Source organism: Acidovorax sp. LjRoot117 (genome assembly GCF_964252695.1).
Classification (GTDB): Bacteria; Pseudomonadota; Gammaproteobacteria; order Burkholderiales; family Burkholderiaceae_C; genus Acidovorax.
Map to the genome: position 1 here is coordinate 223,343 of NZ_CAXUPO020000006.1, position 56,735 is coordinate 280,077.

The 56,735-nt window shown below is 64.9% G+C and carries 46 protein-coding genes and 2 pseudogenes (1 of these 48 cut by a window edge); 23 read left to right on the forward strand and 25 right to left on the reverse strand.

Annotated elements, in window-relative coordinates; all coding sequences use genetic code 11:
- The first annotated feature begins 4 nt into the window (after positions 1-4).
- Positions 5-1,030: a methionine synthase gene (locus tag ACSQ3D_RS17545; RefSeq protein WP_056165138.1), complete on the forward strand. Its 1,026-nt coding sequence runs from the start codon at positions 5-7 to the stop codon at positions 1,028-1,030.
- A 140-nt stretch (positions 1,031-1,170) separates the two neighbouring features.
- On the opposite strand, the gene ACSQ3D_RS17550 is transcribed toward ACSQ3D_RS17545, so the two are convergent.
- The 4 genes from ACSQ3D_RS17550 to ACSQ3D_RS17565 form a co-directional block, all read right to left on the reverse strand.
- On the reverse strand, positions 1,171-2,337 hold the full coding sequence (locus ACSQ3D_RS17550; protein WP_436127737.1) for a mandelate racemase/muconate lactonizing enzyme family protein: 1,167 nt from the start codon (positions 2,335-2,337) through the stop codon (positions 1,171-1,173).
- Between the two features lie 52 nt (positions 2,338-2,389).
- Positions 2,390-3,091 (reverse strand): SDR family NAD(P)-dependent oxidoreductase, encoded by a 702-nt coding sequence (locus ACSQ3D_RS17555; RefSeq protein WP_436127738.1) that lies wholly within the window; start codon positions 3,089-3,091, stop codon positions 2,390-2,392.
- A gap of 171 nt (positions 3,092-3,262) precedes the next feature.
- Positions 3,263-4,237, reverse strand: coding sequence for a Bug family tripartite tricarboxylate transporter substrate binding protein (locus ACSQ3D_RS17560; protein ID WP_436127739.1), 975 nt, complete (start codon positions 4,235-4,237; stop codon positions 3,263-3,265).
- Positions 4,238-4,317: 80 nt separating this feature from the next.
- Positions 4,318-5,265 carry a dihydrodipicolinate synthase family protein gene (locus tag ACSQ3D_RS17565; RefSeq protein ID WP_436127740.1) on the reverse strand — a complete coding sequence of 316 codons (948 nt, stop codon included), beginning with the start codon at positions 5,263-5,265 and terminating at the stop codon, positions 4,318-4,320.
- A gap of 116 nt (positions 5,266-5,381) precedes the next feature.
- On the opposite strand from ACSQ3D_RS17565, the gene ACSQ3D_RS17570 reads away from it, so the two are divergent.
- Entirely contained in the window at positions 5,382-6,341 is a 960-nt protein-coding gene (locus ACSQ3D_RS17570) for a LysR family transcriptional regulator (RefSeq protein ID WP_436127741.1), read from the forward strand.
- 36 nt (positions 6,342-6,377) lie between these two features.
- On the opposite strand, the gene ACSQ3D_RS17575 is transcribed toward ACSQ3D_RS17570, so the two are convergent.
- Positions 6,378-6,944, reverse strand: a complete 567-nt coding sequence (locus ACSQ3D_RS17575; protein ID WP_436127742.1) for a DUF922 domain-containing Zn-dependent protease — start codon at positions 6,942-6,944, stop codon at positions 6,378-6,380.
- 14 nt (positions 6,945-6,958) lie between these two features.
- Positions 6,959-8,596 (reverse strand): wax ester/triacylglycerol synthase family O-acyltransferase, encoded by a 1,638-nt coding sequence (locus ACSQ3D_RS17580; protein WP_436127743.1) that lies wholly within the window; start codon positions 8,594-8,596, stop codon positions 6,959-6,961.
- Positions 8,597-8,746: 150 nt separating this feature from the next.
- Between ACSQ3D_RS17580 and ACSQ3D_RS17585 the strand changes: the two genes are divergently transcribed.
- Positions 8,747-9,001 (forward strand): acyl-CoA-binding protein, encoded by a 255-nt coding sequence (locus ACSQ3D_RS17585; protein WP_436127744.1) that lies wholly within the window; start codon positions 8,747-8,749, stop codon positions 8,999-9,001.
- A gap of 289 nt (positions 9,002-9,290) precedes the next feature.
- On the opposite strand, the gene ACSQ3D_RS17590 is transcribed toward ACSQ3D_RS17585, so the two are convergent.
- Positions 9,291-10,520 carry a CaiB/BaiF CoA transferase family protein gene (locus ACSQ3D_RS17590; protein WP_436127745.1) on the reverse strand — a complete coding sequence of 410 codons (1,230 nt, stop codon included), beginning with the start codon at positions 10,518-10,520 and terminating at the stop codon, positions 9,291-9,293.
- Positions 10,513-11,445, reverse strand: a complete 933-nt coding sequence (locus tag ACSQ3D_RS17595) for a hydroxymethylglutaryl-CoA lyase (RefSeq protein ID WP_436127746.1) — start codon at positions 11,443-11,445, stop codon at positions 10,513-10,515. Before ACSQ3D_RS17595 ends, ACSQ3D_RS17590 begins: the two co-directional genes overlap by 8 nt.
- Positions 11,446-11,607: 162 nt before the next feature.
- Between ACSQ3D_RS17595 and ACSQ3D_RS17600 the strand changes: the two genes are divergently transcribed.
- Positions 11,608-12,348, forward strand: coding sequence for an IclR family transcriptional regulator (locus tag ACSQ3D_RS17600; RefSeq protein ID WP_436127747.1), 741 nt, complete (start codon positions 11,608-11,610; stop codon positions 12,346-12,348).
- Between the two features lie 146 nt (positions 12,349-12,494).
- Positions 12,495-13,592, forward strand: a complete 1,098-nt coding sequence (locus tag ACSQ3D_RS17605; RefSeq protein WP_436127748.1) for an ornithine cyclodeaminase — start codon at positions 12,495-12,497, stop codon at positions 13,590-13,592.
- A 12-nt stretch (positions 13,593-13,604) separates the two neighbouring features.
- On the opposite strand, the gene ACSQ3D_RS17610 is transcribed toward ACSQ3D_RS17605, so the two are convergent.
- The 3 genes from ACSQ3D_RS17610 to ACSQ3D_RS17620 are packed head-to-tail and all read right to left on the reverse strand — an operon-like array spanning position 13,605 to position 15,951.
- Entirely contained in the window at positions 13,605-14,333 is a 729-nt protein-coding gene (locus tag ACSQ3D_RS17610; RefSeq protein WP_436127749.1) for a nitroreductase, read from the reverse strand.
- A gap of 15 nt (positions 14,334-14,348) precedes the next feature.
- The gene (locus ACSQ3D_RS17615; protein WP_436127750.1) at positions 14,349-14,801 is read right to left on the reverse strand and encodes a polyhydroxyalkanoic acid system family protein; all 453 of its coding nucleotides are present in this window, start codon (positions 14,799-14,801) and stop codon (positions 14,349-14,351) included.
- Positions 14,794-15,951, reverse strand: a complete 1,158-nt coding sequence (locus ACSQ3D_RS17620) for an aminopeptidase (RefSeq protein WP_436127751.1) — start codon at positions 15,949-15,951, stop codon at positions 14,794-14,796. The genes ACSQ3D_RS17615 and ACSQ3D_RS17620 overlap by 8 nt, the downstream gene beginning before the upstream one ends.
- Positions 15,952-16,102: 151 nt before the next feature.
- Here ACSQ3D_RS17620 and ACSQ3D_RS17625 point away from each other — a divergent pair, with 151 nt between their 5' ends.
- Both ACSQ3D_RS17625 and ACSQ3D_RS17630 read left to right on the forward strand, forming a co-directional pair.
- The gene (locus ACSQ3D_RS17625; RefSeq protein WP_436127752.1) at positions 16,103-16,750 is read left to right on the forward strand and encodes a DNA-3-methyladenine glycosylase I; all 648 of its coding nucleotides are present in this window, start codon (positions 16,103-16,105) and stop codon (positions 16,748-16,750) included.
- Positions 16,751-16,820: 70 nt separating this feature from the next.
- A complete protein-coding gene (locus ACSQ3D_RS17630) occupies positions 16,821-17,177 on the forward strand; it encodes a hypothetical protein (RefSeq protein ID WP_436127753.1) in 357 nt (118 codons plus the stop codon).
- Between the two features lie 95 nt (positions 17,178-17,272).
- Here the strand turns inward: ACSQ3D_RS17630 and arsC are convergent, their stop codons facing one another.
- The 3 genes from arsC to ACSQ3D_RS17645 form a co-directional block, all read right to left on the reverse strand.
- The gene (gene arsC / locus ACSQ3D_RS17635; RefSeq protein ID WP_056411496.1) at positions 17,273-17,695 is read right to left on the reverse strand and encodes an arsenate reductase (glutaredoxin); all 423 of its coding nucleotides are present in this window, start codon (positions 17,693-17,695) and stop codon (positions 17,273-17,275) included.
- Between the two features lie 103 nt (positions 17,696-17,798).
- On the reverse strand, positions 17,799-18,587 hold the full coding sequence (locus ACSQ3D_RS17640) for a DUF1045 domain-containing protein (RefSeq protein WP_436127754.1): 789 nt from the start codon (positions 18,585-18,587) through the stop codon (positions 17,799-17,801).
- A complete protein-coding gene (locus ACSQ3D_RS17645) occupies positions 18,577-19,068 on the reverse strand; it encodes an Lrp/AsnC family transcriptional regulator (protein WP_235503837.1) in 492 nt (163 codons plus the stop codon). The genes ACSQ3D_RS17640 and ACSQ3D_RS17645 overlap by 11 nt, the downstream gene beginning before the upstream one ends.
- Positions 19,069-19,138: 70 nt before the next feature.
- On the opposite strand from ACSQ3D_RS17645, the gene ACSQ3D_RS17650 reads away from it, so the two are divergent.
- The 9 genes from ACSQ3D_RS17650 to ACSQ3D_RS17690 all read left to right on the forward strand — a co-directional run bounded on the left by ACSQ3D_RS17650 (position 19,139) and on the right by ACSQ3D_RS17690 (position 39,511).
- On the forward strand, positions 19,139-20,086 hold the full coding sequence (locus tag ACSQ3D_RS17650) for an EamA family transporter (RefSeq protein WP_436127755.1): 948 nt from the start codon (positions 19,139-19,141) through the stop codon (positions 20,084-20,086).
- A gap of 618 nt (positions 20,087-20,704) precedes the next feature.
- Positions 20,705-25,225: a choice-of-anchor U domain-containing protein gene (locus ACSQ3D_RS17655; RefSeq protein ID WP_436127756.1), complete on the forward strand. Its 4,521-nt coding sequence runs from the start codon at positions 20,705-20,707 to the stop codon at positions 25,223-25,225.
- Positions 25,222-26,106 (forward strand): rhodanese-like domain-containing protein, encoded by an 885-nt coding sequence (locus ACSQ3D_RS17660; protein WP_436127757.1) that lies wholly within the window; start codon positions 25,222-25,224, stop codon positions 26,104-26,106. Before ACSQ3D_RS17655 ends, ACSQ3D_RS17660 begins: the two co-directional genes overlap by 4 nt.
- A gap of 24 nt (positions 26,107-26,130) precedes the next feature.
- Complete coding sequence (locus tag ACSQ3D_RS17665) at positions 26,131-28,995, forward strand: hypothetical protein (protein ID WP_436127758.1); 2,865 nt, start codon at positions 26,131-26,133, stop codon at positions 28,993-28,995.
- The gene (locus tag ACSQ3D_RS17670; protein ID WP_436127759.1) at positions 28,992-32,894 is read left to right on the forward strand and encodes an Ig-like domain-containing protein; all 3,903 of its coding nucleotides are present in this window, start codon (positions 28,992-28,994) and stop codon (positions 32,892-32,894) included. Before ACSQ3D_RS17665 ends, ACSQ3D_RS17670 begins: the two co-directional genes overlap by 4 nt.
- A 114-nt stretch (positions 32,895-33,008) precedes the next feature.
- Complete coding sequence (locus ACSQ3D_RS17675; RefSeq protein WP_436127782.1) at positions 33,009-37,157, forward strand: RHS repeat-associated core domain-containing protein; 4,149 nt, start codon at positions 33,009-33,011, stop codon at positions 37,155-37,157.
- A gap of 125 nt (positions 37,158-37,282) precedes the next feature.
- Positions 37,283-37,741: an ankyrin repeat domain-containing protein gene (locus ACSQ3D_RS17680; protein WP_436127760.1), complete on the forward strand. Its 459-nt coding sequence runs from the start codon at positions 37,283-37,285 to the stop codon at positions 37,739-37,741.
- 200 nt (positions 37,742-37,941) lie between these two features.
- A complete protein-coding gene (locus ACSQ3D_RS17685; protein ID WP_436127761.1) occupies positions 37,942-38,763 on the forward strand; it encodes a hypothetical protein in 822 nt (273 codons plus the stop codon).
- Entirely contained in the window at positions 38,669-39,511 is an 843-nt protein-coding gene (locus ACSQ3D_RS17690; protein ID WP_436127762.1) for an RHS repeat domain-containing protein, read from the forward strand. The genes ACSQ3D_RS17685 and ACSQ3D_RS17690 overlap by 95 nt, the downstream gene beginning before the upstream one ends.
- Before the next feature lie 208 nt (positions 39,512-39,719).
- On the opposite strand, the gene ACSQ3D_RS17695 is transcribed toward ACSQ3D_RS17690, so the two are convergent.
- Positions 39,720-39,941, reverse strand: a complete 222-nt coding sequence (locus tag ACSQ3D_RS17695) for a hypothetical protein (protein ID WP_436127763.1) — start codon at positions 39,939-39,941, stop codon at positions 39,720-39,722.
- Here ACSQ3D_RS17695 and ACSQ3D_RS17700 point away from each other — a divergent pair.
- Positions 39,876-40,583, forward strand: a pseudogene (locus tag ACSQ3D_RS17700) (IS5 family transposase); the annotation flags it as partial. The gene ACSQ3D_RS17695 and the pseudogene ACSQ3D_RS17700 overlap by 66 nt on opposite strands.
- Positions 40,584-40,661: 78 nt before the next feature.
- Positions 40,662-40,925: pseudogene (locus ACSQ3D_RS17705) on the forward strand (integrase core domain-containing protein); the annotation flags it as partial.
- Positions 40,926-41,449: 524 nt separating this feature from the next.
- On the opposite strand, the gene ACSQ3D_RS17710 reads toward ACSQ3D_RS17705, so the two are convergent.
- The 7 genes from ACSQ3D_RS17710 to ACSQ3D_RS17740 all read right to left on the reverse strand — a co-directional run bounded on the left by ACSQ3D_RS17710 (position 41,450) and on the right by ACSQ3D_RS17740 (position 48,924).
- On the reverse strand, positions 41,450-41,620 hold the full coding sequence (locus ACSQ3D_RS17710) for a hypothetical protein (RefSeq protein WP_436127764.1): 171 nt from the start codon (positions 41,618-41,620) through the stop codon (positions 41,450-41,452).
- A gap of 226 nt (positions 41,621-41,846) precedes the next feature.
- Positions 41,847-42,251: a RidA family protein gene (locus tag ACSQ3D_RS17715; protein WP_056409850.1), complete on the reverse strand. Its 405-nt coding sequence runs from the start codon at positions 42,249-42,251 to the stop codon at positions 41,847-41,849.
- A gap of 17 nt (positions 42,252-42,268) precedes the next feature.
- The gene (locus tag ACSQ3D_RS17720) at positions 42,269-43,984 is read right to left on the reverse strand and encodes an AMP-binding protein (protein WP_436127765.1); all 1,716 of its coding nucleotides are present in this window, start codon (positions 43,982-43,984) and stop codon (positions 42,269-42,271) included.
- A 6-nt stretch (positions 43,985-43,990) separates the two neighbouring features.
- Positions 43,991-45,196: an acyl-CoA dehydrogenase family protein gene (locus tag ACSQ3D_RS17725; RefSeq protein ID WP_436127766.1), complete on the reverse strand. Its 1,206-nt coding sequence runs from the start codon at positions 45,194-45,196 to the stop codon at positions 43,991-43,993.
- A gap of 4 nt (positions 45,197-45,200) precedes the next feature.
- Positions 45,201-46,055, reverse strand: a complete 855-nt coding sequence (locus ACSQ3D_RS17730; protein WP_436127767.1) for an enoyl-CoA hydratase family protein — start codon at positions 46,053-46,055, stop codon at positions 45,201-45,203.
- On the reverse strand, positions 46,052-46,543 hold the full coding sequence (locus ACSQ3D_RS17735) for a MarR family winged helix-turn-helix transcriptional regulator (RefSeq protein WP_436127768.1): 492 nt from the start codon (positions 46,541-46,543) through the stop codon (positions 46,052-46,054). The genes ACSQ3D_RS17730 and ACSQ3D_RS17735 overlap by 4 nt, the downstream gene beginning before the upstream one ends.
- A 2-nt stretch (positions 46,544-46,545) precedes the next feature.
- Positions 46,546-48,924 carry a bifunctional salicylyl-CoA 5-hydroxylase/oxidoreductase gene (locus ACSQ3D_RS17740; RefSeq protein WP_436127769.1) on the reverse strand — a complete coding sequence of 793 codons (2,379 nt, stop codon included), beginning with the start codon at positions 48,922-48,924 and terminating at the stop codon, positions 46,546-46,548.
- Positions 48,925-49,046: 122 nt separating this feature from the next.
- Between ACSQ3D_RS17740 and ACSQ3D_RS17745 the strand changes: the two genes are divergently transcribed.
- Both ACSQ3D_RS17745 and ACSQ3D_RS17750 read left to right on the forward strand, forming a co-directional pair.
- Positions 49,047-50,315, forward strand: a complete 1,269-nt coding sequence (locus ACSQ3D_RS17745; protein WP_436127770.1) for a class I SAM-dependent methyltransferase — start codon at positions 49,047-49,049, stop codon at positions 50,313-50,315.
- A gap of 36 nt (positions 50,316-50,351) precedes the next feature.
- On the forward strand, positions 50,352-50,675 hold the full coding sequence (locus tag ACSQ3D_RS17750; protein ID WP_056164194.1) for a DUF1840 domain-containing protein: 324 nt from the start codon (positions 50,352-50,354) through the stop codon (positions 50,673-50,675).
- 166 nt (positions 50,676-50,841) lie between these two features.
- On the opposite strand, the gene ACSQ3D_RS17755 is transcribed toward ACSQ3D_RS17750, so the two are convergent.
- Positions 50,842-51,969 carry a Bug family tripartite tricarboxylate transporter substrate binding protein gene (locus ACSQ3D_RS17755; RefSeq protein WP_436127771.1) on the reverse strand — a complete coding sequence of 376 codons (1,128 nt, stop codon included), beginning with the start codon at positions 51,967-51,969 and terminating at the stop codon, positions 50,842-50,844.
- 254 nt (positions 51,970-52,223) lie between these two features.
- Between ACSQ3D_RS17755 and ACSQ3D_RS17760 the strand changes: the two genes are divergently transcribed.
- The 3 genes from ACSQ3D_RS17760 to ACSQ3D_RS17770 all read left to right on the forward strand — a co-directional run bounded on the left by ACSQ3D_RS17760 (position 52,224) and on the right by ACSQ3D_RS17770 (position 54,102).
- On the forward strand, positions 52,224-52,778 hold the full coding sequence (locus ACSQ3D_RS17760; RefSeq protein WP_436127772.1) for a M23 family metallopeptidase: 555 nt from the start codon (positions 52,224-52,226) through the stop codon (positions 52,776-52,778).
- A complete protein-coding gene (locus ACSQ3D_RS17765) occupies positions 52,778-53,386 on the forward strand; it encodes a hypothetical protein (RefSeq protein ID WP_436127773.1) in 609 nt (202 codons plus the stop codon). The genes ACSQ3D_RS17760 and ACSQ3D_RS17765 overlap by 1 nt, the downstream gene beginning before the upstream one ends.
- 104 nt (positions 53,387-53,490) lie before the next feature.
- On the forward strand, positions 53,491-54,102 hold the full coding sequence (locus ACSQ3D_RS17770) for a hypothetical protein (protein WP_436127774.1): 612 nt from the start codon (positions 53,491-53,493) through the stop codon (positions 54,100-54,102).
- 269 nt (positions 54,103-54,371) lie between these two features.
- Here ACSQ3D_RS17770 and ACSQ3D_RS17775 read toward each other — a convergent pair whose 3' ends face one another.
- Together ACSQ3D_RS17775 and ACSQ3D_RS17780 are read right to left on the reverse strand one after the other, a co-directional pair.
- Complete coding sequence (locus ACSQ3D_RS17775) at positions 54,372-55,361, reverse strand: tripartite tricarboxylate transporter substrate-binding protein (protein ID WP_056409823.1); 990 nt, start codon at positions 55,359-55,361, stop codon at positions 54,372-54,374.
- A gap of 327 nt (positions 55,362-55,688) precedes the next feature.
- Positions 55,689-56,735: the 3' portion of a phenylacetate--CoA ligase family protein gene (locus ACSQ3D_RS17780; protein ID WP_436127775.1), read on the reverse strand. The gene runs 201 nt beyond the window's last position; the window shows 1,047 of its 1,248 coding nt (coding positions 202-1,248); its start codon lies beyond the right edge, outside the window; its stop codon occupies positions 55,689-55,691.

Here is a 56,735-nt window from a genome sequence, read left to right on the forward strand (position 1 = left end):
TCAGATGTTTGAAACCTCCATCGCAGGCAGCCTGCCCAAACCCGCCTGGCTGGCTGAAACCAACAAGCTCTGGCCCCAGTGGATGGCCGAGGGCGATGCGCTGCGCCAGGCCAAGGCCGACGCCACCTTGCTGTGGATCAAGGCCCAGGAAGACGCGGGCCTGGACATCGTGGGCGACGGCGAGCAATCGCGCCAGCACTTCGTGCACGGCTTCCTCGAGCAGGTCGAAGGCATCGACTTCGAGCACAAGGTGAAGATGGGCATCCGCGACAACCGCTACGACGCGATGGTGCCTCAGGTGGTCTCGGCCCTGCGCCTGAAGGGCCGTGTGCATGCCTTCGAGGCACAGCTCGCCCGCGCACACACCAGCAAAAAACTGAAGTTCACCCTGCCCGGCCCGATGACCATCGTCGACACCGTGGCAGACCGCTTCTACGGTGACAAGGTCAAGATGGCCTTCGCGTTTGCGGAGCTGCTCAACCAGGAAGCGCTGGCGCTGCAGGCCGATGGCGTGGACATCATCCAGTTCGACGAACCCGCCTTCAACGTCTACATGAAAGACGCCGCCGACTGGGGCGTGCAGGCGCTGGAGCGCGCAGCGCAGGGCCTGACCTGCACGACGGCGGTGCACATCTGCTACGGCTACGGCATCAAGGCCAATACCGACTGGAAGAGCACCCTGGGCGACGAATGGCGCCAGTACGAGGCAGTGTTCCCCGCGCTGGCCAAGAGCAGCATCGACCAGGTGAGCCTGGAATGCATCCATTCCCATGTGCCGCCCGACCTGATGAAGCTGCTGGCCGGCAAGGACGTGATGGTCGGCGTGATCGATGTGGCGAGCGACGTGGTCGAGACCCCGGAGGAAGTGGCGGACACCATCGCCCGGGCACTGGAGTTCGTGCCCAAGGAGCGGCTGTTCCCTTGCACGAATTGTGGCCTGGCGCCCATGGGGCGGGACGTCGCCTGGCGCAAGCTGAAAGCGCTGGCAGAAGGCACAAAGCTGGCCAAGGAACGGCTCGCCGCGGCGTAACGCCAGCCGGGCTGGCTTGGTGCTGCGCCCGCTGGGTGACGCCGCCAGAGGTCGGGAACTGAAGTGGCCGCCCACGCAGCCACTTCAAATTTCATAGCTGCCAGCGCTTGCTCAACGAGCGCTGGAGCCTCATTGCACTGTCAAGACGCCAGTGCGCGCATCTCTGCGATCAGGTCCGACTTGCCCTCGAAGCCGATGCCCGGCAGCGGCGGCAGCGTGACGTAGCCGTTCTCGACCTTCACGCCGTCCGGGAAGCCGCCGTAGGGCTGGAACAGGTCCGGGTAGCTCTCGTTGCCGCCCAGGCCCAGGCCCGCGGCAATCGCCAGCGACATCTGGTGGCCGCCGTGCGGGATGCAGCGGCTGGGGGACCAGCCGTACTCCTTGAGCATGTCGAGCGTGCGCAGGTACTCCACCAGGCCGTAGCTCAGCGCGCAGTCGAACTGCAGCCAGTCGCGGTCCTTGTGCATGCCGCCGTGGCGGATCAGGTTGCGTGCGTCCTGCATCGAGAACAGGTTCTCGCCCGTGGCCATCGGGCCCTGGTAGACCTCGCCCAGCTTGGCCTGCAGCTCATAGTCCAGCGGGTCGCCGGCTTCCTCGTACCAGAACAGCGGGTACTGCGACAGGGCCTTGCCGTAGTCGATGGCGGTGGCCAGGTCGAACCGGCCGTTGGCGTCCACCGCCAGCTGCTGGCCCGGGCCCAGGATCTTGAGCACCGACTCGATGCGCTCGCAGTCCTCGGCCAGCGTCGCGCCGCCGATCTTCATCTTGACCACCGAGTAGCCGCGCGCCAGGTAGCTTTCCATCTCGCGCTGCAGTGCTTCGAGCCCCTTGCCCGGGTAGTAGTAGCCGCCGGCCGCGTAGACGAACACGCGCGGGTTGGGCGTGCCGTTGCCGTAGCGCTCGGCCAGCAGCTGGAACAGTGGCTTGCCCGCTATTTTTGCCGTGGCGTCCCACACCGCCATGTCGATGGTGCCCACCGCCACCGAGCGCTCGCCGTGGCCGCCGGGCTTCTCGTTGATCATCATGCGGGCCCAGACCTTGTGCGGGTCGATGTTCTCGCCGGTGGCGTCGAGCAGGCTGGCGGGCTCGGCCTCCAGCACGCGCGGGATGAAGCGGTCGCGCATCAGCGCGCCCTGGCCGTAGCGGCCGTTCGAGTTGAAGCCGTAGCCGATCACCGGCTTGCCGTCGCGGATCACGTCGGTGACCACGGCCACGAGGCTGAGCGTCATCTTCGAGAAGTCGATGTAGGCGTTGCGGATGTCCGACTTGATGGGACGGGTCGATTCGAGGATGTTGACGATCTTCATGGTGGTCGTGGTGGTGGATGAAACAAAAAAGGAAGGGCGACGAAACAAGCGATCAGCGGGCGAGCGACGAGCCTCCGCAGATCGCGATGTCCTGCCCCGTGATGGCGGCGGCAGGGTCGGAGAGCAGAAATCCCACCAGCGCGGCGATCTCGGCCGGCTCGATCAGCCGGCCGATGGGCGGCAGGCGCGGCGCGCTCCCGGCGCGCGCCGGGTCGTTCAACATGCCGGTGGCCGTGGCCGCGGGCGAGACCACATTCACCGTCACGCCCTGCGCGGCCACCTCGGCCGCCCAGCTGCGCGCCAGCGCGATCAGCGCGGCCTTGGTCGCGGCGTACTGCCCGCGCCCGGCCATGCCCTGCGCCACACGGCTGCCGATGAACACCACGCGCCCCCGGCCGCGCTGCGCCATGCCGGGCACGATGGCGTCGGCCAGGCGGGTGGCGGCGTCCACATGCAGGCGCCACATCAGCTCGCCGCCGGCATGGTCGAGCTGGCCCAGCGGCCCCACGCGCAGCACGCCGGCCGCATGGACCAGCGCGTCCACGCCCGGCAGCGCAGCGGCCACGCGGGCGATGGCGGCGCCATCGGCCAGGTTGACGGGCGTGTGGGTGAACGAGGGATGGACGACCGTCGCCTGGGCCACGTCAAGGCCTGTCACGCGCCAGCCGTTTGCCAGCAGCGATTCGGAGATGCTGCGGCCTATGCCGCTGCTGGCGCCAGTGACAACAGCCTGTCGTGAAGTCCCGCCCGTCATGGCGTATCTCCTGGGATCGACAGGGGTGTGGCCGCTGGCCCGGCAGCGGTCGCCAGCCCTCCGACGTTATCGCGAGGAACGCCGCGGAACCGGCTTTGCCGGGCCGCTGGTGTTGCCCCCGGCAAGGGGGGGGGCGAAGCGACACGCAGTGCGCGCAGCCTGGGGGTGTGCTTATTCCACACGGATGTTCCCTTCGGTGACGATCTTCTGGGACCGCTCCATGTCGCTGCGCTGGAACTTGGCGAAGTCCTCCACGCTGCCCGGCGTGGTCAGCAGGCCTTGCTCCTTGAGCTTGGGTGTCATCTCGGCCAGGGCCTTGTTCACCTCGGTGTTCAGCCGCTGGGTGATGTCCGCCGGCAGCCTGGCCGGGCCCCACAGGCCGTACCAGCTGTAGAACTCGTAGCCCGGGATCGTCTCGCCCACCGTGGGCACGTCGGGCAGGCTGGCTGCGCGCTGCGCGGAGGTGACGGCCACCACGCGCAGCATGCCGCTCTTGTGGTACTGCAGCGAGCCGAGGATGGGGTCGATGAAGCCGTCGATCTGCCCGCCGATCAGGTCCTGGAACGCAGGCGCCGTACCCTTGTACGGCACGATCAGGTAGTCGAGCTGGCCGGCGCGTTTGAGCAGCTCGGTCGACAGATGCCCGGCCGACCCGATGGAGCCCACGGCAAAGGTCATCTTGCCGGGGTTGGCCTTGGCGTACGCCATCAGCGACTTGATGTCGGTGACGGGCAGGTTCTTGTTGATGGCCACCGACAGCGGCGCCTTGGCCACCAGCGCCACGGGCGTGAAGTCCTTGACCACGCCGTAGGGCACGGACTTCATGGTCATGGGCGCGGTGGTGAAGGTGGACGCGTTGAACAGCAGCGTGTAGCCGTCGGCCGGGGCCTTGGCCACCACGTCGCCGCCGATCACGCCGTTGCCGCCGGGCTTGTTCTCCACGATGAAGTTCTGGCCCATCTGCTCGCCGAGCTTTTGCGCCAGCTGGCGGCCCACGGTGTCGAGCGTGCCGCCCGGCGGGAAGGGGATGACCACCCGCACCGGCTTGGTAGGGTAGGCCTGCGCAAAGCTGCTGGCCGCCACTGCGAGCGTGGCGGCGCCCAAAGCGGTGCGCAGGAGTGTCCGAAGGAATCGATTGCGTTGCATGGTGTCTTGTCTCCGATCTTTTTGTTCGAGAACTTCCAACACGGGGGATTGACTTGAGATCCCCCGCCCACGTCCATCACTCAGCGCTTGAGCAGACCCGCCTGCTTCACCGCCGCGCGCAGGGCTTCGACGTCCTTCGCGTTGGGAGCCTCGGTCGGTGGGCGCACGGTGGCGTCGTCCAGCACGCCGGCCAGGTACATGCCGCCCTTCATGCGGGCGTGGGCCTCGCCGGTGGGTTCGCCGCCGCCGTACACGGCATCCTTCAGCGGCGTGATGACGGCCTGCACGGCCATGGCCTTCTTCAAATCACCGGCCTTCACTGCGTTCCACAAATCGATGATGAGCTGCGGGATGAAGGTGGCAAAGCCCACCAGCGCGCCGTCCACGCCCTGCACCATCGAGGCGAGCAGGTACTCATCGTGGCAGGTCAGGATGGCCTTGGAGGCGTCGGCCTCGCGGATCGCCTGGATGTCGCGGGCGTACTTGTTCATGTCGCGCTGGCCCACCTTGAAGGCCTGCAGGTAGGGCAGCCGGGCCAGGTCGGCCAGCAACTGCGACGAGTACGAGGCGCGCGTCCAGGCGGGGTAGACGTGGCAGACCAGGTCGGCACTGGGTGCGGCCTGGTGGATGGCCTCGAAGTACTGCAGCGCGTGGCCGGGCGTGAAGCCGAAGCGCAGCCAGTGGTGCGGGGGCATCACGTCGAGCGCCACGGCGCCGGCCTCGACGGCGGCGCGGGCATGCTCGGCCGCATCCTTCAGGCCTTCGCAGACGATGGAGGAGATCACCGGCACAGGCCGTGCCAGGCCCTTGAGCTCGTCGGCCAAGATGCGCGTGACCTCCGCGCGCTCGGTGGGCGTCAGCGAAAACACCTCGCCCGTGTGCCCGTTGGTCATGATGGCGACCACGCCTTCGTGGCCCGCCAGCCAGGCGGCGAGCTTGCGCAGCGCGGGCTCGTCGATGCGGTGGTCCGGGGTGAAGGGGCACGAGATGGCGGGAATGATCCCGCGATAATTCGAGATGGCAGGCATGCTTTTTTGTCTCCGTAGGGGAAAGCGGGTGAACGACGGGGTGGATCATTTCCCGTGGCGCGCCAGCGGTCCAATACTTCAATCGCATACAACTATCGCAAGGCAGGAACGCACCCATGGGCCCTGGCAACCGACCGCTGGATCTGGAGTGGCTGGAGGACTTCCTGGCCCTGGCCGAGACCGGCAATTTCTCGCGCGCGGCCGAGGCGCGCTCGATTGCCCAGCCCGCGTTCAGCCGCCACATCCGGGCGCTGGAGGACTGGGTGGGGGTCGAGCTGTTCGACCGCAGCGCGCACCCGGCTGCGCTCACGCCGGCCGGCCAGCGGTTCCTGCCGCTGCTCGAAGCCATCCTGGCCAACCTGGAGGCCGCCCGCATCAAGGCCCGCGCCGCGCACGACGTGGCCGCGGCCAGCCTGCGCTTTGCGGCCACGCACGTGCTGTCGCTCACGTTCTTTCCACGCTGGCTGGTGGGCGTCGAAACCCGGCTGCAGATGGGCCCCATCCAGACCATGTCCGACAGCTCGCACGCCTGTGAGGACCTGATGCTGCAGCGGCGCGTGCAGTTCGTGCTGTGCCACGGCCACCCGGACGTGCCCGGCCGGCTGGACGAGGCGCAGTACCCGGTGCTGCGCCTGTCCGGCGATGTGCTGCTGCCGGTGAGCGCGCCCGCCCCGGCATCGCCCGGCCATCCGCTGCACGCCATCGTGCAGCAGGACGCGGTGCCCGTGCTGGCCTACAGCGAGGCCTCGGGGCTGGGCCGCATCATGCGGTCGCGCATGCGCCACCTGTTCAGCGAAGGGCCGGACGCCGCGATGCCGCAGGGCGTGTCGGTGGTGTTCACCGCGCACCATGCGGTGCTGCTCAAGACCATGGCGCTCGAAGGCCGTGGCGTGGCCTGGCTGCCCGAGAGTTTGATCGCCGATGAGCTCAAGGCCGGCACGTTGGTCGCCGCGGGCGGCAGCGACTGGAGCCTGCCGGTGCAGATCCGCCTGTACCGCCAGCGCGCCGAGATGTCGCCCATGGCCGAGGCGGTGTGGGAGCTGTCCGCGTCGCTGGCGGCAGACGGGAGCGGCTGAACAGCGCGCTGCGCCTCGGCAGGTGGGCTGGCGGCTTCAATCGAGCTTGGCGCCCTGCGACGCGCCGTGGCGCGTGTCGCGGTCGTACTGCCGTTCGCGCTCGGTGTGCTCGCGCAGCAGGCGGTGGCCCAGGGCGTTGGCTTGGCGCTCCAGCGTGGCGCAGTCGGGCGCGGCGGGCAACTGCGCAATGCCTTGGTCGATGGCGCGCGCCGCATCGCGGCCGAACTGCACGTGGCCTTGTTCGTGCCGCGACAGGGCGGGCAGGTAGCGGTCGAAGAGCGCGCGCTGGTCGGGCGTGGCGCGCCGCAGTTCGGGCAGCTGCACCTCGCTGCGCAGCCGCGTGGTGACTTCGGTGATGCGGCAGCGGCCCGAGGCGTCGCGCGACCAGCGGAAGGTCCAGCGCACGTCCCAGTGCGCATGGCCGTGAAAGCGCTGGCCGTCCACGGTGATGGGCGTGGCCGCATTGAGCGCCTGGCGCAGCGTGTCGGCCGGCTCTGCGTACACGGCGTACGGGCGGTCGGCATGCTCTTCGACCACCGCAGCCTGGGCGCAGGTGGCCGCTGCCGCAGCCCACGGTGCCAGGAACAGGGTGACGGCTTTCACCGCAGGGGGCTGCCTCATTCGCCCCACGGCAACATGAGCGTGAGCAGCGACAGCTGCGCAAACTCCGGCGTGAATGCATCGATGATGCGCTGCGGCTCGGGGCACAGCGCGGTGTCGGTGATCACGCCGAATTGCACGCCGCCGCCGTAGCTCAGGATGGAGACCCCCAGGCCAATGTCGCCCGACTGCGGCACCCAGAACATGCACTGCGTGACGCGCGCGCCGCACAGTGTGAGCTGCTCCTTGGGGCCGGGCACGTTGGTCATCACCGCGGTGGTCTTGCGGCCGAACAGGTTGAGCAGCGCGTCCTGCGCGGGCTTGATCAACAGCCCCGCCACGGCCAGCATCGCAAACGCCAGGATGGGTTGGGTGCTGCCCTTCAGGGCATTCATGCGCCGGCGCACTTCGTACACGCGCTCGACCGGGTTGGCCATGCCGATGGGCAGCACCAGCGGCACCAGGCCGAAGCGGTTGCCCAGCTTCCACGCGTCTTCCATGGGGCGCAGGTTGACGGGGATCATCGCGCGGATCTCCTGGCCCGTGGGGTCGTCGCCCTCGCTGCGCAGGTAGCCGCCGATGGCGCCGGCCACGCACGACAGCAGCACGTCGTTGATGGAGCAGTTGAGCGCTTTGCCGATGGCCTTGACCTCTTCGAGCGGGATCGGCGGGCACCAGGCCACGCGCTTGGCGCTGCCGGGCTGGCCCTTCAGGCGCGTGGGCGAGTCGTCGGGCATCAGCGCCAGGGCGGCTGCGTCGCTGACCAACTGGTACGCCACGCGCGCCATGTCCATCGTGCCCGACAGGCCGCTGTGCATGGTCTTTTCGGGGTCGCCCAGCATCTGCAGCGACTTGGCGGCGCTGTCGCCCGCCAGGTCCAGCGCCTTCACGGTCATGCCGGTGAAGGGCTTGATGAGCGTCTCGGCGATCCAGTCCTCGGCCGTGGCGGCCTGCTCGCGCTCTTTGCGGGTGCGCTTGGGCGGCTCGGCGCCGCCGTCCACGATGGACATGGTCACCGAGATCAGCGCGATGCCGTCGGCGATGCAGTGGTGGATGCGCACGATGAGCGCGCTGCCTGGTTGGCCGTCGTCACCCACGAAGTCTTCGACGAGGTGCATCTGCCACAGCGGACGGCGCGGGTCCAGCGGCTGCATGGCCAGCTCGCCCACGCGGTCCTGCAGCGCGCGCTGCATGCTCTTCTCGCCTTTCTGGAGGGTGAGCTTTTCGCGCAGCACATGGGCCGCGATGTCGAACTGCCGGTCTTCGACCCAGGTGGCGCCCGCCGCGTCTTCCACCACGCGCTGGCGAAAGCGCGGGTACTGCAGCAGGCGCTGCTGCACGCGCTCGCACAGGGCCTCCCACCCGATGCCGGGCGAGAGCGTCCACACGCCGTTGATCATCATCAGGTTGCTGGCCGAGTCCATGCGCAGCCAGGCCGTGTCGACCTTACTCATGCGCTCGCCGGACAGCCCCAGCATGCCGGTGGCGGCGCGGCGCACGTTCTTTTGCACCGCGCCGGCGGCCTTGCGCGCCGCAGGCGGCAGCGCCTGGGCCGCGCGGCGGGCCACGGCGGGGGCCTGGGCGCGGGCCTTGCGCAAGGGGCTGGCGGCGCCTTCGGTGGCCGTGGCGCTGGGGGCAGAAATGCGGGTCACCATCGGATGTACACCTGTTGTTCGTTTTTGGGGGCTTGCCTCTATGGATGGCACGGCCTCTCACCATGCGCAGCCCGTAAGATACAACGCAGCAATCTCTTGCCAATACCGTTCTTTCCCTCCCCCTCAAGAATTCACCCAGGAGCAAATCCCATGGCCGATCTGAACGAGACTTTCGAAGCCGCCGTCGCCAATTCCAAGAACCTCAGCGAGCGCCCCGACAACGCCACGCTGCTCAAGATCTACGCGCTGTACAAGCAGGCCACCGCCGGCGACAACGCCGAGAAGAAGCCCAGCTTCTCCGACATGGTGGGCCGTGCCAAGTGGGACGCGTGGGAAAAGCTCAAGGGCACCGAGGCCGATGCCGCCAAGCAGCAGTACGTCGACGTGATCACATCGCTGCAGTAAGCAGTCGGTCCCCCACAGCAAAAGCGGCCCAGGCCGCTTTTGCTTTTTCTGGGGGGCGTCACTCCGCCTTGAAGATCAATCAGCCTGGTGGGCCACTTACCTCAGAGACCCCAATCCGATTCCCCATCCGTTCGGGCTGAGCTTGTCGAAGCCTTGCACGCTAGGGGCACGCCCTGGCTTCGACGGGCTCAGCCCGAACGGTGGTGGAGAGGTTGGGATGAGGGGATGAGGGGATGAGGGCATGTGAAGACCGAGGTCATTGGCCCATCAAGCACCATTCAAGAAAAAATCAGGCCCTACCGCTGGCTGGATAAGCGCCAAGCGCTTCTATTTTTATAGCATCGTAACCCAGCTCGGCCAGCAGCTCTGCATTGTGCTCACCCACACGGGGCGGCGACAGGCGCACGCCGGGGCGCTCGCCGTCCATGGCCAGGGGCAGCAGCACCGTCTGGGTGGCGCGGCCGTCGGGCAGGGTCATGGGGGCGAGGGCGCCGGTGGCGTTCAGGTGCGGGTCGGTCAGCAGGTCTTCTGGCCGCGTGATGGGCGCAAAGGGCAGGGCGTGCCGCTCGAACACGTCGGCCAGGTGCGCGGCGCTGAAGGGCGCAAGCCGCTCGCGCAGCAGCGGCATCATCCACGCGCGTTCGCGCACGCGGTCGTTGTTGCTGGCCAGGCGCGGGTCGGCCTTCAGGTCCGCAAAGCCGAAGGCGTCGCAGAACACCGCCCACGCGCCGTCGCTCACCACGGCCAGGAAGATCTGCTCGCCATCCTTCACCTGGAACACGTCGTAGATCGCCCAGGCCGAGATGCGCGCAGGCATGGGCGCCGCGGGCTGGCCCGTGACGGCGAACTGCATGATGTGCTGCGCGACGAGGAACACGTTGTTCTCGAACAGTGCGCTCTGCACCTCTTGCCCGCGCCCCGTCTTCTCGCGCTGGGCCAGCGCGGCCATCGCGCCGATGGCGCCGAACATGCCGCCCATGATGTCGTTCACGCTGGTGCCCGCGCGCAGCGGGTCGCCGGGCCGGCCGGTCATGTAGGCCAGGCCGCCCATCATCTGCACCACCTCGTCCAATGCGGTGCGGTGGTCGTACGGGCCGGGCAGAAAGCCCTTGTGGCTCACGTAGATGAGGCGCGGGTTCAGGGCCTTCAGGCTGACGTAGTCCAGGCCCAGCTTCTGCATGGTGCCGGGCTTGAAGTTCTCGCTCACGATGTCGGCCGTGGCGATCAGGCGCAGCACGGCCTCCTTGCCCTCGGGCGTTTCCAGGTCCAGCGCCAGGCTCTTCTTGTTGCGGTTGAACAGCGGGAAGAATCCCGCCCCCGACCCGCGCAGCTTGCGCGTGGCATCGCCCTCCCGGCCGTGGCCGATGGGCTCGACCTTGATGACCTCGGCCCCCAGGTCGGCCAGCACCAGGCCGCAGGTAGGGCCCATGACCATGTGGGTGAACTCCACCACGCGGATGCCGGCGTAGGGCAGGTTGGTGCGGCCCTGGCTCGGGGCACCATCATCGTTCTCAAGCATGTGTGGTCTCCTGGGTCCAGCCCTTGGGCAGCCCCGCCTCGGGCGTCATGCCGTACACCGGTTCGCCCGGCAGCCCGGCCTGCAGCGGGATGCGCGCGGCGAACAGCCGGGCCAGGTCCACGCCGGTGGTCACGCCCATGGCCTCGAACATGAACACCAGGTCTTCGGTGACCACATTGCCCGAGGCTCCCGGTGCATAGGGGCAGCCGCCCAGGCCTCCCAGCGATGCGTCGAAGGTGCGCACGCCCACGTCGTACGCGGCCAGGCAGTTGGCCAGGCCCAGGCCGCGCGTGTTGTGCATGTGGGCCGCGCCCGCGTGCGGGCCGATCTCGCTGCGCAGCCGGGTGAACAGGCGGCGCACCTGGGCGGGGTTGGCCATGCCGGTGGTGTCCGACAGGCCCACCTCGTCCACGCCCGCCGCCACGCACGCTGCAGCCAGGCGGATCACGTCGTCCTCGGGCACCTCGCCCTGCAGCGTGCAGCCAAAGGCGGTGGAGATGCCCACCTCCACCAGCACCCGGGGCCCGGTCTCGGCGCGCAGGCGGGTGATGGCGCGCAGCTCCTGCACCATCTCGTCGGGGGTCTTGCGCACATTGGCCTGTGAATGCGCCGCGCTGGCCGACACGGGCAGCGTGATCTTGTGCACGCCGCTGGCCAGCGCGGACTCGGCGCCGCGCAGGTTGGGCACCAGGGCCATCACGGTGATGCCGGGGTGGGTGAGCGCGTGGCGCACCACCTCGGCCACGTCGGCCATCTGGGGCAGCAGGCGTGCGGGCACGAACGAGCCGACCTCGATCTCGCGCAGGCCTGCGGCGACGAGCGCGTCGATCCAGCGCAGCTTGTGCGCCGTGGGCATGGTGGCCTTCACGGACTGCAGGCCGTCGCGCGGGCCCACTTCGCTGATGAGGATATCGGGGGGTGCCATGGGGTCCTTGGTGCAGTGCGGGGCGGCTGCAAAGGCTTGACGCTGCCGCGGTGCGTTGTTCTAATAGATAGAACGGTGTTCTTTCTTATGGAATGATTGGCTTTTTGCGCCGTCACGTCAACCCCCGCAGCCAAGCCCTTCGTTCGCCAACGGTCCCTCGCCATGCCCCGCAAATCCGCGCACGAATCCCTGGCCGACGCCCACGCAGCGCCCGGCGGTGTGGCGGCCGTGGACCGCGCCCTCACGCTGGTAGCCGCCTTTCGCGCGGGGGAAGGCGCTCTCACACTGGCCGAACTGGCCGCCCGCACACAACTGCACAAGAGCACCGCGCTGCGCCTGCTGGCGTCGCTGGAGCATGCGCGCTGGGTGCAGCGCCTGGCGGACGGGCGTTACGCACTGGGCGCTGAAGTGGCGCGGCTGCATGCGCTGTACGCGGCATCGTTCTCGCTCGACCGGGTGGTGCTGCCCGTGCTGCGCGACCTGGTGGCCGCCACGGGCGAGAGCGCGGCCTACCACGTGCGCCAGGGGCAGGGCGCAGACGCGGTGCGGTTGTGCCAGTTCCGCGTGGATTCGCCGCACCCCGTGCGCGACCACATCCGCGCGGGCGATGTGCTGCCGCTCGCGCGCGGCACTGGCGGGCGGGTGCTGGTGGCGTTCGACCCGGCGCTCAGCCGCACGCTGGGCCAGAAGGACCGTGCGCTCTACGCCCGCATCCGCGCGGACGGCTACATGGCCGGCGCGGGCGACCGGCTGCACGAGGTGGCGGGCATCTCGGCACCCGTGTTCCATGCCGACGGCAGCCTGGCCGCCGCTGTCACGCTGACCATGCCGGCGCACCGCTATGAAGAGCGGTACGTCAAGGCCGTGCTGGAGGCGGCGCGCCGGTTGAGCGGGCAGGTCTGAGGCGCAGACCGAGCATTGCCGACTGGTCAGAAGGCCAGTTTCGGCTGCCAGTTCGCCAGGGCGGTGCGCAATATGCGGCAGTTCTGGCGATTCCCATTGCCATCTGCCCGGCGGAAACTTGTCTCCATCCCTTTGGAGACAAGACCATGGTCACGCAGAACCTGACACCCACCGCATCGCACGCCACCCCCACCACCTTCTCCACCCTGTACCTCAGCGCGCCGGACGTCATCGCCCTCGTGCGGCGCAAAGGCATCGAAGCCTGCCTGCACGGCATCGCCGACAACATCGAGGCCGACTTCCTGCGCTGGGAGTCGTTCGACAAGTCGGCGCGTGTGGCCAGCCATTCGCAGGACGGCGTGATCGAGCTCATGCCCATTGCCGACGATGCAACCTACGCCTTCAAGTACGTCAACGGCCACCCGCGCAACACGCGCCATGGCCTGTCGACGGTGATGGCGTTCGGCGTGCTGGCCGATGTGGCCACGGGCGCGCCGGTGCTGCTCAGTGAGCTCACGCTCACCACCGCACTGCGCACCGCCGCCATGTCGGCCGTGGCCGCGCGGGCACTGGCGCGGCCCGGCAGCCGCACCATGGCGCTCATCGGCAACGGCGCGCAAAGCGAGTTCCAGGCGCTGGCGTTTCACCACCTGCTGGGCATCACCACGCTGCGGCTGTTCGACACCGACCCGGCCGCCACCGCCAAGCTGCAGGCCAACCTGCAGGGCACGGGCATCGCCACCATCGCCTGCGCCAGCACGGCCGACGCGGTGCGCGGGGCCGACATCGTGACCACTGTGACGGCCGACAAGACCAACGCCACCATCCTCACGCCCGACATGCTGGCGCCCGGCCTGCACATCAACGCGGTGGGCGGCGACTGCCCCGGCAAGACCGAGCTGCATGCCGATGTGCTGCGTGCGGCGCAGGTGTTTGTGGAATACGCGCCGCAGACCCGCATCGAAGGCGACATCCAGCAACTGCCCGCCGACTTTGCGGTGACCGAGCTGTGGGAGGTGCTGGCCGGCCGGCGCGCAGGCCGCAGCGGCGATGCCGCGGTCACCGTCTTCGATTCCGTGGGCTTTGCGCTGGAGGACTTCTCGGCCCTGCGCTTTCTGCGCGATGCGGCGCAGGTGCTGGGTGTGGGCGAGCGCATCGAGCTGATCCCCGCGCTGGCCGACCCGAAGAATCTGTTCGGCGTGCTGCAGGCGCGCAGCAGCCCCTTGCTGCGCGCAGCGGCGTGACCGAAGGCCCCGTCAGTCGCGCCACACCACGCTGTCGGCCGCATCGGCCCGCGTGGTGCGAAAGTGGTTGGCCGGGTGCGCCAGGTCCGCCATGCCGAACGAGATGCCGCAGACGATGGTGCGGTCATCGCCAATGCCCAGCACTTCGCGCAGCACGGCGGGGTACGACGCGAGCGCGGCCTGCGCAATGGAGCCCACGCCCAGGCTGTGCGCGGCCAGCATGAAGTGGGCCACGTACGCGCCGCAGTCCACCGCGCCGTAGGGGCCCAGTGCCTCGTCGCTGGTGACGATGGCCACGTGCGGCGCGCCGAACATCGTGAAGTTCTGCGCCGCCTGGCGGGCCGAGGCTTCGCGGTCGCCCTTGGCAATGCCCAGGGCCTCGTACAACCCCCAGCCGCATTCGCGGCGGCGCTCCTGGTACACGCCGCGGTACTCGCGCGGCCAGGGCAGGTCGGGCGTGGCGGGCGTCGTGGGCACCACGGCGGCGAAGGCTTCGCGCAGCCGTGCCAGCGTGGCGCCGCTGGCGATGTACACCTGCCAGGGCTGCGCGTTGCACCAGGATGCGGTGCGCTGCGCCGTCGCCAGAATCTGCTCAATGGTGGCGCGCGGCAGGGGCTCGGGCTGGTAGGCGCGGCAGCTGTAGCGGGTGTGCAGCAGGGCCGACAGCGTGTCGAACGCCGTGGCGTCAGCGGGCGGCGCTGCGGCCGTGCCTGTGGGTGTGGTGGGTGCCGGGGAGGCCATGGCGGGCTGTGGGCCTCAGGCCTTCTTGGGCTTGGCCGCGGTTTTGGCGGGCGTCTTGGCGGCGGCCTTGGGGGCTGCCTTGGGGGCGGCCTTGGGGGCTGCCTTGGCGGGGGCTTTGTCCTTCTTGGGCTCGTCGGCGTCCGCTGCCGCCGCCTTCTTGCCCGCCGCCTTGGCCGGCTTGCCGTTCAGCAGCGCGTCGAGCTGGTCGCCGATCTCGGACTCGATGCGGTCCTTGAACGCGCCGAACAAAAAGCCCAGCTGCGCCTTCATCTCGAACTGCGTGGCGTCCACCAGCAGCGTGCCCTTGACGCCCGAGCGGCTGAAGGTGAGCGTGTCTTCGGTGTCGCCCTCTTCGTAGACACATTCCATGTCGAATTTTTCCTCGGCCTTCTCGGCCCACGAGAAAGCAATCTTGCGGGCCTCTTTCAGGCCCAGTTGGTGTTCGCGATGGATGTGGATGTCAGGCACCGGGTGTCTCCTTGGGGGTCGTGGGCGCCAGTGCGCGCAGGGCGTCTTGGCGCTCCTGCAGCGGCTGGCGGGTCAGTTGTCGTACGGCATCATAGAACCGGCTCCAGTCGCGGCCCTGCTGCGCGAACAGGGCCTCGAAGCCCGGCACCAGCTCGTCGTAGGCGGCCTGCGCTGCAAAGCTGGCGTTGTTGGCCTTGGCCACCCAGCGGTCGTAGCCCGCCACCTGGGCGGTGGTGACCTGGGGCGTGGAGCCCGGCGCGGTGCCCAGCCACTGCGCGCGCAAGGCGTCGTAGCGGCTGCGGAAATCCTGCATTGCTTCTGTTTTCATAGCGGCTAGCGCTTGTCCATCCAGCGGTGGAGCCTCTTTTTGCTCATAAATGGCCGCCAGCCGGGCGCGCGTGGCACGGGTCAGCGCACGGAAGGCGGCGCGGCGCGCCTCGCTGGTGGCGTAGGCCTCGCGCGCGGCAGGTGTGGAATGGGTGGCCAGCCACTGCGCCACGCCGATGCGTTCCACCGCCGTGGCGAACGATTCGTTGAACAGCGTGTCGCCCTCGGCGTAGACCACTTGGTGCGCCAGCTCGTGGAACAGCAGGCGCACGAAGTCGCCCTCTGGCCAGCCGATGAAGGTGGACAGCAGCGGGTCGCCGCCTGCCCAGTTCATGTAGCCCAGCGTGGAGTACGCGGGCACGCCGTACACCTCCACTTCCAGCCCCTGCGCCGCGAGCTGGTCGGCCTCGGCCTGGGCGTCGGCCTGCGCGAAGTAGCCGCGGTAGCCGATGCAGCCCGTGACCGGAAAGCACCAGGTGTGCAGCGTCAGCGCATACGGCGGCGCGGCCACCACGTTCCACACCGCGGCGGGGCGCTGGAGGTCCGCATAGCGGCGGTAGCTGGCGTTGTCGGGCAGGCCCAGCTCGGCCACCGCAAAGGCGCGGGCTTTTTGCGCCAGCTGCAGCCGCTCGCGCAGCGCGGGGTTGATGTCGCTGCGCGCGATCCAGCGGTCGATGGGCTCGGCCGCCTGCATCAGCTGCATGTGGCCGCGCACCGACTGCCAGTAGTAGCCCAGCGAGTCGGTGGTGCTGGCGCAGCCCGCCAGCAGGAACGGGGTGGCGAGCGCCAGCCACAGCAGGGGGCGTACGGGAAGCAGGCGCATGCAGGCAGTGGTCTCGGAACAGGGTGTGAAAAGGCGGGGGGGCGCGGGCGGGGGGCGCGCCTGCCGGTCAGTTTAGGGCAACCGGTGGACCGCGGTGCGGCACGCCGTGCGTGCGCTCGTCTGGCGCTGTGCCTGCCTAGAATGCCCCACCATGACCGACGCCCCCACCGCCCTGCCCGAAGGCCTGTTCGCCGACGACGCTGGCTGCCCGCGCTGCACCTGGTGCCAGGCCACGCCGCTGTACCGCCACTACCACGACACCGAGTGGGGCTTTCCGGTGGATGACGACCGGCGCCTGTTCGAGAAGCTCTGCCTGGAGGGTTTCCAATCCGGCCTGAGCTGGCTCACCATCCTGAACAAGCGCGAGGGCTTTCGCGCCGCGTTCGACCATTTCGACGCCGAGAAGGTCGCCGCCTATGGCGAGGCCGACATCGAGCGCCTGGTGCAGGACGCGGCCATCGTGCGGCACCGCGGCAAGATCGTCTCCACCATCAACAATGCGCACCGTGTGCTGGAGCTGCGCCGCGAGTTCGGCTCGCTCGCCCGCTACGCCTGGCGCTACGAGCCCGCCGCCGCCGACCGGCCCGAGCGCCTCACGCGCGAGGCAGCGCGCGCGCTGTCCACATCGCCCGCCTCGGTGGCCATGTCCAAGGACCTCAAGAAGCGCGGATGGACCTTCGTGGGCCCCACCACCGTGTACGCCTTCATGCAGGCGATGGGGCTGGTGAACGACCACATCGAAGGCTGCCATTCGCGCGACCGGGCGCTGCAGGCGCGGGCCGAGTTCACGCTGCCCTAGCCCCACCCATTGGCGGGTGGCTGCGTCACTGGCTATAGTGGTGCAGGTCACCCTTTTGGAGCTGCGCACCATGCATGCCTGTCCCCACTGCCAGAAGCCGGGCGTCCGCGACCTGGCGGTCCGCTGGTCCGCGCGCGAGAACCCCGCGCAGTGCAGTTATTGCGGCGGCCTGTCGCACGTGCTGGCCAGCACCTCTGGCGCGATCGCCATGTTCACCTGGGTGACGCTGATCGGCGGCTTGGGCCTGGCCTTCGCACTCGGTTCGGTGGTGTTGGCGGTGGCCGCCGTGCTGGTGGCCTGCATCGGCAATGTGTGGATGTGGCGCCGCTGCGCGCTGATCCCCATCGACCGCACAACAGCGCAGACCGCGAACCGCGTGGGCTGGACGACCACGGCGCTGGGCGCGATGCTGTGCCTTTTCCACTGAGCCACTGAGCCACTGAGCCACTGAGCCACTGAGCCACTGAGCCACCGAGCCACCGAGCCATCGCCGCAGGGTGACTGCGGCGGGGCGCCAAGACCTCAGGTCCGCTGTCCCTGGGCGTTGACCACCACTTCCCCGTCTTCCTTGCTGAACGCGCCCTGCTGCGGCGCGGGCAGGATGTCGAGCACCAACTCCGACGGCCGGCACAGCCGGGTGCCCAGCGGGGTGACCACCAGCGGCCGGTTGATCAGGATGGGGTGGGCCAGCATGGCGTCGATGAGCTGCGCGTCCGTCACGCCCGGCGCGTTCAGGTGCAGCTCGGTGAACAGCGCCTCCTTGGTGCGCACGGCGTCGATCACGGGGGCACCCGTGGCGGCGATCAGCGCGACCAGCGTGGCGCGGTCCGGCGGGGTCTTCAGGTATTCGATGACCTCGGGCTCGATGCCGCTGTTGCGGATCATGGCGAGCGTGTTGCGGGAGGTGCCGCACTTCGGGTTGTGATAGATGGTGACGGTGGACATGGCGTGGTTGGTCATGGATCGATGGACAAGGGTTGCGAGTATCGCGGCCACGAGCGGGCGGGCCACGAGCGGAACACCAGCGGGCCGCCTTGCTGCCGGCACGTCATCCGGCGCCCAGCTCCAGGTGGTCGAGCAGCGCGAAGTCGGCCCCCGGCGCCGGCTCGGCGAACAGCGCGAGGCTGTCGAACTTCAGTGCGGGCATGTCGGAGAAGTATTCCTGCGCGGCATCCAGCACCAGCGCCTGGGTGCGGGCATCCACCTGCGACAGTCGCCCCGTGATCGTCATGTGGAAGCGGAACTCCTCCAGCACGAAGGGGTAGCCCCAAAGTTGCATCAGCTCGTCCTGCCGCGCGCTGAGACCGACGGCGCGGCGACGCGCCAGATCGGCCTTGGACAGGGGCGCTGCCAGGGGCTGCAATTGCATGACGCAGGCCGCCGCCGCGTCGCGCAGGGCTGCGTTGGCCGCATGCGAAGGCGGCGGCACCAGCGCCAGGAAGTCGCCCAGGCGCTCCACGTGCAACGGCGGCAGCTGGAATGCGCTCAGGCTCTGCGCCACGGTCTGCACGGCGTGGTGCAGCGTCATCCAATCCACGCAGGGCGCCAGTGCGAACGGGGCCTTGAGTGTGGCGTGCCAGCCGTATCGGCGCGGTGCTGCGGTAAGGCGTTCCAGCACATCGGCAGGCACGCCATGGATGTCGAGCTGTGGCAGCGGCTGCAGCAAGGCTGCGCATCGGCCCAGCCAATGGCTGCCCGCCAGCCATCCCAGGCTGCCGGGGCTGGGCGCGAAGTAGACCGCATAGCGATGGGCTGCCGCGGTCCCGGAGGCTGCCGGCAGAGGGGTTGCGGTCGCCGCCTGGTGCGGGCACGGCGTTGTCTTGGTCTCAGGCGGCATTGCGGTCTTCGCTCATCCACCCCAGGTTGAGCGGGCGGTCTTCGAACTCGGTGTTGAGCACCACGGTGCTGGTGGTGCGCGCCACGCCCTCGATGGCCTTGATCTGGTAGAGCACGTCTTCCAGCGCCCGCGCGTGGGTGGTGCGCACCTTGGCCAGGAAGTCGTATTCACCCGCCACGCTGTGCAGCTCTTCGATCTCGGGCATCGCCTGCAGGCGCGGTGCGATGTCGCGGCAGTGGGCACCGCCGTCGTTGCGGATGGCCACGAAGGCCGTGAAGGACAGCCCCACGCGCTCCGGCTCCACGCTGATGGAGAACCGGCGGATCACCCCCTTGTCCAGCAGCTTCTTCACGCGCTCGTGCACGGCTGCCGTGGACAGCCCCACTTCGCTGCCCACTTCGGCGTACGAACGTCGGCCATCCGTGCTCAGCGCCGAAATAATTCTGGCGTCTATGTCATCCGTCTGAATATTTGCTTGCATAGCGGAATGAATTTGGTAAAAATTCCGAAATTCTTGCGAATTCCATAAATTATTCGGTCAGGTGAAGAATATGCCGGCAAATATCAATGTGCAAGCCCGCCACCCCGCGCCATGGGCGCTGGGCCTCGCCCTGCTGTTGGTGTACGTGGTGTGGGGCACCACGTACTTTGCCATCGGCATCGCCCTGCAGACCATGCCGCCCCTGTTGATGAGCGCGATCCGTTTCCTGTGCGCGGGTGGCGTGATGCTGCTGGTGGCGCTGTGGCAGGGGCACGCGCTGCCCACCGCAGTGCAGTGGCGCAACGCGGCCATCGTGGGTGCGCTGATGGTGTTTTTGGCGATGAACCTGGTGGGCTTTGCGCAGAAGCTGGGCATCGGCTCGGGCCTGATGGCCACGGTGGTGACCACGATGCCGATGTGGCTGGCCCTGTGGTCGCGCTGGGGCGGCGAGCGGGTGCCGGTCACCAGCTGGATCGGCCTGGCACTGGGCGTGGTCGGTGCGCTGCTGCTGGCGCTGGAGGGGGACTTTTCTGCGACCTGGCTCGGGGCGCTGCTGGCCTTTGGCGCGCCGCTGTGCTGGAGCGTGGGTTCGTACGCATCGCGCAAGTTGTCGCTGCCCGCCCCGGCCATGGCGGCGGCTGTGCAGTGGCTGGTGGGTGGGGCGATGGGGCTGGTGGCGGCACTGTGCTTCGAGCCGCCGAGCGCGCTGGGGCAGGTGAGTGCGCAGTCGTGGGCTGCGTGGGTGTACTTGCTGGTGTTTGGGACGCTGGTGGCGCTCAATGCGTATCTGTGGCTGCTGCAGAACACGTCGGCGGCGTTGGCGGGGAGCTATTCGTTTGTGAACCCGGCCGTGGCGTTGTTGGTGGGGGTGGCGCTGGGGGGTGAGTTGCTGACGGGGTGGGTGTTTGCGGCGTTGCCGCTGATTGGGGCGGCGCTGGTGTTTATTTTGTATGGCAAGGCGTTGAAGGTCTGGTCGGTGGGGCGCAAGAAGGCGTTGTGGGGAGTTCGCGCCGGGTAGCGGGCGGCTTGCCAGCCAACCGGCATGTCGAGGTTGAGGCACTTCGTGGCCGTTGTGGCCGTCGTGGCGGAAGCTGCTCCCGGTGCTCCTGGGTTTCACCGATCCGGAAAAATTCGCCCGCCTGAATTGACCTATGGCGGGCCTGGTCCCCACTCCTTGTTTGCGCCAAGGACTGTGTTCTAGGGCTGCACTCCCTTTGATCGTTCGATCAAGGTCAAAACGATTGCGGCCCCGTGCCGTTTTTTCGTGGTTTCCGCAAAAAAATCTTGTTGTGTGGGCGGGTTTTGGTGCGTTGACCTTCTAACTTTCAGCAGGTACGCGCATTGGTTTGCGGGTGCCCATCTGGAGTTGCTTGATGCGCAACGCTCCGCGCAAAATCACCCGTGACAGCACGGTTTTGGCGCAACATACATTTTGTAACTTTTGCAATAAGTCAGCCCTTAGCATCGCTCCCGTTCGACATTTCAAACAAGTTGTGCTTCGTCAACGAGCGCTGGAGGGCGCCGACGATCCCCACAAAAAGAATGAGCAGGGAGGGCGTGCATGCACGGGAGCCGGCTATGGGCAAATCATCAGCACTGCAAGGAGTCTCAAGGTCACCCCACGTGGTGGACGCTTGTGCGTCTCGCTGTGCTGGTTCTTGCTGGTTTGTGGGCGAATGCCGCGCGAGCCGAAGAGGCTGTCTGTGCTGAGGTCAAGATCGTCATCGAGCAAAAGCTCTCGCTGGAGCGGCAAGCCTTCGATGCACACATGGTCCTGCGGAATGGTCTTGATGCAAGTGCTCTTTCGAACGTAAAAGTCGATCTGATCTTCAAGGACCAAGATCAGAAAGACGTGGTTGCGACCACCGATCCCAATGCGACAGGGGCCGCGTTTTTTGTTCGCACCGATAGTTTGACCGGACTGTCAGCGCTGGACGGCAGCGCGACCCTGGCCCCGAAGACGACCGCCGATGTGCGTTGGCTGATCATCCCGTCGCAGGGTGCGGGCGGAAACACCTCGCAGGGGCGTCTGTACTACATCGGTGCCCGCGTCACTTACACCCTGGATGGGCAAACCAGCTCGGTGGACGTCACTCCCGACTATGTGGTGGTTCGCCCTCAACCTCTGCTGCGGTTGGACTATTTCCTTCCCACCGATGTCTTTGCGGACGACCCGTTCACTGCAGAAGTCGAGCCGCCCGAGACGTTCACGCTGGGAGTGCGAGTGGCCAATGTAGGGGCTGGCGCCGCCCACAAGACGCGCATTGAATCCGCGCAGCCGAAGATCGTCGAGAACCGCCAGGGCTTGCTCATCGATTTCACCATCCTTGGTGGATATGTTGGCAACGAGATGGCAGGCAAAAGTCTGCTGCTTGATTTTGGCGACATTGCCCCGCTGACGGCCAAAATGGGGCGTTGGCTCATGCAGACCACATTGGCCGGGCGCTTCACCGCATTTGATGCGAGCTTTGTGCATGCGGATTCGTTGGGTGGTGCTGTGACCTCTTTGATCAAGGAGGTGGTGACGCACAGGCTCGTGCACGACGTGCGCATCGATCTTCCTGGTCGCGACGGCATTGATGACTTTCTGGCTGAACACGGTGACAGCTATCGCGTGTACGACTCGGAAGGCGACGACAGCCCTGTTTTCAATCTGTCGTCATCCGCTTCTTTGACAGCCCTGGCGGGGGGGGACCTGTCGCTGCGGCTTCCCCCCACGCAGGGCTTTGTACATGTAAAGCTTTCTGATCCTGGGCGAGGGACCCAGCGGCCCGTGCAGGTGATTCGAAGCGACGGTCAGTCGCTGTTGCCGCAGAATTTCTGGCTGTCACGCTCGCGCAACCAGGATCTGAGCTGGAGCTACTTCATCCATGTGTTCGACGCGAACCCAACGGGGCAATACACCCTTGTCATGTCGGGCGCGCAGACGGCGCGACTGTCTGGGCAGGTCTATCGCGACAGCAATGGCAATGGCGTTCGAGAAGCGGGGGAGCCAGCAGAAGGAAACCTCGGCATTGCGCTCAAAGGCATTGATACCTCGGGCAAGAGTGTCGTTCTACAGGCCTACACCGATCCGTCGGGTGAGTTTTCCTATGCTTCGGTGCCCCCAGGCAAGTATCAGCTGGAAGCGTCGTCCCGCGATGGTGTGGTCAATGGGGTGTGGATCGCTGGAAGCGCCGGCGGTAAAGCCACCCCCGGGCTCATTTCGGACATTCTGCTGCTGGCCGGTTCCGACGGGCAGGGCTATGTGCTGTCCAAACGCAAATCAGCAGCAAGCGCCGGCGGTACGTCGTCAGCGGACGTATCTGCCTCGATTCAGTCGAGTGCCTACCAAACCAGGCCGGGCCAAAGCGCCTCGGTCACTGTCGGCGTCAGGAATGCCGGTCCGTCTGCGGCACAAGGTGTATCCCTTCAGGCTGCGGTTCCTGAGGGATTCACGCTGCAAAGCTCGAGCGCTTCGTTGGGCAGCTTCGCCAACGGGGTGTGGAATGTGGGTGCGCTCGAGAAAGACCAGTCCGCGACACTGACCTTCAATGCGCTGGCAGCGGCTCCGTCGGGAGGTGCCAGCCGCAGCATCGTCTGGACGGCTACCGCAGGGGCGCAAACCGCCGACCCGATGGCGGGCAACAACCAGGCGCGCATGAGTGTGCTTGTCCAGGGTGACAACGAACAAGTGACGCTGGAGCAAGACGTCCAGGCCCAAGCCCGCGTGCTGGTCTGGGCTGCCTGCCCGCTGGCGGATGCATCAGAGAAAGAGACTTGTGCCAAGGCGAAGGCACAAGCAGCAGGATCGTGGTTGGCGGGAAAGAGCCACGAAGGAGTCGCGACTGCCGACTTGAACGAATGGCGGGTGGCGATGCGCAGCGGCAAATACAACCTGCTGTGGCTCAATGGCGGCGCCGTGGGGCTCGACCCGACCTCGCTGGCCGAAATCCGGGCTGCTGTGCGGCGTGGACAGACGTTGGTGGTGGATGGCGCCAAAGCGTCGAGCGTGGTCCCTCTGTCGGATGTACTGGGTGCACTGCCAACGGACACATCCCTGGGTAACGCACTCAGCGTGCGTCTGCAGGGCGCGGGAACAGCCCAGCCAACCGCTGGAAAAGGGTATGCGCTGGCACTGCAGACGGCTGCTGCGCTGGCGACCTACGAAGCGTCGGGCTTGCCCGCCATCGCTGGACACAGTTTCGGGCATGGACAAACGCTGCTGGCCGGGTTCGACCTGCTGGACACCGTGATCAGCCCGACGCACATGGGCTGGTCCGACTATTTGCATCAGCAGATCAAAGCCCTGACCCCGGCAGTGCGCACCGCTCCCGCGCTGGCTGGCTCTTCAGTGCCCGTGCGTCTTGTCGTGCGCAACCCGGGCGCCACGGGCACGGCCGATCAATCGGTCACGCTGGAGACCCGTCTACCCGCGGGGATTCAACACGATCACGTGGTGCCACAGCCAACGACGGGTGCCGGCAACGGTACTCTGAACTGGTCATGGGCGCTCCCCGCCGGTCAGGATCGCAGTGCATCGTTCGTGCTGACCATGCCTGCAAGCTCGGCCCAGTCCCAGGTTGTGTCGCGGTTGCTGGGAGCTGCTGCTCCAAGCAGCGGGGCCGAAAAGGTCTTGCCGTTGACCGTGCTGGGCCTTGATGCCGTCGTGCCGCGTGTTGGCAACGCGCTGGGGGCTGTCGCAGCCGCAACACCAGAGGCACGCGCGTTGCTCGATGCCGCAGTCAACGCCCACACGTTGGCGCGTGACGAGCAGGCACAAGGCCGGTGGAGCCAGGTTATTGACGCGTTGGCCGTGCTGCAGGCGCACGTGGATGCACTTGCCCGGGCTCCGCACTCGCTTGTACTGGTGGAGCTTCAGCTGGACGTCGCTCGATGGATGGGCTTGGCGCAAATGCGGTGGACGCCAGAAATCACCGAGCCGTCTGCGCGACTGATCGCAGTGGGCAGCGGCGCCCAGGCAGCCATCGTCGGTCAAGCATTCGCACAGCCACTGCGGGCTCGGGTTCTTGATCGATTCGGCCGCCCGGTGGGCGGCGTGACTGTTCGCTTCGAGGTCCCAGTCTCTGGGCCTGCAGCTACCTTGGGTGGTGGCACCAGCGCCAGTGTATTGACCGACGCCGACGGCTTGGCGACTTCACCAGCCTTGGTGGCCAACTTGTTCGTGGGCAGATATTCCGCCAGTGCAACCGTGGGTGGCAACGTGAGCCCGGTGAGCTTCGCATTGGAGAACTTGCCTGCGGTCTCGGCGCCCTTGATGTTGCAACGGGTGGACGGGAACAACCAGACGGCCCGCGTGAGTGCGCTGTACGGCAAACCGCTCAGTGTCCGGGTCGTGAATGCCCAGAACCAGCCTCAGTCGGGCATTGCCGTTCGTTTCGAACTGCCGCAGATGGGGGCGTCGGCACAATTTGAGCCGGGAGCGTCCGCTGCGAGCTTCAGCGTCGAAGTCATGACCGCTCAAAACGGTGTGGCGGTGAGCCCGGCGTTCCGTGCCAATGCCCAGACAGGTGCATTCGTGGCCGCTGCGTCGTTGCCGGGATCGGCTGCCGCTGGCACGCAGTCTTTCGAACTGACCAATGTGGCAGGCATCGGCTCAGCGTCCCGTTTCGAAGCCACGACCCCCACCGGAACAGGGCTGTTCACGGCGACGGTTTCTGGCGGGGGGGCTTCGTGCACCTTCAACCCGCATGCCACCCGCCTTCTTCCAGCACAGGGCCTGGGCGTGGCGCTCGGCAGCATCCTGCTGCCCCATGGCGCGTTCGATTTTGAACTCACGGGTTGCACGCCGGGGGGTGAGGTGACGATCGTCACCACATGGCCTGACCTGCGCGGGATCACCGGATACCTCAAGTACGGCGTTACACCGGGCTCCGGCGGGCGCAAGGCCTGGTACCCACCCGCCAACCTGCGCATCAGCGGCAATACCGTGACGTACACCATCCGGGACGGCGCGCTGGGTGACGATGATTTGCAGGCCAATGGTGTCATTCGTGATCCCGGAGGACCCGTGATCATGGCGGCGCCAGCGAGCGCTCAGGCGATTCCTTCGCTGGACTGGCGTGCCCTGATCTTGTTGAGCGCCTTGCTGTCCGTGCTCGCGGGCGGGCTGGCTCGTTTCACGCAAGCTCGCCGGCCGCGGGTGGGTGAACCATGAAATCCAGGACATGGGTGGACAGCGCATGCAGTGCGCTGATCTGCGTGCTGCTGGTGTCCCTGACGATTGCGCAGGCGCAAGAGTCGGACGAAGCTGCTGCTGCCTGCCTGCGCACGGACCATCGCGAGGAACCAGACCCGGTGTCGTTCGAACACCCACCGCTGCCGGCATACAGCAGCGAGCAAGCTTCCTGTTGGGCGGGAGTGGAAGCCTTGAAGGATGCTTCCCTGATGGTTCTCGATGTTCGCGAACAGGACGCCGCCGCGACTTCGGTAATCGGTGGCGCGACGCCCATGGCGCTGTCAGCGGTAGCGGACAAAAGCTATCTCAAGCCACAGCGGCTGCTGCTGGTCGGAACGGGCGTCGATCTGCGGAGCCTGACGCAGACATGCGTAGCGTTGCGCAGCAAGGGATTTGGCGATGTGCATGTGCTGCTCGGTGGTGCCAGCACCTGGAGCAAAGAGCCGCAAGCATCCTGGACTTCGGCGCAACACGCATGGCTAGGCAGTGGCGAGGGGCTGTGGAGGATTGCCGCCGTGGGCTTTTCAGCCCGGCAACTGCGGTCTTTGCCACAACCTGCTGCTGTGCAGTTGCCTGCAGGAGCCAATGCCTTTGACTTGCGGCGGGCCATGTCCGCGAATGCCGCAGCCAATCCGCTCCAGAGGCCCACGCAGTGGTTGGTTGTGGGTGCGGATCCTGCCGCAGCACAAGCGCTGTTTGCCGATTGGTTCGCGTCAGATGCCAGTGGCTTTTCTGCGCAAACAGGCAACTCCGTGAAATGGCTGGCAGGAGGCTGGAGCGCGTACGAAGCCTACATCGCGCAGCAAAAGATCTTGGCTGCTCACGCCGGCCGCCCACTGCCGCGCAACTGCGGCTCGTGACCTTTGAAGACGAAGAAGTTTTTCATGCAAACCCCCACAGTGCCCGGCAATTTTTCTTTGGCCGAAGTTCCATGGCTGCTTACAGCGCGTTGTCGACGGATCATGAGCACCATGCGCTCATCCATGGCCATGGCCTGTGTAGTCCTCGGCTTGTCGATGGGCGGCTTGAGTGATGCGGCGGCTGCGATGATGGTGAGTGGTGTGATATCCATCGATACGGTATGGAGTGCGGCACAGTCACCGGTGACTGTGCAAGGCGACGTGACGGTGGACCAGGACGCAACGTTGACCGTGGAGCCGGGGGTTGAAGTGCGCATGGCAGCCAATGCGAGTTTCACCCTGAATCGCGGTGCGGTAGTGGCAGTGGGCACGGTTGACAAACCCATCGTGATCTCATCTGCCATTGCAGCGCCTGCACCGGGCTCATGGGGGCAATGGCGTTTCAGGCAAGGCACACGGAGTGCGCAGACGCGCCTGGAGCATGTGCGCATCGAGTACGGCAGCGGTGTGGTGATCGAGAAGTCTTCACCGACGCTTGATCGCGTTTCCATCAACCACCACCGCGGCCCTGCCATCGAGATGGACTTGGAATCGTCGCCATCCGGGCAGTCGTTGAGTGCGGCAGGCAATACGCTGAATGCGATTGTGGTTCCGTCCGGAATTGTGCGCGGACAGGTCCTCTGGGGGCTTGTCGGAATTCCCTACCTGGTGCGCGAAGGCTTGGTCGAGATTGGACAGCCGTCGTTGACCATAGAGCCAGAGCTGCTGAATGTCGGGGCTGGCACGCTGACGCCCATGCGCGTTGTGCTCGACGCTGCGGCGCCTGCAGGAGGTCGGTTGATTGCGCTGTCGAGCAGTAGCAGCGACGCGGTCAAGGTGCCTGCCACCGTGACGGTTGCGGAAGGTAGTTCGAGCGCCGGGTTCGAGGTGCGGGCCTTGGGGTTCACCAGTGCATTGCTGTCGGCTTCTCACCCAGAACTGGGAAGCGCTCGGGCCCAGGTCAATGTAGTGAGTCTTCCTGCGCTGCAGCTGGATCCCTCTATATGGTCGATGGCACTGGGCATGCCCTACGGCATCACGGTGCGCCTGCCCGCCGCGGCGCCGGCCGGCGGCATTCCGATTCAGTTGCGTGCCGAGCCTTCAGGAATTTTCCAGCTTCCTGCTGGCATCACCGTGCCTGCAGGGCAATCTCAGGTGCAGTTCGTTGTACAGGGTTTGGCACACGGCAGTGCCCGGATTTCTGCGCAGGCACAAGGCCTTCGCGCGGCGAGCGTGGACGTGGAGACCAGCCGCATGACCTTGATCCTCCTTCCTCATGAATTGCGTGCTTCCGTACCCATCGTGGTGGGCGATGCACGAGAAGCTTCAGTCGCTTTGAGTCACCGCGCGCCCCTGGGTGGATTGACGGTCCGTATCGCGTCGGAGGCGCCCAACGTTGTGGGCGTGTCACCTGCCGAGCTGGTGGTGGCCGAGGGCGACTACGCGTCCGTCGGCAAAGCCATGCTGCAGGCCAAGGCAAAAGGCCAGGCACGGGTCCAACTCAGTGCCGCCAACTCCCAGGATGGATACGCCAACGTCACAGTGCGAAGTCCGACGGTGCTGAGGTGGGGATATGTCGATAGCCAGAGCGCAGTCGTTCTGGGTCATCAACTGCGCAGCGTCGGTGGACTCTGGATCGAACGGACGGTGGACGGCGAGCCCGACTACAGCGCCGAGAATTTGTCGGTCGAATTGCGCTGCGTGTCGAGCGCGGTTTGCGAGGTTCCGTCCACCCTGACCATTCCCTCTGGGCGAGCGTCTGTGGAAGTGACCGCGATAGGTGTCGGGCTGGGTGTCTCGGAGATCGAGGCAAAGGCCGCGGGGGTGCAAGCCACAAAGATTGGCGTGCACGTCGTTGAGCCCACTTTCAAATTTGCCGACAGGTACGGAACTCCATGGAGCGGCCACCGCTACATGGGATTGCGTCAAGACCTATCGCTGTGTTTCTCTGTGCCCGCGGCACATGATCATGTGCGCTTCTTCACCGACAAGCCATGGTCGATTGATTTCGACCTCAGTGACCAAAATCCCGCGGGCGTGGTGTCGGGCATCTACGCCCAAAGCTCAGGGGGGTCATCTGCTGCGCAGTCGACCATCAGTCCGGGAATGGGGTGCTCATCTCCGTTGTTTGTGGGAGAAGCAAGCCAGATGGGCCGCTACCGCGTCAATGCGAGTTCGGCAGGTATTCGCCTCGCGCAGTCTGCCGTGCAGCGGATTCATGCAGACAGGGAACTGTCGTTGGGCGCTGCTTGCAGCGACTGCATCCAGTTCTCCGTCGTCAAGGGCTTCCATGCGGACATTGCGGTACGCACGCTGCATCTAGGGGACTACGAAGATGCGCCGGAGACCTTGACTCTCAAACTGCGCTGCGTCGATGCGTCAATCTGTTCTGTTCCCGCGGAAATCACCATTCCTTCGGGGACGAGTCCATGGACTCCCGTGAGGCTGCCGGTTCTCGGTTTGCAAGAAGGGACGACCACCATCGAGGCCAGCGTGCCGGGGTCGCAACGCTACCCGGAGGTTTACAGCGTGGCCGTCAGTGTCGCCCCACCCGTGTGGACCTTCAGCTCCGATGACGACACCTTGACCGTTCCTGTGGGGCAGTCTTCGTACTCCCAGGTGTGCATCGGTAAATGGGACGGCAGAAGCTATGCGACGGCGCCGGTTTCGGTGTCCGTTGCCAGCAGCAAGCCTGAGGTCTTGCGACCCAGTGTGAGGACATTGAGCTTGGCGGAGGGAGACAGCTGTGTCGGAGTCGATCTGCTGGGCATTGCTACAGGAAAGGCCAGGGTCAGCTTTGAGGCGCCTGGTCTCACGCCCGCCGTGATTGCCGTCGAGGTGCTTCCATGAAGTTCTACCCAATGTCATTGGAAAGCTTTTGTCTGTTTGCTCACAGTGCAACGGACCGAGCGGCAGGTGCCATGCGCCAGACCTTCTGGAATATCGTTTGGTGGACTGTTGCATTGGCACTCCTTGTATTGGCAGTGCCTGGTATGGCTCACGCAGACTCCAATGCACAGCTGACGCTCGGGGCAGGCGTGGTCGTCAAATTTGGCGCAGTTCAGGATCCGGCAAAAGAAGGCGCGGGGTTGCTCGTGCACGGAAGCCTGCGGACTGGCGCTGGGGTCGTTCTGACAAGCGAACGAGACGACGCAGTTGCCGGGCAGACTGGTGCAGCGCCTTCGGCGGCAGCCGCTGCAGGTGACTGGCTCGGTGTGTTTCTGGGTTCACGAACATCGCCCTCGTCAGTATCCATTGATGGATTGACGTTGCGCTATGGCGGAGGTACCCAAGCTGTGCCCATCAGGCTCCAAGAAGCTGGTGCTGCGTTGGTCATGCCTGGAAAAGGCTATGAGCTTTCAGGACTGAAAATTTCCAACAGCATTGCGGGCGTGCGCGTGGTGGGGCTGGGCTCTCCGCAGATTCGCAACGCTCGCATTGAAGCCAATGGCGTTGGCCTCGTTGCTGTGCGTGGCGCTACGCCGGCAGTGACGCAGAGCAGTTTCGCCGGCAACCGTTTCTACGGTATTTCCAATGAAACCCCCACGTCAGTGGTGCAGGCCTCGGGCAATTGGTGGGGGCACGTTACGGGTCCGCTAGCAGAAAGTAATCCCTATGGGAAAGGAAGCCGTGTCAGTGCAGGAGTTGTCTACCAGCCCTATCTCACTTCGGATGTGGCGCAATCAGGTGGGCCGGTACTGAATGCCGCCTTCAATGACAAACCCTTGCTGGACGGCGCCGCACTCTCCATGTCGGGTGTTCTGACGCTCACTGCCCACAGCTCCAAAGGCGTCAAGATGCTGGAGGCCTTCATCGACGGCATGTCCGTGCTGCGGCAGGACCTTCCGATGGCACAGCCCAGTACACCTGCCAGCCCGAGTACTGCAGGCCAACTGCTGGGTTTCAACGGTTTGGCCAACGGTGCGCATGTGCTGTTGATCACCGCGCAAGATGCAGATGGCGGCACCACGACATCCAGCATTTCTTTTCGCCTTGAACTGAGCGCCCCGGCGGCGCCCCTGATCACGCAACCGACTTCTGGATCCTCGGTCGTCATGTCGCAAATCGCAGTCGCAGGCACTGCGGAGCCGGCAGCGCTGGTGCAGGTTTTCGTCAACGGGCAGGCTGTGGGGCAGGCTTTGAACACGGATGCTGCTGGCAATTTTGCCGGGGGCGTGTTGTTGCCAAGTGAAGGTGTTCACAGCATTCAAGCAAGGGCAACGAACGCGCGGGGCATGGGGCCGCTCAGTAGTCCGATATCTCTGAACTACACAGCGCCCGTTCCCACGGTGACCTTCCTGAGCCCCTCGGACCAAGCGCTGGTGCGTGCTACGGTATCCGTGCAGGTCGCAGCCCTCGATGCCAGCGGTATCGCTCAAGTCCAGGTTCGGCTGCAGGGGCAGAACGTTGACCAGCTGCTGGGGACCTTAGACCAGCAGTCCTGGAGTGTGGACTGGGATACCACCCAGGTGCCCGATGGCGACTATGTTCTCAGAGCGACTGCGACAGGCAATGCCGGAAAAACCGCCCAGGCTTCACGCGCCGTGCGCGTGCAGCAGTTGCCTCCTGCACCGCCACCTCCCGTGCTGCCCTACGGCGTTCGCGGCGTGAGCGTATCCCCTGCGTTCTCTTTCGGAGAGCAGCCGATCTTGATCAGTGGACAGGTGGTCGCGTTGAATGCAGCGGCTCAACCCGTGCCGAACGCTACCGTGCGCCTGGCACTTCGCATACAGGGGTTCGAGCGACGTATCACGCTGGTGAGCGATTCGACCGGCAAGTTCAGCTACAGCTTCGTACCACAGGCCAACGATGCGGGCACATATTCGGTCCATGTCGTTCATCCCGACGACACCGTGTATGCGGCTCAACCCGCGCCCGCACAGTTCACCATCAACCGTCTGAGTGTGAACTACAGCCAGTACAAGCTGAACGCGATCCGGGGCCAGGCAACACCGGCTGTGCTGGAGGTCAGGGCGAGCGCCGGAACAGGTGCCAAGGCCGTTCGTTGGCAGGCATTGGCAGCGGACCAGCCCTCGGGCGCACTGCCGCCGGGCATCACGCTGGATGTTGGCGAGCCTGTCGATGTGGCCGCGGGCACCAGCGTACCCATGACAATCAATGTGACCGGCGCAGCTTCGGCAGGCGCCACAGGCAGCATCATTCTCAAGGCGTTTGCTCACGAAAGCGGCGCAGTGCCGCGTGCGGAGCTGCGCCTGGACTATCAACTCCACGAGGCGACGCCGGGTTTGAGTCCCAACCCGGGGTTCATCGAAATTGGAGTGAGGCAGGGGGAGGCCGCAAGCGGTTCTGTCACGCTGACCAACAAGGGATTGGCGGTGGCGCGCAACGTGCGGGCGCAACTGGTGACTCCACAAGGCACTGGAACGCCCGCGTGGATGCGCCTGGCCAGCAATGGAGACATCGGCAATCTCGATGTGGGCCAAGCCACGACGCTGCAGCTGTTGGCCAGGCCTGGCGCCGATGTGGTGGACGGCTACTACCAGTTCGAGCTCCGCGTTGGCGCAGACAACGATCCTGGTGGCAAGGTGCCTGTCACCGTCGCCGTGGCACAAAGTGGCCAAGGCGGCGTGCGCTTCAAGATGGTGGACATCTATACCAACACCTTGAACAAAAGCGGCCAATTGATTGCCGGCCTGCAAGGCGCCACCATCAAGCTACAGAACGAGGCGCTGACTGCTGACATTCGCAGCCTCGTGAGCAATGAGCAGGGCATTGCTGAGTTGCCAGATCTGCCACCGGGCAACTACCGCTGGCGGGCCAGCGCGCCGCAGCACACCGATGCCAGCGGTCGCATCCAGGTTAAAGCGGGCCTGACCGCCAACGAGCGGGTTTTTCTGGACAGCCAACTCATCAGCATTGAGTTCAGCGTCACGGAAACGACCATCACGGATGAATACCACATCACACTGGAAGCCACCTACCAGACCCAGGTACCAGCGCCTGTGGTGCTGATGGAGCCCATGAGCATCAATCTGCCCGATATGCAGGTGGGGGAAGAGCTGACGGGGGAACTCACGCTCAGCAACTACGGGCTGGTCCGGGCTGACGAATTGGATTTTGTTCTTCCCAAGTCTGATGCGAATTACCGGTATGAGTTCTTTGGAGAAATGCCCAGGGAGCTTGCTGCGAAAAGCCGCGTGGTGATTCCCTACCGAATCACCGCATTGGCTCCGGTCAAGAGTCTGGCCTTGTCCACTTCGCGCGCAACCCAGGGCGCGGCTGCAGAGCTGCCGTTGTTCAGTGGCTATAGCCCCAGCCTGCAAATCCAGCATGCGATCCGGCACATGTTGAGCACTGGCCGCAGTTCGGCGGTGCCGCAGTCCAAGGCAGAGTTGGTCGCAAAGGCTACCGGTTGCAGCAGCTACGCAGCGAGTGCATGCGTTGGCTACGCGTACTCCTGTGCGGCGGGCGACAAACGCCAAGGGGCTGCTTGCACGAACATGAGCCGTATTTCTGGCGCAAGTTGTGCGACGGGCAACAACACCTATGGCCCCTCCAATGCGGGACGGCCCGGTGGCGGTGCGGGAGGGGGCTGGGGAGGCGGCAGTGGCAGTTCTGGAGCCGCACCTATTGGTCTCGCGCCTGCTTGCGTACCTGTTTGCCCAGGTTGCTCCGGTGGCACGGGGCCGGGTGGAGGAGGCGGTGGTGGTGGCGGAAGTGGCCCTGGCCCCGGAGGAGCCGGTCCGGGTCCTGGTGGCACAGGTCCGAACAGCTTTGGCTCCTCCTAGTTCCAGTACCTCATGCCTGCCTGGTCAGAGCAATCCCAACCACAGAGTGCCGGATTCAACCTTCGGTACTCAGCCTCGTACAGCCTTTGATTTGTTTCTTTCACCGTGAACTTCATGCAACGCCCTTTCCTCGCCGTCCAGACAGCTTTGATTCTGGTGGCTGCAGTATTGCTGCCAGCGCCCGCCCAGTCCCAGCCCATCAGCCAAAGCGTGCGGCTACCGAACCAGGAATACACGGAAAGCAGGCGCGACATTGCAGTGAAGGTACTTGGTGGGGAGGTGGCGATAGAGCGTACATGGACAGGAGGCCGGTGGTACCTGAACCCTGCGTGGTCCAACCTGCGGCTCATCCCCGATCCCTTGGGGGGCGTCTTGGCCGTGCAGCGCGCAGGCAGCCTGTACGAGCGCACCGGCAGTCAGGCTGGCCAGAGTGCTGGCAGCATCTACCGCTTTGACGCCAACAACCTCATCGCTCAGACCGCTACCGGCTGGCGCTGGTACGACCGCCTGGGGCACAGCGTGTACTACGACGCCTCCGGGGTCATACAGCGCTACGAAGACCCGAACGGCGTGCAAGTGAGCTTCGGGCGAGACGCGAGTGGCCAGATCAACACCGTCAACGACCACCACGGCCGCGCCGCGCTCAGCCTTTTCAGCGACAGCGAAGGGCGCGTCACCCGCGTGAGCGACAGCACTGGGCGCAGTGTCAGCTACCAGTGGAGTGGCAGCGGTGCCGACAGCCAGCTCAGTCAGGTGACAGACCTGCTGGGCCAGCGCTGGAAGTACGACTACAACGGCCAAGGACAGCTCACGCGCCGCACCAACCCTGAGGGCGGGCAACTGAACATCACCTACCTCAGCAGCCCTGCAGCTGTTCCGGCGAGCTCCGGCTTTGCGGGCACGGGGGCGGGCAGCGGTGCCGGTGTAAATACTGGCGGTGGCGCTACTCCCAATGTCGGTGTAGCCTTCAGTGGCCAAACCAAAGCTCCCCTGCCACCGGTGGCGCGAGTGTCCAGCATTCAGGACGAGGGCGGCGCCACCACCCTGTACCGTGTCGAGTACGACCGCGTGCGCCAGCAATACACCATCACCAGCCAAGACCCCACGGGCGCCAGCCGCCGACGCGTATACAACAAGACAGGCCTGCTGCTGCAAGACAGCACCAACGACCAGATGCAAAGCCAACGCATCGTCGACAGCGTCAGCCAGGAGCGCAGCATTGACGCCCGCGGGCAAACCACCACCACCCAGTACGACACTGCGCGCCAGCCGCTACAGATCACCTACCCAGACGGCAGCCGCGAGAGCTACCAGTACGACGCCCAAGGCCGCACCGTGCGGCACACCAACACCCTGGGTGCCGTCAGCACCTGGGCCTATGACGCCAAGGGCCGCGAAGTCGAACACACCGAAGCCCTGGGCCAGCCCGAGCAACGCACCACCCGTAGTACCTACGACCCATGGGGCCAGCCCACCCGCCGCACTCGAGGCGCAGGCAATGGCCTGGGGCCGGACACTGTCGCCACTGGCTACGAATACGACAGTGCCGGCAACCTCGTCAGAACCACCAACGCCCTGGGCCACAGCGCCAGCGCCACGTACAACAGCCAGGGCCAACCCCTCACCCAGACCAACCCCCTGGGCCAGACCAGCACCTACACCTGGGACGCGGCCGGCCACCTGCTCGGCAGCACCAACCCCCTGGCGCAGACCACACGCCACAGCTACGACAGCCTGGGCAGACGCACCCAAAGCACCAGTTCAGAAGGCCGCACCCGCCAGACCGTGTACGACGCGGCAGGCCGCGTGGTGGAACAACGCCAGCCCGGTCAAGCCACAGGCACCAAAGTCAGCTACGACGCGGCAGGCCGCGCCGCAGCCACCACCAGCCCTGGCGGCCTCATCAGCACCAGCGCTTACGACGCCCTGGGTCGCATCACCCAGACCACCGACCCTGCAGGCAACACCACCCGGTACGAGTACGGCGCTGCAGGCACGCCCCTGGCCGGCCTGCTGACGGCCACCATCTACCCCACCTACATAGAAACCTACCGCTACGACCAAAGAGGGCGGCAAACCCAGACCATCCAGAACCTGGACGCCACGGCAAGCTCAGGCACCCCAGCCACCCCAGCCAACAGCCGCACCCAGCACCAGGCGTACGACGCCCAAGGCCAGCGCATCAGCAGCACCGACCCGGCGGGCAACAGCACGCTGTACCGCTACGACGCGCTGGGAAGATTGGTGGAAACCATCGACAGCCTGAACCAGAGCACCAAGCAAAGCTGGGACGCACAAGACCAACTCGTGGCCGTGACTGATGCCAACGGCAACACCCACCGGTTCGACTACGACAAGGCAGGGCGCCTTACCAAAGAAACCAGACCGATGGGCGGAGCCATCCAGTACAGCTACGACGCGGCAGGGCAACTGACCCAGCGAACCGACGCCGGAGGCAACACCCGAAGCTACGCCTACGACGCCGCAGGACGCATCACCCTGGAAGAACACCGCCTGCAGGGCAGCCAGCTGGACCAGCGCATCGGCCGCCAGTACGACAAAGACGGACTGCTGGCGAGCTACGAACAGCAAGACGGCGCAGGCCGCCTGATCAGCAGCGCCAGCTACACCAAAGACGCACAGGGCAGCACCACGCAAAGTGCGATCACCTACGGAAAAGTCGATGCAGCGGCAGGAGCGGGGTCTGGAGCCGGGTCAGGAGCAGGAACATTCAGCTTCACCATCGGCCAGGGATTCAACGCCGACGGCCAACTGCAAAGCCACACCTACCCGGACGGCAGCCAGCAAGCCTACACATACGACAAAGGGCGCTTGGCCCAGGTCACCCTGCCCGACCAAAGCCGCATCAACTACCTGGACTACCAATGGATGCAGCCCACCCGCATCCAGACCCCGGGAGCGGCCAAGACCCAGACATTCGACGCTCTGCAAAGGCACACCCGCATCGAAGTCAGAAACAACGCCAGCCAGCTACTGGCAAGCAAGAACTACCAATACGACTTGGCGGGCAACATCACGCAGATCGACAGCGACTTGGGCAACACCCAGTACGGCTACGACAAACTCAGCCGCCTCACCCAGGCTGCACCAGACAACAACCTTAAGAACCTGGGCCTGCCGCTGGAGCAATACAGCTACGACCCGGTGGGCAACCGTACGAGCAGCGGTCACCAGCCGGGAATGTGGAGCTACAACGGGGACAACCAGCTCGTCCAGTACCCGCGCACCACGCCCTTCAGCGGTGCACCAGCGCAGAACACGCAGGTCACCTACACCGCACAGGGGCACACGCAGAATGAGAAAAGTGGGGCTTGGCAAAGAGACTACCGCTACAACGCGGCCGAGCGTCTGATCGAGACGAGCCAGAACGGGCAAAACACCAGCTACCGATATGACCCGTTTGGGCGAAGGATCAGCAAGAGCATCGGCAGTGCAAGAGCGGGAGCGGGCGCAGGACCATCAACGACCACGTACTACCTGTACAGCGACACCGGGCTGATGGCAGAAACCGACGGCCAGGGGCAACTGATCAAAGCCTACGGCTTCAATCCCAAGGCAGCACAACAAGGGTTGTGGAGCACGGATCCAATCTGGCAGGCCGACGTGACAGCCAACAGCTTGACCAGTACCTCCACGAGCTACCACTATCTGCACACGGACCACTTGGCAACACCAACCTTGGCGACGGATAAGACGGGCAGCACTACATGGAAGGGGGCGTCAGAGGCGTTTGGGGCGACTACCACGACGATCCAGGCCATCGATATGAACCTGAGGTTCCCTGGGCAGTATTGGGATGGAGAAACGCAGACGCATTACAACTTTAATCGAGACTACATGCCGGGGGTGGGTAGGTATATCCAGGGCGATCCACTAGGGTTGGCTGGCGGTAACAATTTTTTTGCTTATGCAAATTCTAATGGAACACGGTATGTTGATCCACAAGGAAAATTTGGCTTGGTTTTGGCTTGTGTAGCTAACCCTGCTTGCGCATTTGTGGGGCTGGTTATTATCTATGAAGGCTGCAAAGCTATTATTAATAATGCGACGATGTCATCGCAGGGGGGGGTGATTGGTGGTCTACGGATTCCGATAAGAAAACAGAATGGGAGGTGGTGCATAAAATTTGTGACAAACCTATTGCACGTCCAGTGCCGGGTGATGAAAAATCATTCTGCGAATTCTGGCGGGCGCAGCTTGATAGGGCGGTTAGCTGTTTTAATGCAAGAAAGGCTTGGATGAATAAATGGGATGAAAATAATCCAAAGCATGAGGTGCCATTGGAGCAAGTTAAAAACACAATTGAGAAAGCACAAAGAATAATAAATAAAGAGTGTTGCAAGGAATGTGAATAATATTTGTTTAATATGCTTGATGATATATTTATGCAGGCATTCTATGCCGTGCAACTGAGTGATTTATCGTTGCTGGAGAAATGTGTTAAAAATTGCGGGGTGAATGCGCGTGAGTTTGATGATTCTGGTGATACTCTTTTGATTTTTGCTGTTTCTATTGGGTCGGTCAAGGTTGTTGAGTATTTGGTGAAGAATGGTGCTGATCTATATCTCAAGAACTCTCTGGGAGACAACGCATTGCATTACGCCGCGAAATGGAGCGGAAAAGAAATCGTGGAGCTGTTAGTGAGTGCGCAAGAAGATTTAGATGTCATAGGGAAAGACGGATTTACTGCATCAAACTATGCTGCTGCCTTCAAGAATTATGAGGCGGTTGAGGTATTGCGTGGTGCTGGTGCTTCTTTTGATATTAAAGATGAAATATTTTTGCAAACTGCTAATGAGAGATTGATAGAGCAAAGTTATTTTTAATACTATTTCTCGATGTTTGTGCAGAGCATCCTGACCGCAGCTTTCAGCTCCACCCTTTTGTCAATTCTTACGCCGACGGCCAACTCAGCAGCCAGACCTACCCGGACGGCAGCCAGCAAAGCACCACCTACGACAAAGGACGCCTAGCCCAGGTCACGCTGCCCGACCAGAGCCGCATCAGCTACCTGGACTACCAATGGATGCAACCCACCCGCACCCTGAGCCCAAGAGCGGCCAAGACCCAGGCGTTCGACGCCCTGCAAAGACACATCCGCATCGAAGTCAGAAACAACGCCAGCCAGCTACTGGCAAGCAAGAACTACCAATACGACTTGGCAGGCAACATCACGCAGATCGACAGCGACCTGGGAAACACCCAGTACGGCTACGACAAACTGAGCCGCCTCACCCAGGCTAGCCCGGACACCCACCTCAAGAGCCTGGGACTGCCGCAAGAGCAATACAGCTACGACCCGGTGGGCAGCCGCACCAGCAGCGGCCACCAGCCGGGAGTGTGGAGTTACAACGGGGACAACCAGCTCACCCAGTACCCGCGCACCACGCCCTTCAGCGCGGCACCAGCGCAGAACACGCAGGTCACCTACACCCCGCAAGGGCACACGCAGAGTGAGCAAAGCGGGGTCTGGCAAAGAGACTACCGGTACAACGCGGCCGAGCGTCTGATCGAGACGAACCAGAACGGGCAAAGCACCAGCTACCGGTATGACCCGTTTGGGCGAAGGATCAGCAAGAGCATCGGCAGTGCAAGAGCGGGAGCAGGACCATCAACGACCACGTACTACCTGTACAGCGAGACGGGGCTGATGGCAGAAACCGACAGCCAGGGGCAACTGAGCAAAGCGTACGGCTTCGATCCCAAGGCAGCGCAAAGGGTTGTGGAGCACGGATCCGATCTGGCAGGCCGACGTGAGAGCCAACAGCAACAGCTTGACCGACCGAGCCACGATCTACCACTATCTGCACACGGATCACTTGGCAACACCGACCCTGGCGACGGATAAGACGGGCAGCACTACATGGAAGGGGGCGTCAGAGGCGTTTGGGGCGACTACCACAACGATCCAGGCTATCGAGATGAACATCAGGTTCCCGGGGCAGTATTGGGACAGTGAGACCGGAGCGCATTACAACTTCCATCGGGATTACGTGCCAAGCCTCGGCAGATATGTGCAATCTGATCCGATCGGATTGAATGGTGGGGTCAACGAATTTGCCTATGTTGAGGGAAATCCTTTGATGCGTAAAGATGCCTATGGTTTGTTTTCTTCTGGGGCTGATTTTGCTCTGGTGCGTCACTTTTACGGGGGAACAGGCAGCTATATGGACATATCTGAATGGTGCGGCGACTATGTTTCTGATGCTCAAGTTGAAGGGTCCATTGAATCAATAAAAAAAGATATTAAAATTCAAAACAAAAAACTACTCGGCTTTCGAGGTACCCTTCAATATCAAATCAAGAAGAACCGAAATTTGGTTATTAGTCCTTTCTCGATTTATTCTTTTGGCAGCGGAAATGGGCATATGCAAGATGCCGACTGTATCGCTTCAGGGGATGGTTGTTGCGTTGAAAGCAAATGCTCTTTGACTGCGAAAGCTTTCGACAGATTTACAGATCCTGTAGATTTGTGTCAAAGATGGGGAGTTTGCGGTGGTTTTCGCGACTTGGGAGGAGTTGCCTTTAATTTTGGATTATCTTGCTCGTCGAAATATAGTGCTAAGGATTGTAAAAATGGTTGCTGCGGAAATTAAAAATTTTTTTATTTTGTAGTCGGTGTTTTTGTCTCTGTACTTTTGTATCAATTGGTTAGATCAATTTATTATTTCTTGCAAAATGATGCTCCTGAAATGGGGGTGATTTACCCCATTATTTTTTCACCAATTATATCTATTCCATTGGGGGTAACTGGATTCTTCGTTGTTAAGATGGTTTTATCTATGAGGGAGACGGATTTTTCCGCTAAAAAATGGTTTTTGTCTGGTTGTTTTGTTTCTTTTTTATTGCCACTTCTTGATATTTGCATATTTCTAAAGAGAGTTTATTTTTAAGAGGTAGCTGTCGCATCCGGATGATTGGGAACCTCTCAAAACCCAGCCCCTCTTTGACCCAAAACGCCTGAGTCGCCATAGCCATGATCACCCCCCGAAGTTCGACCTGTTCGCCGAGGTCTCGCGCCAGCACAAGAGGGATGAGGCGGGCGATCCGTTGCAGGTGATCGCACGGCACATCGACTTCGCGCAGCTGGCCCGGCTGGTGGATGCAGTCATCGAGCGCGGCGATGGCTGCAAGGGCGGGCGGCCCAGCTACCCCACCGAGGTCATGGTGCGCATCCTGGTACTGAAGCGGCTGTACAACCTCTCGCGCGAGCAGATGCAATACCAGTTTCTGATCGTGCGAGCTATCAGCGTTTTTGCCTGCTGCAGGACGCGATGAACGTGCCGAACCGCAACACAATCTGGCGCTTCGGCGAGCGCCTGGGCGCGGATGGGGCGACGGCGCTGTTCCAGGGGGGGATGCGCAACTGCAGCGCCACGGCTACATCGCCCGGGGCGGACAGGCCATCGATGCCACGCTGGTGCCCGCGCCCCGCCAGCACCTGGGCAGGCAAGAGCGCCAGGCACTGTCCGAAGGCAAAACGCCCGAGTGGAGCGAGGCTCAGCCCGGCAAAAGGATGTGGACGCCACGCACACCAAGAAGCACGGCAAGAGTTACTTCGGCTACAAGCTCAGCGTCAGTGTGGACCTCAAGCACGGCTTCATCCGCCGCCTCGCCACGGGCACGGCCAGTGAGCACGACGGGCACCACTTCGACGAGGTACTGGACCAGCTACCGGTATGACCCGTTCGGGCGAAGGATCAGCAAGAGCATCGGCAGTGCAATAGAGGGAGCGGGCGCAGGACCATGACAAGGCCCAGGACGCCCAAAACCAATGGCATGGTGGAGCGCTTCAATAGACGCATCGCAGACGTGCTCAAGACCCACCACTTCAACAGTCCCGAGGACATGCAGCAGACCTTGCGGCGCTATGTGGCGCTGTACAACCACCAATTGCCACAGTCAGCGCTGGGCAGCAAGACGCCCATGCAGGCCATGAAAGAGTGGTACCAGGAGCGCCCGGATCTGTTTCTCAAGCGGCCACATGATCGTCCGGGATACGACACGTAACGAGTACCTCTTCAGCGAAGGTCGTAAACCGAGTTTGTTTGAGCGTCAACAAATCATGGGAAGGGTGCAGGACCTGTATCCCCATCAGCCTAGTGGAAAAAACCCTTCGGAGGTTAATGATGCAAGAAACCGTCAATGCAGCTTCCCTTACAGGATCTGAAGCGCTCCGAAAGTATGAGGCTGGCCTGCGCGTTGTCTGTCCTGTGTGCGCTGTAGCGCTTCAGCCCATTCCCGCAGGAGTGCAGCCGGGGCATTCCATATCCGGCCTTGTGTGCCCGACAAACCAGCGACATTACCTGCTATATGGTGAAAATGAGGCTTCCATGAAGAACATCCGTGCATTCATGAAGGAGCTTGGAGCAAAGAGGAAGTAGGTCCATTCCGCCACAAGCCAATCGTGTACCGCCTGGATATCCGCAATAAAAAACGACAAAGCCTCCCCACCCTGGCGCGTAGGCCGGGGTTGGCGAGGGCTTCGTCGTTGGGGTTGGGGCGCTGCCTGCTGTTGCTGCCGACCTGCGCCGTCAGTCCTGCACCCCCGCGCGGTTCATCGCCGCCAGCACGGCCCGCATCTCCTGGGAGCCGATCACGTTGGTATTGAAAACCGCATAGGTGGGCGTGCCCGGGCTGCTCCCTTCGCTGCTGGCGGTGGTCATCAGCCGGATGTCGTTCAGGCGCCCCGGCATCAGCAGCACGAAGAGTGCATCGAAGTCTCGCGCGTGGGTCCAGCACCTGGTTCACGAAGCGCTGGCGGGCCTTGGGCAACTGGGCGATCTGCTCGATCTGCTGCTCCCACTTACCCAGGCAAGCCCGGACAACAGCCTCAAGAACGTGAGAGGTTCTGCCCAAACGGACTGGATCGAAGTTTGCGGCCTGTCGGTCGGGCCCGACCGGCTCAGCACCGGCGTACCCAGTCACCCATCACTCCCCATCCGGCACCACCGCCGTTGCCTCAATCTCCACCTTCGCCCGCTCCTCCATCAACCCCGCCACCTGCACACACGCCATCGCCGGAAAATTCTTCCCCAGCACCTCGCGGTACACCGCCCCCAGTTCCTTCAACCGCGCGTTGTACTCCTGGCGGTCCACCACATACCAAGTCAAACGCACCAGATGCTCCGGCCCCGCCCCACCGGCCTGCAGCACCGCCCGCACGTTCAGCAACGTCTGCCGCGTCTGCGCAATGAAGTCATCGCTCTCGAACTGCTGCTGCGCATTCCAGCCGATCTGCCCGCCGGTAAACACCATCGTGCCGCGCGCCGCCACGCCATTGGCATAGCCCTTGGGTGCCACCCAACCTTGCGGTTGCAAAAGTGTGTTGATCATGTTGTTTCTACTATCTTCTAAGACGACGACGACGACGACGAAGACGACGATAAGGGAGACGGAGCAGGCGAAGGCGCGCCCGCAGCCCCCTGGCGCAGCTTGAACCGCTGCAGCTTGCCCGTCTCCGTGCGCGGCAATGCGGTGACGAACTCCACCACCCGCGGGTACTTGAACGGAGCAATCGTGGCCTTCACATGGTCCTGCAAAGTCTTCACCATCGCCGCGTCGCCCGTGTGCCCGGGTTTCAGCACGCAGATGGCCTTGACCACCATGCCGCGCTCTTCGTCGGGCACGCCGATCACGCCGCACTCGGCCACCGCGGGGTGGCGCAGCAGGGCGTCTTCCACCTCGGGGCCGCCCACGTTGTAGCCAGCGGTGATGATCATGTCGTCGTCGCGCGCCTGGTAGAAGAAGTAGCCGTCGGCGTCCTGCGTGAACGCGTCGCCCGGGTAGTTCCAGCCGTCCTTCACATACTTGGCCTGGCGCGGGTCGTCCAGGTACCTGCAGCCCGTGGGGCCGACGACGGCGAGCTTGCCCACGGTGCCCAGCGGCACCTCCTGGCCGTCGTCGTCCACCACCTTGGCGGTGTAGCCGGGCACGACCTTGCCGATGGCGCCGGGGCGCGTGTCGCCGCCCGCCGACGAGACAAAGATGTGGAACATCTCGGTGGCGCCGATGCCGTCCGTCATGTCGATGCCGGTAGCGTTTTTCCACAGCTGGCGCGTGGCGTCGGGCAGGCCCTCGCCCGCGCTCACGCTGATGCGCAGTTGCGGCAGGCCGATCTGTTGGGCGAACGGCGCCATCTGCCGGTAGAAGGTGGGCGCGGTGTAGCAGATGGTGACGCCCGCATCGCGCATCAGCGTGACCATGGTCTCGGGCGTGTAGGGCTGGTCCGGGAAGTACACGCTGGCCCCGGCCCACATGGGGAAGACGAGCAGGCCGCCCAGCCCGAAGGTGAAGGCCAGCGGCGGCGATCCGGCCACGATGTCGTCGGGCGTGGCCTTGAGCACGTGGCGCGGCCAAGCCTCGCAGGCGGCGAGCACGTCGCGGTGGGTGTGCACGGCTGCCTTGGGCGCGCCCGTGGTGCCGGACGTAAAGGCCATGAGCGCGATGTCGTCGGCCGATGTGGGGCAGGGCGGTGTGGTGCCGGGCTTGGCCTGGGCGCGCTGGATCAGGTCGGCTGCCTCGGGCGCGGTGTGGAACGGCACGATGGCAGCCAGCACGGGTTGCTGCGCCTGCGCCGCCTGCAGTTCGGCCAGCAGGCGGCCGTCGCACAGCGCCAGCGTGGGCTGTGCGCGTTCGATGATGCTGGCCAGCTCGCCCGCACGCAGCAGCGGCATGGTGGCCACCGCGATCAGGCCGGCGTACACCGTGCCCAGCCAAGCCAGCGCCATCTCCACCGTGTTGCCGCCGCGCAGCAGCACGCGGTTGCCGGGCACGAGGCCGTGGTCCTGCGTCAATACCTCGGCGATGCGCGCCGCTTCGGTCCAGGCGTCGCGGTAGGTGTACGTGCGGTGCGGGCCGCGCAGCAGGGGGCGGTCGATGTGGCCGGCGCGCTCGGCCTGCTCGAACAGCGCCTGCACCAGGTTGGCCTGCGCGGCGATCTGCTGCTCGGGCAGGTCGTAGTGCAGCGTGGGCCAGGCCTCGGGTGGGGGCAGGCGGTCGTGCACGAAATGGTCGGGCTGGGCGGACGGGGCGGTGCTGCTGCTGCTGCTCGTGCTGGTGCTGCTCATGTCGTGTTACTCCTGCAGGGTGGCCTTGCCGATGATGAGTTGCTGCACTTCGGTGGCACCTTCGTAGATGCGCAGCGAGCGGATGTCGCGGTACAGCGACTCGACCTTGCTGCCCACCTCCACGCCGCGCCCGCCGTGCAGTTGCAGCGCCATGTCGATGACGCGCTGGGCGTTTTCGGTGGCGGTCATTTTTGCCATCGCGGCTTCGGCCGTGACCCGGGCCTGGCCTGTGTCGCGCAGCCAGGCCGCGCGGTAGGTGAGCAGCGCGGCGCTGTCCACCAGCGCGGCCATCTCGCCGATCTTGGCCTGCGTGAGTTGGAAGTCCGCCAGCTTCTGGCCGAACATGCGGCGCTGGCGCGCGTGGTGCACGGCCTCAGCCAGTGCGCGGCGCGCCATGCCCAGCGCGGCGGCGGCGACCGACGCGCGAAAGATGTCGAGCGTGCGCATGGCCAGTTTGAAACCGCCATTTTCTTCGCCCAGCAACGCGTCGCCAGGCACTTTGCAATCGGTGAACTGCAGCGTGGCCAGCGGGTGCGGTGCCATCACGTGGATGTGGTGCGAGGCATCGAGCCCCGGCGTGTCCGCATCGACGATGAAGGCGCTGATGCCGCGCGTGCCGCCCGCCGGGTCGGTCTTGGCGAACACGCAGTAGAAGTCGGCAATGCCGCCGTTGCTGATCCAGGTCTTGGTGCCGGTCAGCGAATAGGAGCCGTTGTGGCCGCTATCGCTGGATGGATGAGCGCAAGTAGCTATCGTTTGCATAGCGCCCACATCGGAGCCTGCCTCGGGCTCGCTCAGCGCGAATGCCGCGATCAGTTCGCCGCGCGCCACGCCCTGCAGGTAGTGCGCCTGCTGCGCGGGGCTGCCGGCCAGCGTGATGGCGCCGCTGCCCAGGCCCTGCATCGCAAAGGCAAAGTCCGCCAGCGGCGAGTGGTAAGCCAGTGTCTCGCGCAGCAGCACCAGCGCGCGCGAGTCGAGTGCGGGCAGCGCGCCGCCGTGTTCGGCAGGCACGCAGTAGCGCAGCCAGCCGCCCGCGCCCAGGCGCTGCACCCAGTCGCGGCAGGCGGCGCGGTCGTCGGTTTCGTCGACCTGCTGCGCGGCGGCCCAGGGCACCAGGCCGTCGGCCAGCGCGCGGTGGGTGTCGTCGAAGAAGGGCAGGGCCAGGTGCGCCGTGGAGGGGGGGCGAGGAGCTGGGGGCGTTGCGACGTGCATCTTCTCAATCCCCTTGGAACACAGGCTTTTGCTTGGCCGCAAACGCCTCGTACGCGCGCCGGAAGTCTTCGGTCTGCATGCAGATGGCCTGCGCCTGCGCCTCGGCCTCGATGGCCTGCTCGATGGTCATGCTCCACTCCTGGCTGAGCATGGTCTTGGTCATGCCGTGGGCAAAGGTGGGGCCGTCGGCCAGCGTGCGCGCCGTGGCCTGCACGTTGGCCAGCAGGTCGGCGCTCTCATACAAATCATTGAAGAAGCCCCAGGCCAGGCCTTCGTGCGCCGTCATCGCGCGGCCGGTGAACAGCAGCTCGCTGGCGCGGCCCTGGCCGATCATGCGGGGCAGCAGGGCGCAGGCGCCCATGTCGGCACCGGCCAGGCCCACGCGGGTGAAGAGGAAGGCGGTCTTGGTCGCCTGGGTGCCGTAGCGCATGTCGCAGGCCAGCGCCATCATCGCGCCCGCACCGGCGCAGATGCCGTCGATGGCGCCTAGCACGGGCTGCGGGCAGGCGCGCATGGCCTTGACGAGGTCGCCCGTCATGCGCGTGAACTCCAGCAGCTCGGGCATGGTCATGGTGGTCAGCGGCCCGATGATCTCGTGCACGTCGCCGCCCGAGCAGAAGTTGCCGCCCGCGCCGGTGACGACGATGGCCTTCACGTCGGTGGCAAACCGCAGCGCGTAGAAGAACTCGCGCAGCTCCGAGTAGCTCTGGAAGGTGAGCGGGTTCTTGCGGTCTGGCCGGTTGAGCGTGACGGTGCCCACACCGCCGTCGAAGCTCCACGCAAAATGCTCGGCCACGTAGCGGGCCTCTGGGTTGAACTGCTCGCGCATGGGGTTGCTGGCCCCGATGAAGTGTTTCATTCGGCTGTCTCCAAAGAGTTGTCTTGGGTGTGTTCCTTCACCTTGCCCAGCAGGCGGTGCAAGGTGGCGATGTCGCGTTCGCCCAACGTGGCAAACGCCTCGACGATCCACTGCTCGTGCTGGCGCGCCATGTCGTTGAACTGCTGGCGGCCTTGCGGCGTCAGGCGCACCAGGTAGGCGCGGCGGTCGCCTTCCACGTCCAGGCGCTCCACCAGGCCCTCGGCCACCAGCTGGTCGGTGATGCCGGTGATGTTGCCGCTCGTCACCATCATGCGGCGCGAGAGCTCTTTCATCTTCATGCCTTCGGGCGCGCGCTCCAGCTGCGCCATCAGGTCAAAGCGCGGCAGCGTGGTGTCGAACTGCGCGCGCAGGTTGCTGCGCACCTGCTTTTCGATGAGCTGGGTGCAGGTGAGCAGGCGCAGCCACAGGCGCAGGGCCTCGGGGTGCTCGCTGGGGGCGGCGCCGTGCAGGCGGGCTTCAAGGTCCATGGCTAGCCTTCTTCCTCGGCCGATGCTCTGTTTTTGATAGCTGATGGCGCTTGTGCAGCCAGCGCTGCGACCTGCTTTTGCTTGGCGATCTCGCGCAGCATCTGGTCGCGGCCGCTGGCGTACTGCACCGGCCAGTCGGTGTGCGCGGCGGCCACGGGGCTCAGCTGCGCAGCGGCGTGCAGCGTCCATGCCGGATCGGCCAGGTGGGGGCGGGCGATGGCGCACAGGTCGGCGCGGCCGGCGGCGATGATGCTGTTGGCGTGGTCGGCCTCGCTGATCGCGCCCACGGCCATGGTGGCAATGCCCACCTCATTGCGGATGCGGTCGGCAAACGGCGTTTGGTACATGCGGCCGTACACCGGCCTGGCGGCGCGCGTGGTCTGGCCGGACGACACGTCGATCAGGTCGGCGCCTGCGGCCTGGAACAGGCGCGCAATCTGCACTGCATCGTCGGGCGTGGTGCCGCCCGGCGCCCAGTCGTGGGCCGAGATGCGCACGCTCAATGGCTTGTCGGCCGGCCACACGGCGCGCACGGCGGCGAACACTTCGAGCGGGTAGCGGCAGCGGTTGTCGATGCTGCTGCCGCCGTATTCATCCGTGCGCTGGTTGGTGATGGGGCTGATGAAGCTGGCCAGCAGGTAGCCGTGCGCGCAGTGCAGCTCCAGCCAGTCGAAGCCGCAGGCCGCGGCGCGCTCTGCGCTGGCGACGAACGCGGCGGTCATCCGGTCCATGTCGGCGCGGGTCATGGCGGCGGGCGCCTGGTTCTGCTCGCCGTAGGCCAGGGCGCTGGCGGCCAGCAGGGGCCAGTTGCCATCGGGCAGCGGCTCGTCCGTGCCTTCCCAGCCTACGCGCGTGGAGCCCTTGGGGCCGCTGTGGCCCAGCTGCAGGCCGATCTTGGCGGTGCTGCTGCCGTGCACAAAGTTCACGATGCGCGTGAACGCGGCCTGCTGCGCATCGTTCCACAGCCCGGTGCAGGCAGGGGTGATGCGGCCCTCGGGCGTGGGGCTGGTCATCTCCACCATCACCAGCGCCGCGCCGCCCAGCGCGCGCGCGCCCAGGTGCACCAGGTGGAAGTCCTGCGGCACGCCATCGACCGCGCTGTAGGTGGCCATGGGCGAGACGACGATGCGGTTCTTGAGCGTGAGGCCCTTCAACGCAAAGGGCGTGAGCATCGGGGGAACGGCTGTCTTGCCACCGGCCAGCCAGGTTTCATAGCCCTCCAGCCACTGCGCGTCGCGCAGCCGCAGGTTTTCGTGGCTGATGCGCTGGCTGCGGGTGAGCAGCGAATACGCGAACTGCTCCACCTCCATGCCGGTGTAGCGGTTCACGTTCTCGAACCATTCGGTGGAGTTGCGCGCGGCGTTCTGGATCTTGAGCACCTCGACGCTGCGGCGCGCCTCGTAGTGGGTGAGGATTTCATCCATGGGCATGCCGTTCGGCAGCCCGGTGGCGAACTCGTTGGCCAGGTCGATCGCGTCTTCGAGCGCGAGCTTGGTGCCGCTGCCGATCGAGAAATGCGCGGTGTGCGCCGCGTCGCCCATCAGCACGATGGGCACCTGCTTGCCGCCGATGGTCTCGCAGTGCACCCAGGTGTTGCAGATCACGCGCGGAAAGCGGATCCAGTTGGCCGAGCCGCGCAGGTGCGTGGCATTGCTGATGAGGGCGTTGCCATCGAGGTACTTGGCAAACAGCTGCTCGCAGAACGCAATCGCCTCGGGCTGCTCCATCTGGTCCAGGCCGTGGGCCTTCCACACCGCTTCGGGCGTCTCGATGATGAAGGTGGAGGTGTCGGCGTCGAACTGGTAGGCGTGCGCCTGGAACCAGCCGTGCTCGGTCTGCTCGAAAGCGAAGGTAAAAGCGTCCAGTTTCTTGTGCGTGCCCAGCCAGACAAAGCGGCACTCGCGCAGGTCGATGTCAGGCTGGTAGGTGGCGGCGTAGCGCGTGCGGATGCGGCTGTTGAGGCCGTCGCTGGCGATCACCAGGTCGGCGTTGTACTGCGCAGCCAGTGCCTGGTCGTCGGCCACATCGGTCTCGAACACCAGCTCCACGCCCACGGCCAGGCACCGGTCCTGCAGGATGTTGAGCAGCCGCTTGCGCCCGATGCCGCAAAAACCGTGGCCGGTGGACCGCACACTGCGGCCCTTGAAAAACACCTCGATGTCGTCCCAGTGGTTGAACGCGTCGCCGATGAGCGCGGCCGTGGGCGCGTCGGCCGCCTGCAGGTTGGCCAGCGTCTGGTCGGACAGCACCACGCCCCAGCCAAAGGTGTCGAACGGCCGGTTGCGCTCGACCACCGTGACCCGGTGGGCAGGGTCTTGCTGCTTCATGAGCAGTGCGAAATAAAGGCCTGCGGGCCCGCCGCCAATGCAGAGGATGTTCATGGGAAAATAGTTTAGGCTTAAACAACATGCTGTCAATGGGGCCTTCCCGGCGACCCATGGCGCGGGCAAGGTCATGGCCCCAGGTGTTGACGCAGTGCAGCAAGCTGCCAAAAATAAATTGCATGAAGCACCTTCTGAACACCCTGGAAGGGCGGCTGGCGGCGCTGCCGGTGCCGATGGCCGTGCAACTGCCCGCCGGGCAGCAACTGGGAGCGCGCGACCCCGCGGTCACGCTGCGCTTTCGCGACCGCCTGGCGCTGGTGGCGCTGGCCACGGGCGAGATCGGCAACGTGGGCGCCGCCATCGTCGAAGGCCGGGTGGCGCTGGAGGGCGGCATGCGCGACCTCATGGCCGCGGCCGCGGGCCTGCTGACGCGCGATCCGGCCCGCGACCAGCACCATGGCTGGTGGCAGCGCGTGCTGGCGCGGGCCCGCTCCATGGCCCTGCACACCCTGGGGCACGATGCGCGGCATGTGCAGTTCCACTACGACCTGTCCGACGACTTCTATGCGCTGTGGCTGGACGAGCGGCGCGTGTACTCGTGCGCCTACTACCGGGACGCCGCCCTGGACCTGGCGTCCGCGCAGGAGGCCAAGCTCGAACACATCTGCCGCAAGCTGCGCCTGGCGCCCGGCGAGCGCTTTCTCGATATCGGCGCGGGCTGGGGTGGCCTGCTGCTGTGGGCGGCCGAGCATTACGGCGTGGACGCCACGGGCATCACGCTGTCGCACCACCAGCATGCGCACGTGCAGCGCCTCATCGCAGAGCGCGGCCTGCAGGGCCGGGTGCGCATGGAGCTGCGCGACTACCGCGAGCTGCCGCCCGGCCAGCCCTTCGACAAGATCGCCTCGGTCGGCATGTTCGAGCACGTGGGCCGCGCGCAGATGGGCCGCTACTTCGACACCGTGCACCGCCTGCTGCGCCCGGGCGGCCTGATGCTGAACCACGGCATCACCGCCGGCGCGGTGGACAACGCGCAACTGGGCGCGGGCATGGGGGATTTCATCGAGCAGTACATCTTTCCGGGCGGCGAGCTCATCCATGTGAGCGCGGTGCTGCACGACATGGCGCGCGCGGGCCTGGAGATGGTGGACACCGAAAACCTGCGCCCGCACTACGCGCGCACGCTGTGGGCATGGTCCGACAGGCTGGAGGCCCGCCTGCCTGCGGCGCGCGACGTGCTGGCCGCACACTGGGGCAGCGAGCAGGGCGATAAAGTCCTGCGTGCGTACCGCCTGTACCTTGCAGGCAGTGCGCTGGGGTTCGAGCGCGGCTGGATGGCCCTGCACCAGATGCTGGCCGTCCGGCCCGACGGCGACATGGCCACGGGGGCGATGCCCGGCGCACAATCGGACTATCCGTTCACCCGCGAGTACATCTACCGCAGCTAAGTCTGCTTCATCCAACCAAGAAAACGGTTCACCTCCATGCTCTACAAATTCAAATCCCGCGCTGCAGCCGACCTGATCATGCTCGAGCCGCAAGGCCGCCAGGTCGTGACCATCATGGGCAAGACGCCGGGTGCCAGCGGCATCGTGACGGTCGCCCAGATCCCTGCCGCCATCGCAGCGCTCGAGTCGGCCGTGGCCGCCGAAGAAGCCCTGCCGGCCTCTGCAGACGCTGACGGCGACGACGAAGCCACCACGCAGGAACGCGCCGAGACCGTGCGCCTGCGCCAGCGGGTGGCACCGCTGATCGACATGCTCAAGCGCAGCGCGGCCGAGGGCGCGGATGTGGTCTGGGGTGCGTGATCAGATGTGATCTGATCTGGACTCGCACTGGGGCGGACGGACGCCCTGGCCGCCTTTGAATCACTGCCGGAACATGCCCGCAGCGATCCGGCAGGCATTCAAATTTGAAAGAGGCGCATAGTTGTGGCGACAGCGCGTGGCGCGATGGCCGCGCCGTCAGCGGCGATCAATCCACCTTCGCTCCCGACGTCTTCACCACTTGCGCCCACTTCTTGTGCTCGTTGTCGATGTGCCTGGCGAAGTCGGCGGGCGTGTTGCCCCCAGGGATCGCGCCCTGCGCCACCAGCCGCTCCTTCATCGTCGGCGTGGCCAGCGACTTGGCGACTTCCTGTTGGATGCGGTTGACGATGTCTGGCGGTGTGCCAGCAGGCGCCAGCAGGCCGAACCACGAGCTGGCTTCGTAACCCTTGAGCGTGGGGCCGCCCGCCTGCTCCACTGTGGGCACATCGGGCAGGGCGCTGGAGCGCTGCGAGCTGGTCACCGCCAGCGCCGTGAGCTTGCCCGCCTTGATCTGCGCCATCGACGACGGCAGGTTGTCGAACATCACATCCGCATTGCCCGCCACCATGTCCAGCAGCGCGGGGCCCGAGCCGCGGTAGGGCAGGTGCAGCATGAAGGTGCCCGTCATGCTCTTGAACAGCTCGCCCGCGAGGTGGATGGACGTGCCGTTGCCGCTCGACGCCATGTTCATCTTGCCCGGGCTGGCCTTGGCCACGCGGATGAAGTCCTGCACGTTGGAGATGCCCTGGGCCTTGGCCTTGTCGGCATTCATCACCATCACGTTGGGCACCGCAGCGACCATGGTGATGGGCACGAAGTCCTTGATCGGGTCGTACGGCAGCTTGGCATACAGCGCGCGGTTGATGCCGTGCGTGCCCACCGTGCCCATCAGCAGCGTGTAGCCGTCGGCGGGCGACTTGGCCACGATCTCGGCCCCCACATTGCCGCCCGCGCCCGCACGGTTGTCCACGATGAACTGCTGTCCGAATGCACGGCTCAGTTCGGGCGCCATGGCGCGGGCCAGGATGTCGGTGGTGCCACCCGGGGCGAACGGTACCACGATGCGCACGGGCTTGGTGGGCCAGCCGCCGCCGGTCGTTGGCGCTGCGGTCTGCGCATGGGCAGCGCCCGGTGCTACCAGCAGCGAGCCCGCCGCGGCGATGGCGAGGGCTCCGAGCGCGCTCAGGGTGAAGGCGAGCGCAACGGCCTTGCGGCGGCTGCGCGCCTGGCTGCGGGCCTGGATCTGTGCGCTGGTGCGCGCGGGTTGGTAGGGGGCTGGTTGCGGCTGAGCCATGGGCGGGCTTTCGTAGTACGGATGGTCTTGCAGCTCGACGGCTGTGACTCTCTTTTTACGTGGGCTCGGACGCCCTGCGCAGATGGGATAACCCGTATCAAGTGCCTACTTTGCTACATTGTTCTGCGGGGTTGTAGCCCGTTACACGCGAGCAAGTCTGTTACGCCCTCTCGTGGCTGAAAAGAATTTTCGACTCCTATGATTCGCGCCGCCAGCACCCGGTAGAGGTGCTGCGAATCAGGAGGGATTTGTCGATGGGTTTTCTGGCATGGCCTTTGGAGAGCAACCGCATCCGGCGTGATGTGACGAACAACACTTTCGGCACGGTGCGGACCAACGCCGATGGGACGAAGCGTGATCACCAAGGGTGGGACTTGGTGGCGACTCCGCTGACGGCTTGTTATGCGATTGCGGATGGAACGATCAAGATGCTCGACTTTGCGGTCCGTGGATACGGCAAATCGATTGGGCTCGAGTTCTCGTTCCAGGGTCGCACTCTGTACGCGGTTTATGCACACTTGAGTTTGGTCAACGTAGCGCCCGAGATCAAAGTGATGCAAGGCGAGGTGATCGGATACACCGGTAACTCCGGGAACGCGAGGGGGATGACGGGCGAGGACCAGCATCTGCACTTTGAGATCCGAACTGATTCCAGAGGCGGGAACGGCTTGGCAGGGCGGGTCGACCCGGCAACCCTGTATGGCCGCGCACCGAGGGGCGTGGCAATCTTGGAATCCCATGGGCAAAAGCGTCTTTTGTCCGGCAGTACCGGTCTGAAAATGAATGCAGCGGACATGAGGAAATGGTGATGAGCAAACGTACTGCTTTGGCGTTGGCATTTTGTGCGGTACTTGCCGCTTGCAACCCGCAAGAGCAGCCCACGCCGACTGCAGTCTCCGACGCCGAGGCGCTGGTTGGAAAAGAGTTTTTGATCTCTGCATCGAGGGGAGGGTTCGTTGAAAGCTCTCCCTGCGAGTTCGTGAGCGGGAGCTCCATATTGGCGAACGGTAAGGATCAGGTTGGCTGGTATGACGGCGTTGCGTTGTGCCGTGGTGAGCCAGTACTATTTCTTTCCAAAACGCGCGACAGTCCGCAGTTGAAAGACGGCGACACCCCCCTCCTCAGCCTACCGCACAAAAAAATCGTCGCGGTGAAAGCTTTGCCCAAGGTGTTCAACTACACCGAAGGGGAAGACGGTGGGAAAGATCCGCTGGAGCTGATCAGTCCCTTTCCAGGACAGTGCCGAACAGACCTGCCAGACGACCCGTATTACTACGTGCTGGTCAGATGGGGCGGGAAAGACTCGGTGTCCGGGCCCCCTGGCATCGTGGCCGTGTGGAGCGTGAATTTGGCGAACCAACGCTACGTATCCCTCGACCCTCGGCGTTTTTCGTGCGAACAGGTGACCATGGATTGAGCAGTGCGCGCGCCGCTTTGACGTGCTGTTTAACGTGCCTTTCTAAGGCTCTGGCAGTCCGTTTGATGTGTAGAACAAGAATCGTGCAGGGTAAGGTTGTGGGTATGGCGAGAAAGCAGGGCGTTGCAGCCGCACTTGTGGGGATGGCGCTGGCTGCCTGCCAGCCTTATGCAGGCGAAGAAGCTCCCGATGCGACCGCGTCGCTTTTGGTAGGCATCGAATACATGGGAGTCCCCCTCAGTGATTCGGTGGCTGAGGGCGTACCTTGCCGGTTCGTCTCCAGTGGTGGCGTCGCAAAGGATGGCGTAGAGCTGTCAGGCTGGGTCGAAGGCCAGGTACTGTGCAACGACCGCATACCGTACATCTTCCTGGCGAAGAAAATCGGTCAATCGAAATTTGCTTTCTCTTTGGGAAACCCACCTGGCCCGTACGCGCTCCGCAAGATCGTGGCCGTACAGAAGTTGCCACCGGTCTCCAATTACAGCGATGGTGACATCGACTCGGATCTTTTCGAACTCGTGGACTCTTGGGCCGGGCAATGCGATCTCGACGGTCAGGGCGGAAACAGCTTTGTGGGCTTGGTGCGCTGGAACGGTTATGAAGCCGTATCGGGGCCACCGTGGATCGGGGCTGTGTGGGGATTCGATGTCGACGCCGGACGTGTGGTGCAGATCAGTCCGGAGCGCTTGCGTTGCGAACCGATGTTGATGGACTGAGCACCAATCTCGGCCTGACATGACTGCCTGAGCGTTTGACTGATCAACTCGCGGGCTACCCCGAAGCACTGGTTGATGAGCGCGCCAGCCGTGAGGCGGGCCCACCCCCGCCAGCCGAGCGTCACCCCCCAGACCGTACAACTATCCAGTCGTTCAACGTCCCGCCAGCGTCCCAAGAAAAAAGCCGCCCTGCCTTTCGGCAGAGCGGCTTTCAGCATGTCCATCATGGGCCTGGCGCATCAGTTCGCGCCTAGCCGCATCGACAGCCATCAGTCCGCGTACGAACCCGCAGCCTTGATGGCCGCACCGAACTTCTCGGTCTCAGCCAGCACAAACTTCTTGTGTTCCGCAGGCTCGACACGCTTGTCGGTCGCAACCACGGCGCCCAGGCCTTCCTGCTTCTTGATGAACTCGGGGTCCTTCAGGGCGACCTTGAGGGCGTCGTTGATCTTGGTCAGCACGGCGGCGGGCGTGCCCTTGGGGGCGTACAGGCCGTGCCAGATGGTCACGTTGAAGTCCTTCACACCCGACTCGGCCAGCGTGGGCAGGTCTTTCAGGGCGGGGGTGGTCAGGCGCTTGCTGGTGGTCACGGCATAGGCCTTGACCTTCTTGCTTTCGATCTGCGACGTGGTGTTGGTGGTCTGGTCGCACAGCAGGTCGATCTGGCCGCCGATCAGGTCGGTGATGGCAGGTGCCGTGCCCTTGTACGGTACGGCGGTCATGTCGACCTGCACGGCGCTCTGGAAGATCAGGCCGCACAGGTGCGATGCCGAGCCCTGGCCTGCATTGCCCAGGTTGATCTTGCCCTTGTTCTGCTGCAGCCAGCCAGCCAGTTCCTTGTAGTTGTTGGCGGGCATCGAGGGGCGGGCGATGAGCGTCATGGGCACGTCGTTGATCACGCCCAGGTATTCGAAGTCGTTGGCGACGTTGAAGGCCAGCTTGCGGTACATGGTGGGCATGGTGGCCATGCTCACGTGGTTGAGCAGCAGGGTGTAGCCGTCCGGTGCGGCGCGGGCCACCTTGGCGGAGCCGATGGTGCTGCCGGCGCCGGCCGAGTTGTCCACCACCACGCTGATGCCGCCCAGGGGCTTGCGGATGGCTTCGGCCAGGTCGCGCGCCACGCGGTCGGTGGGGCCGCCAGCGGCGTAGGGGACCACGATGGTGATCGTCTTGTCCTTGGACGGGAACTCCTGGGCGCTGGCGCCAAAGGCGGTGGCTGCAGCGGCAGCGATCAGTGCGAGTTTCAGCATTTTTTTCATGGTCTCTCCTGTAAATGACGGGCCATGATAGCGAGGGGGGTCTGGCGAGGTATTGCGGATATTACGTAGCACACCCCCTGCAGGGTCTTCAAGCCAAAAAGGCCTGCAGAGCTTGCCAATCAAGCGCCAAGTGCTATTGAATAGTGAGCATGCGTTAGGGTAAATACTGCAGTTCCCGGGGGGGCAGGATGGGAATGGCGGGCGGTGGCGGCCGCCTGAATGGGCGGTTTCTTGCGCTGGCGCAAACCTGCCGTGCCGTGCGGTGGACGCCTGGCACCAGGTTTGGCCGCAGCCGGCGCCCGGGCGCGCCGCGGCCAAGGCGACGGCCTACTTGTAGCTTCTGGCGTCCTCGATCACCTTGCCGTCGTTGGGCAGGGTGCCGGGGGCCACCATCTGCACGTCGCCGCGCAGCTTGGTCACTTCGCGGATGGCGTCGCCCAGTTGGCGCGCCAGGCCTTCGGCGGTCTCGGTGGTCTCGACCTGCAGTACCATCTGGTCGTTGGCCATCTCGCCGCTGACCACCAGGCGTGCGCGCAGCACCTGCGGAAACCGCCGTGCGATGGTCGCGATCTGGCCCGGGTGCACGAACATGCCGCGCACCTTGGTCGTCTGGTCCGCGCGGCCCATCCAGCCCTTGATGCGGGTGTTGGTGCGGCCGGTGGGGCAGGTGCCCGGCAGCACGGCCGAGAGGTCGCCGGTGCCGAAGCGGATCAGCGGGTAGTCGGGGTTGAGCGTGGTCACCACCAGCTCGCCCACCTCGCCCTCGGGCACCGGGTCGCCGGTGCCGGGGCGCACGATCTCGACGATCACGCCTTCGTCCAGCACCAGGCCTTCGCGCGCCGAGGTCTCGTAGGCGATCAGGCCCAGGTCGGCCGTGGCGTAGCACTGGTAGCCCGCGATGCCGCGCTCGGCAAACCAGTCGCGCAGCGACGGCGGGAACGCCTCGCCGGACACCAGCGCCTTGGTCACCGTGGGCAGCGGCACGCCCAGCTCGGCGGCTTTTTCCACGATGATCTTCAGAAAGCTCGGTGTGCCGATGTAGCCCGCGGGCCGCAGCTCGGCCATGGCCTGCACCTGCTGCTCGGTCTGGCCCGTACCGCCCGCAAACACGGTGCAGCCCAGCGCATGGGCGCCGGTCTCCATCATCGAACCCGCGGGCACGAAGTGGTAGCTGAAGCTGTTGTGGATCAGCTCGCCCCGCCGAAACCCCGCCGCGTAGATCGCCCGCGCCATGCGCCAATAGTCGGGCCGCGTGCCCTCGGGCTCGTAGATGGTGCCCGGGCTCGCGAACACCCTCGGCATGCCCGCCCCAAAGCCCAGCGCCGAAAACCCGCCGAACACATTGCTCACGCGCTGCGCCTGCTGGCGCTCCAG

Bases quoted from the DNA above. Each gene is read 5' to 3' on its own strand.
- ACSQ3D_RS17685 (WP_436127761.1), top strand. From the start codon at position 37,942: ATGCAACCCACCCGCACCCTGAGCCCAAGAGCGGCCAAGACCCAGGCG.
- ACSQ3D_RS17625 (WP_436127752.1), top strand. From the start codon at position 16,103: ATGACCGACGCCCCCACCGCCCTGCCCGAAGGCCTGTTCGCCGACGAC.
- ACSQ3D_RS17585 (WP_436127744.1), top strand. From the start codon at position 8,747: ATGGCCGATCTGAACGAGACTTTCGAAGCCGCCGTCGCCAATTCCAAG.
- ACSQ3D_RS17715 (WP_056409850.1), bottom strand. From the start codon at position 42,251: ATGATCAACACACTTTTGCAACCGCAAGGTTGGGTGGCACCCAAGGGC.
- ACSQ3D_RS17765 (WP_436127773.1), top strand. From the start codon at position 52,778: ATGAGCAAACGTACTGCTTTGGCGTTGGCATTTTGTGCGGTACTTGCC.
- ACSQ3D_RS17595 (WP_436127746.1), bottom strand. From the start codon at position 11,445: ATGGCACCCCCCGATATCCTCATCAGCGAAGTGGGCCCGCGCGACGGC.
- ACSQ3D_RS17630 (WP_436127753.1), top strand. From the start codon at position 16,821: ATGCATGCCTGTCCCCACTGCCAGAAGCCGGGCGTCCGCGACCTGGCG.
- ACSQ3D_RS17605 (WP_436127748.1), top strand. From the start codon at position 12,495: ATGGTCACGCAGAACCTGACACCCACCGCATCGCACGCCACCCCCACC.
- ACSQ3D_RS17755 (WP_436127771.1), bottom strand. From the start codon at position 51,969: ATGGCTCAGCCGCAACCAGCCCCCTACCAACCCGCGCGCACCAGCGCA.
- ACSQ3D_RS17680 (WP_436127760.1), top strand. From the start codon at position 37,283: ATGCTTGATGATATATTTATGCAGGCATTCTATGCCGTGCAACTGAGT.
- ACSQ3D_RS17555 (WP_436127738.1), bottom strand. From the start codon at position 3,091: ATGACGGGCGGGACTTCACGACAGGCTGTTGTCACTGGCGCCAGCAGC.
- ACSQ3D_RS17770 (WP_436127774.1), top strand. From the start codon at position 53,491: ATGGCGAGAAAGCAGGGCGTTGCAGCCGCACTTGTGGGGATGGCGCTG.
- ACSQ3D_RS17570 (WP_436127741.1), top strand. From the start codon at position 5,382: ATGGGCCCTGGCAACCGACCGCTGGATCTGGAGTGGCTGGAGGACTTC.
- ACSQ3D_RS17590 (WP_436127745.1), bottom strand. From the start codon at position 10,520: ATGCTTGAGAACGATGATGGTGCCCCGAGCCAGGGCCGCACCAACCTG.
- ACSQ3D_RS17560 (WP_436127739.1), bottom strand. From the start codon at position 4,237: ATGCAACGCAATCGATTCCTTCGGACACTCCTGCGCACCGCTTTGGGC.
- ACSQ3D_RS17665 (WP_436127758.1), top strand. From the start codon at position 26,131: ATGCAAACCCCCACAGTGCCCGGCAATTTTTCTTTGGCCGAAGTTCCA.
- ACSQ3D_RS17645 (WP_235503837.1), bottom strand. From the start codon at position 19,068: ATGCAAGCAAATATTCAGACGGATGACATAGACGCCAGAATTATTTCG.
- ACSQ3D_RS17670 (WP_436127759.1), top strand. From the start codon at position 28,992: ATGAAGTTCTACCCAATGTCATTGGAAAGCTTTTGTCTGTTTGCTCAC.
- ACSQ3D_RS17565 (WP_436127740.1), bottom strand. From the start codon at position 5,265: ATGCCTGCCATCTCGAATTATCGCGGGATCATTCCCGCCATCTCGTGC.
- ACSQ3D_RS17735 (WP_436127768.1), bottom strand. From the start codon at position 46,543: ATGGACCTTGAAGCCCGCCTGCACGGCGCCGCCCCCAGCGAGCACCCC.
- ACSQ3D_RS17650 (WP_436127755.1), top strand. From the start codon at position 19,139: ATGCCGGCAAATATCAATGTGCAAGCCCGCCACCCCGCGCCATGGGCG.
- arsC (WP_056411496.1), bottom strand. From the start codon at position 17,695: ATGTCCACCGTCACCATCTATCACAACCCGAAGTGCGGCACCTCCCGC.
- ACSQ3D_RS17640 (WP_436127754.1), bottom strand. From the start codon at position 18,587: ATGCCGCCTGAGACCAAGACAACGCCGTGCCCGCACCAGGCGGCGACC.
- ACSQ3D_RS17610 (WP_436127749.1), bottom strand. From the start codon at position 14,333: ATGGCCTCCCCGGCACCCACCACACCCACAGGCACGGCCGCAGCGCCG.
- ACSQ3D_RS17750 (WP_056164194.1), top strand. From the start codon at position 50,352: ATGCTCTACAAATTCAAATCCCGCGCTGCAGCCGACCTGATCATGCTC.
- ACSQ3D_RS17745 (WP_436127770.1), top strand. From the start codon at position 49,047: ATGAAGCACCTTCTGAACACCCTGGAAGGGCGGCTGGCGGCGCTGCCG.
- ACSQ3D_RS17720 (WP_436127765.1), bottom strand. From the start codon at position 43,984: ATGAGCAGCACCAGCACGAGCAGCAGCAGCAGCACCGCCCCGTCCGCC.
- ACSQ3D_RS17775 (WP_056409823.1), bottom strand. From the start codon at position 55,361: ATGAAAAAAATGCTGAAACTCGCACTGATCGCTGCCGCTGCAGCCACC.
- ACSQ3D_RS17580 (WP_436127743.1), bottom strand. From the start codon at position 8,596: ATGGTGACCCGCATTTCTGCCCCCAGCGCCACGGCCACCGAAGGCGCC.
- ACSQ3D_RS17545 (WP_056165138.1), top strand. From the start codon at position 5: ATGTTTGAAACCTCCATCGCAGGCAGCCTGCCCAAACCCGCCTGGCTG.
- ACSQ3D_RS17620 (WP_436127751.1), bottom strand. From the start codon at position 15,951: ATGCGCCTGCTTCCCGTACGCCCCCTGCTGTGGCTGGCGCTCGCCACC.
- ACSQ3D_RS17730 (WP_436127767.1), bottom strand. From the start codon at position 46,055: ATGAAACACTTCATCGGGGCCAGCAACCCCATGCGCGAGCAGTTCAAC.
- ACSQ3D_RS17660 (WP_436127757.1), top strand. From the start codon at position 25,222: ATGAAATCCAGGACATGGGTGGACAGCGCATGCAGTGCGCTGATCTGC.
- ACSQ3D_RS17550 (WP_436127737.1), bottom strand. From the start codon at position 2,337: ATGAAGATCGTCAACATCCTCGAATCGACCCGTCCCATCAAGTCGGAC.
- ACSQ3D_RS17740 (WP_436127769.1), bottom strand. From the start codon at position 48,924: ATGAACATCCTCTGCATTGGCGGCGGGCCCGCAGGCCTTTATTTCGCA.
- ACSQ3D_RS17760 (WP_436127772.1), top strand. From the start codon at position 52,224: ATGGGTTTTCTGGCATGGCCTTTGGAGAGCAACCGCATCCGGCGTGAT.
- ACSQ3D_RS17725 (WP_436127766.1), bottom strand. From the start codon at position 45,196: ATGCACGTCGCAACGCCCCCAGCTCCTCGCCCCCCCTCCACGGCGCAC.
- ACSQ3D_RS17600 (WP_436127747.1), top strand. From the start codon at position 11,608: ATGCCCCGCAAATCCGCGCACGAATCCCTGGCCGACGCCCACGCAGCG.
- ACSQ3D_RS17675 (WP_436127782.1), top strand. From the start codon at position 33,009: ATGCAACGCCCTTTCCTCGCCGTCCAGACAGCTTTGATTCTGGTGGCT.